The organism is Pseudomonas sp. P2S-1 (genome assembly GCF_057197725.1).
This window is the reverse complement of the sequence record NZ_CM170068.1, coordinates 57,672-111,612: the sequence shown is the minus strand read 5'-3', so window position 1 is coordinate 111,612 and position 53,941 is coordinate 57,672. Positions and strand designations below refer to the sequence as shown.

General features: G+C 61.4%; 64 protein-coding genes, 1 tRNA gene and 1 pseudogene (2 of these 66 only partly in view). 50 read left to right on the top strand and 16 right to left on the bottom strand.

The features are described 5' to 3' along the window. The 7 genes from AC2CQI_RS00555 to fabI form a co-directional block, all read left to right on the top strand. On the top strand, positions 1 to 348 hold the 3' end of the coding sequence (locus AC2CQI_RS00555; protein ID WP_075802436.1) for a lytic transglycosylase domain-containing protein. It extends 1,098 nt beyond the left edge of the window; the window shows 348 of its 1,446 coding nt (coding positions 1,099–1,446); the start codon falls outside the window, past its left edge; its stop codon occupies positions 346 to 348. Positions 349 to 468: 120 nt separating this feature from the next. After that, complete coding sequence (locus tag AC2CQI_RS00550) at positions 469 to 2,298, top strand: extracellular solute-binding protein (protein WP_484578777.1); 1,830 nt, start codon at positions 469 to 471, stop codon at positions 2,296 to 2,298. Further along, positions 2,295 to 4,142 carry an extracellular solute-binding protein gene (locus AC2CQI_RS00545; RefSeq protein ID WP_075802438.1) on the top strand — a complete coding sequence of 616 codons (1,848 nt, stop codon included), beginning with the start codon at positions 2,295 to 2,297 and terminating at the stop codon, positions 4,140 to 4,142. The genes AC2CQI_RS00550 and AC2CQI_RS00545 overlap by 4 nt, the downstream gene beginning before the upstream one ends. Position 4,143: 1 nt before the next feature. Then, positions 4,144 to 5,217: a microcin C ABC transporter permease YejB gene (locus AC2CQI_RS00540; RefSeq protein WP_075802439.1), complete on the top strand. Its 1,074-nt coding sequence runs from the start codon at positions 4,144 to 4,146 to the stop codon at positions 5,215 to 5,217. Between the two features lies 1 nt (position 5,218). Further along, on the top strand, positions 5,219 to 6,238 hold the full coding sequence (locus AC2CQI_RS00535) for an ABC transporter permease (protein WP_484578776.1): 1,020 nt from the start codon (positions 5,219 to 5,221) through the stop codon (positions 6,236 to 6,238). Position 6,239: 1 nt separating this feature from the next. Then, positions 6,240 to 7,856, top strand: coding sequence for an ABC transporter ATP-binding protein (locus AC2CQI_RS00530; RefSeq protein WP_075802441.1), 1,617 nt, complete (start codon positions 6,240 to 6,242; stop codon positions 7,854 to 7,856). 13 nt (positions 7,857 to 7,869) lie between these two features. Further along, positions 7,870 to 8,664, top strand: a complete 795-nt coding sequence (gene fabI, locus AC2CQI_RS00525) for an enoyl-ACP reductase FabI (RefSeq protein ID WP_075802442.1) — start codon at positions 7,870 to 7,872, stop codon at positions 8,662 to 8,664. A 135-nt stretch (positions 8,665 to 8,799) separates the two neighbouring features. On the opposite strand, the gene AC2CQI_RS00520 is transcribed toward fabI, so the two are convergent. From AC2CQI_RS00520 to AC2CQI_RS00485, 8 genes are all read right to left on the bottom strand, one after another. Further along, a protein-coding gene (locus AC2CQI_RS00520) for an IS3 family transposase (protein WP_484577124.1) occupies positions 8,800 to 10,151 on the bottom strand; the annotation gives its coding sequence in 2 pieces (ribosomal slippage) (positions 8,800 to 9,671 and positions 9,671 to 10,151; 1,353 coding nt in all). A 163-nt stretch (positions 10,152 to 10,314) separates the two neighbouring features. Further along, positions 10,315 to 12,186 (bottom strand): SurA N-terminal domain-containing protein, encoded by a 1,872-nt coding sequence (locus AC2CQI_RS00515; protein WP_075802443.1) that lies wholly within the window; start codon positions 12,184 to 12,186, stop codon positions 10,315 to 10,317. A 191-nt stretch (positions 12,187 to 12,377) separates the two neighbouring features. Continuing rightward, positions 12,378 to 12,650, bottom strand: coding sequence for an HU family DNA-binding protein (locus tag AC2CQI_RS00510; RefSeq protein WP_075802444.1), 273 nt, complete (start codon positions 12,648 to 12,650; stop codon positions 12,378 to 12,380). A 139-nt stretch (positions 12,651 to 12,789) separates the two neighbouring features. Beyond that, entirely contained in the window at positions 12,790 to 15,186 is a 2,397-nt protein-coding gene (gene lon / locus AC2CQI_RS00505) for an endopeptidase La (RefSeq protein ID WP_484578775.1), read from the bottom strand. 151 nt (positions 15,187 to 15,337) lie between these two features. Further along, positions 15,338 to 16,621: an ATP-dependent Clp protease ATP-binding subunit ClpX gene (clpX, locus tag AC2CQI_RS00500; RefSeq protein WP_075802446.1), complete on the bottom strand. Its 1,284-nt coding sequence runs from the start codon at positions 16,619 to 16,621 to the stop codon at positions 15,338 to 15,340. 108 nt (positions 16,622 to 16,729) lie between these two features. Next, a complete protein-coding gene (gene clpP / locus AC2CQI_RS00495; RefSeq protein WP_075802447.1) occupies positions 16,730 to 17,371 on the bottom strand; it encodes an ATP-dependent Clp endopeptidase proteolytic subunit ClpP in 642 nt (213 codons plus the stop codon). 90 nt (positions 17,372 to 17,461) lie between these two features. Further along, positions 17,462 to 18,775 (bottom strand): trigger factor, encoded by a 1,314-nt coding sequence (gene tig, locus AC2CQI_RS00490; RefSeq protein WP_484578774.1) that lies wholly within the window; start codon positions 18,773 to 18,775, stop codon positions 17,462 to 17,464. Positions 18,776 to 19,001: 226 nt separating this feature from the next. After that, entirely contained in the window at positions 19,002 to 19,307 is a 306-nt protein-coding gene (locus AC2CQI_RS00485) for a DUF6388 family protein (protein ID WP_484578773.1), read from the bottom strand. Positions 19,308 to 19,586: 279 nt separating this feature from the next. On the opposite strand from AC2CQI_RS00485, the gene AC2CQI_RS00480 reads away from it, so the two are divergent. Next, positions 19,587 to 19,973 (top strand): hypothetical protein, encoded by a 387-nt coding sequence (locus tag AC2CQI_RS00480; protein ID WP_484578772.1) that lies wholly within the window; start codon positions 19,587 to 19,589, stop codon positions 19,971 to 19,973. Between the two features lie 100 nt (positions 19,974 to 20,073). Here AC2CQI_RS00480 and AC2CQI_RS00475 read toward each other — a convergent pair. Continuing rightward, positions 20,074 to 20,149: transfer RNA gene (locus tag AC2CQI_RS00475), tRNA-His, on the bottom strand. A 592-nt stretch (positions 20,150 to 20,741) separates the two neighbouring features. Here AC2CQI_RS00475 and AC2CQI_RS00470 point away from each other — a divergent pair. Further along, the gene (locus AC2CQI_RS00470; protein WP_484578771.1) at positions 20,742 to 20,960 is read left to right on the top strand and encodes a hypothetical protein; all 219 of its coding nucleotides are present in this window, start codon (positions 20,742 to 20,744) and stop codon (positions 20,958 to 20,960) included. Positions 20,961 to 21,175: 215 nt separating this feature from the next. Then, complete coding sequence (locus AC2CQI_RS00465) at positions 21,176 to 21,517, top strand: hypothetical protein (protein WP_484578770.1); 342 nt, start codon at positions 21,176 to 21,178, stop codon at positions 21,515 to 21,517. A 150-nt stretch (positions 21,518 to 21,667) separates the two neighbouring features. Here the strand turns inward: AC2CQI_RS00465 and AC2CQI_RS00460 are convergent, their stop codons facing one another. The 3 genes from AC2CQI_RS00460 to AC2CQI_RS00450 all read right to left on the bottom strand — a co-directional run bounded on the left by AC2CQI_RS00460 (position 21,668) and on the right by AC2CQI_RS00450 (position 25,285). Then, a complete protein-coding gene (locus tag AC2CQI_RS00460; protein WP_484578769.1) occupies positions 21,668 to 22,429 on the bottom strand; it encodes a DNA adenine methylase in 762 nt (253 codons plus the stop codon). Between the two features lie 64 nt (positions 22,430 to 22,493). After that, positions 22,494 to 23,531, bottom strand: coding sequence for a phage portal protein (locus AC2CQI_RS00455; RefSeq protein ID WP_484578768.1), 1,038 nt, complete (start codon positions 23,529 to 23,531; stop codon positions 22,494 to 22,496). Then, positions 23,531 to 25,285, bottom strand: a complete 1,755-nt coding sequence (locus AC2CQI_RS00450) for a terminase ATPase subunit family protein (protein WP_484578767.1) — start codon at positions 25,283 to 25,285, stop codon at positions 23,531 to 23,533. The genes AC2CQI_RS00455 and AC2CQI_RS00450 overlap by 1 nt, the downstream gene beginning before the upstream one ends. A 158-nt stretch (positions 25,286 to 25,443) precedes the next feature. On the opposite strand from AC2CQI_RS00450, the gene AC2CQI_RS00445 reads away from it, so the two are divergent. The 26 genes and pseudogenes from AC2CQI_RS00445 to AC2CQI_RS00320 all read left to right on the top strand — a co-directional run bounded on the left by AC2CQI_RS00445 (position 25,444) and on the right by AC2CQI_RS00320 (position 43,379). Next, on the top strand, positions 25,444 to 26,298 hold the full coding sequence (locus AC2CQI_RS00445) for a GPO family capsid scaffolding protein (protein ID WP_484578766.1): 855 nt from the start codon (positions 25,444 to 25,446) through the stop codon (positions 26,296 to 26,298). 28 nt (positions 26,299 to 26,326) lie between these two features. Then, a complete protein-coding gene (locus tag AC2CQI_RS00440) occupies positions 26,327 to 27,337 on the top strand; it encodes a phage major capsid protein, P2 family (protein WP_484578765.1) in 1,011 nt (336 codons plus the stop codon). Positions 27,338 to 27,340: 3 nt separating this feature from the next. Next, complete coding sequence (locus AC2CQI_RS00435; protein ID WP_484578764.1) at positions 27,341 to 28,042, top strand: phage terminase small subunit; 702 nt, start codon at positions 27,341 to 27,343, stop codon at positions 28,040 to 28,042. Positions 28,043 to 28,141: 99 nt separating this feature from the next. Then, positions 28,142 to 28,618 carry a head completion/stabilization protein gene (locus AC2CQI_RS00430; protein ID WP_484578763.1) on the top strand — a complete coding sequence of 159 codons (477 nt, stop codon included), beginning with the start codon at positions 28,142 to 28,144 and terminating at the stop codon, positions 28,616 to 28,618. Further along, positions 28,618 to 28,827: a DUF7415 domain-containing protein gene (locus tag AC2CQI_RS00425; protein ID WP_484578762.1), complete on the top strand. Its 210-nt coding sequence runs from the start codon at positions 28,618 to 28,620 to the stop codon at positions 28,825 to 28,827. The genes AC2CQI_RS00430 and AC2CQI_RS00425 overlap by 1 nt, the downstream gene beginning before the upstream one ends. Continuing rightward, entirely contained in the window at positions 28,827 to 29,039 is a 213-nt protein-coding gene (locus AC2CQI_RS00420) for a tail protein X (RefSeq protein ID WP_484578761.1), read from the top strand. The genes AC2CQI_RS00425 and AC2CQI_RS00420 overlap by 1 nt, the downstream gene beginning before the upstream one ends. A gap of 6 nt (positions 29,040 to 29,045) precedes the next feature. Next, positions 29,046 to 29,360 (top strand): phage holin, lambda family, encoded by a 315-nt coding sequence (locus AC2CQI_RS00415; protein ID WP_484578760.1) that lies wholly within the window; start codon positions 29,046 to 29,048, stop codon positions 29,358 to 29,360. Beyond that, entirely contained in the window at positions 29,357 to 30,190 is an 834-nt protein-coding gene (locus AC2CQI_RS00410) for an N-acetylmuramidase domain-containing protein (protein ID WP_484578759.1), read from the top strand. Before AC2CQI_RS00415 ends, AC2CQI_RS00410 begins: the two co-directional genes overlap by 4 nt. Then, complete coding sequence (locus AC2CQI_RS00405; protein ID WP_484578758.1) at positions 30,187 to 30,429, top strand: hypothetical protein; 243 nt, start codon at positions 30,187 to 30,189, stop codon at positions 30,427 to 30,429. Before AC2CQI_RS00410 ends, AC2CQI_RS00405 begins: the two co-directional genes overlap by 4 nt. Then, positions 30,426 to 30,797 (top strand): annotated as a pseudogene (locus AC2CQI_RS00400) (Rz-like lysis system protein LysB); the annotation flags it as partial. The gene AC2CQI_RS00405 and the pseudogene AC2CQI_RS00400, both read left to right, overlap by 4 nt. After that, on the top strand, positions 30,718 to 30,987 hold the full coding sequence (gene lysC, locus AC2CQI_RS00395) for an Rz1-like lysis system protein LysC (protein WP_484578757.1): 270 nt from the start codon (positions 30,718 to 30,720) through the stop codon (positions 30,985 to 30,987). The pseudogene AC2CQI_RS00400 and the gene lysC, both read left to right, overlap by 80 nt. Next, positions 30,971 to 31,504: a phage tail protein gene (locus AC2CQI_RS00390; protein WP_484578756.1), complete on the top strand. Its 534-nt coding sequence runs from the start codon at positions 30,971 to 30,973 to the stop codon at positions 31,502 to 31,504. Before lysC ends, AC2CQI_RS00390 begins: the two co-directional genes overlap by 17 nt. Continuing rightward, complete coding sequence (locus AC2CQI_RS00385; protein WP_484578755.1) at positions 31,497 to 31,952, top strand: phage virion morphogenesis protein; 456 nt, start codon at positions 31,497 to 31,499, stop codon at positions 31,950 to 31,952. The genes AC2CQI_RS00390 and AC2CQI_RS00385 overlap by 8 nt, the downstream gene beginning before the upstream one ends. Before the next feature lie 61 nt (positions 31,953 to 32,013). Then, a complete protein-coding gene (locus AC2CQI_RS00380; RefSeq protein ID WP_484580564.1) occupies positions 32,014 to 32,589 on the top strand; it encodes a phage baseplate assembly protein V in 576 nt (191 codons plus the stop codon). After that, a complete protein-coding gene (locus AC2CQI_RS00375; RefSeq protein ID WP_484578754.1) occupies positions 32,586 to 32,930 on the top strand; it encodes a GPW/gp25 family protein in 345 nt (114 codons plus the stop codon). Before AC2CQI_RS00380 ends, AC2CQI_RS00375 begins: the two co-directional genes overlap by 4 nt. Further along, positions 32,927 to 33,841, top strand: coding sequence for a baseplate J/gp47 family protein (locus AC2CQI_RS00370; protein WP_484578753.1), 915 nt, complete (start codon positions 32,927 to 32,929; stop codon positions 33,839 to 33,841). The genes AC2CQI_RS00375 and AC2CQI_RS00370 overlap by 4 nt, the downstream gene beginning before the upstream one ends. Beyond that, positions 33,838 to 34,449, top strand: coding sequence for a phage tail protein I (locus AC2CQI_RS00365; protein WP_484578752.1), 612 nt, complete (start codon positions 33,838 to 33,840; stop codon positions 34,447 to 34,449). The genes AC2CQI_RS00370 and AC2CQI_RS00365 overlap by 4 nt, the downstream gene beginning before the upstream one ends. Beyond that, on the top strand, positions 34,446 to 36,290 hold the full coding sequence (locus tag AC2CQI_RS00360) for a phage tail protein (RefSeq protein WP_484578751.1): 1,845 nt from the start codon (positions 34,446 to 34,448) through the stop codon (positions 36,288 to 36,290). Before AC2CQI_RS00365 ends, AC2CQI_RS00360 begins: the two co-directional genes overlap by 4 nt. 11 nt (positions 36,291 to 36,301) lie before the next feature. Next, a complete protein-coding gene (locus tag AC2CQI_RS00355) occupies positions 36,302 to 36,706 on the top strand; it encodes a phage tail assembly chaperone (protein ID WP_484578750.1) in 405 nt (134 codons plus the stop codon). A gap of 89 nt (positions 36,707 to 36,795) precedes the next feature. Continuing rightward, complete coding sequence (locus AC2CQI_RS00350) at positions 36,796 to 37,968, top strand: phage tail sheath protein (protein ID WP_484578749.1); 1,173 nt, start codon at positions 36,796 to 36,798, stop codon at positions 37,966 to 37,968. Between the two features lie 15 nt (positions 37,969 to 37,983). Next, positions 37,984 to 38,499: a phage major tail tube protein gene (locus tag AC2CQI_RS00345; RefSeq protein WP_484578748.1), complete on the top strand. Its 516-nt coding sequence runs from the start codon at positions 37,984 to 37,986 to the stop codon at positions 38,497 to 38,499. 15 nt (positions 38,500 to 38,514) lie between these two features. Then, on the top strand, positions 38,515 to 38,835 hold the full coding sequence (locus AC2CQI_RS00340) for a phage tail assembly protein (RefSeq protein ID WP_484578747.1): 321 nt from the start codon (positions 38,515 to 38,517) through the stop codon (positions 38,833 to 38,835). 8 nt (positions 38,836 to 38,843) lie between these two features. Then, positions 38,844 to 38,963: a GpE family phage tail protein gene (locus tag AC2CQI_RS00335; protein ID WP_484578746.1), complete on the top strand. Its 120-nt coding sequence runs from the start codon at positions 38,844 to 38,846 to the stop codon at positions 38,961 to 38,963. Beyond that, positions 38,953 to 41,640: a phage tail tape measure protein gene (locus AC2CQI_RS00330; protein WP_484578745.1), complete on the top strand. Its 2,688-nt coding sequence runs from the start codon at positions 38,953 to 38,955 to the stop codon at positions 41,638 to 41,640. Before AC2CQI_RS00335 ends, AC2CQI_RS00330 begins: the two co-directional genes overlap by 11 nt. A gap of 6 nt (positions 41,641 to 41,646) precedes the next feature. After that, on the top strand, positions 41,647 to 42,090 hold the full coding sequence (locus AC2CQI_RS00325; protein WP_484578744.1) for a phage tail protein: 444 nt from the start codon (positions 41,647 to 41,649) through the stop codon (positions 42,088 to 42,090). After that, positions 42,087 to 43,379 carry a phage late control D family protein gene (locus tag AC2CQI_RS00320; RefSeq protein ID WP_484578743.1) on the top strand — a complete coding sequence of 431 codons (1,293 nt, stop codon included), beginning with the start codon at positions 42,087 to 42,089 and terminating at the stop codon, positions 43,377 to 43,379. Before AC2CQI_RS00325 ends, AC2CQI_RS00320 begins: the two co-directional genes overlap by 4 nt. Here the strand turns inward: AC2CQI_RS00320 and AC2CQI_RS00315 are convergent. The 3 genes from AC2CQI_RS00315 to AC2CQI_RS00305 all read right to left on the bottom strand — a co-directional run bounded on the left by AC2CQI_RS00315 (position 43,355) and on the right by AC2CQI_RS00305 (position 45,348). After that, on the bottom strand, positions 43,355 to 44,206 hold the full coding sequence (locus AC2CQI_RS00315) for a hypothetical protein (protein ID WP_484578742.1): 852 nt from the start codon (positions 44,204 to 44,206) through the stop codon (positions 43,355 to 43,357). The genes AC2CQI_RS00320 and AC2CQI_RS00315 overlap by 25 nt on opposite strands. 314 nt (positions 44,207 to 44,520) lie before the next feature. Further along, positions 44,521 to 44,988, bottom strand: a complete 468-nt coding sequence (locus tag AC2CQI_RS00310; protein ID WP_484578741.1) for a hypothetical protein — start codon at positions 44,986 to 44,988, stop codon at positions 44,521 to 44,523. Between the two features lie 36 nt (positions 44,989 to 45,024). Further along, a complete protein-coding gene (locus AC2CQI_RS00305; RefSeq protein ID WP_484578740.1) occupies positions 45,025 to 45,348 on the bottom strand; it encodes a helix-turn-helix domain-containing protein in 324 nt (107 codons plus the stop codon). 84 nt (positions 45,349 to 45,432) lie between these two features. Between AC2CQI_RS00305 and AC2CQI_RS00300 the strand changes: the two genes are divergently transcribed. Together AC2CQI_RS00300 and AC2CQI_RS00295 are read left to right on the top strand one after the other, a co-directional pair. After that, positions 45,433 to 45,645: a DNA-binding protein gene (locus AC2CQI_RS00300; RefSeq protein WP_484578739.1), complete on the top strand. Its 213-nt coding sequence runs from the start codon at positions 45,433 to 45,435 to the stop codon at positions 45,643 to 45,645. A 29-nt stretch (positions 45,646 to 45,674) separates the two neighbouring features. Beyond that, positions 45,675 to 46,148, top strand: coding sequence for a YmfL family putative regulatory protein (locus tag AC2CQI_RS00295; protein ID WP_484578738.1), 474 nt, complete (start codon positions 45,675 to 45,677; stop codon positions 46,146 to 46,148). A gap of 16 nt (positions 46,149 to 46,164) precedes the next feature. On the opposite strand, the gene AC2CQI_RS00290 is transcribed toward AC2CQI_RS00295, so the two are convergent. Further along, a complete protein-coding gene (locus AC2CQI_RS00290; protein ID WP_484578737.1) occupies positions 46,165 to 46,386 on the bottom strand; it encodes a hypothetical protein in 222 nt (73 codons plus the stop codon). Between AC2CQI_RS00290 and AC2CQI_RS00285 the strand changes: the two genes are divergently transcribed. From AC2CQI_RS00285 to AC2CQI_RS00230, 12 genes are all read left to right on the top strand, one after another. Beyond that, on the top strand, positions 46,385 to 46,576 hold the full coding sequence (locus AC2CQI_RS00285; RefSeq protein WP_484578736.1) for a hypothetical protein: 192 nt from the start codon (positions 46,385 to 46,387) through the stop codon (positions 46,574 to 46,576). The genes AC2CQI_RS00290 and AC2CQI_RS00285 overlap by 2 nt on opposite strands. 2 nt (positions 46,577 to 46,578) lie before the next feature. Beyond that, the gene (locus tag AC2CQI_RS00280) at positions 46,579 to 46,872 is read left to right on the top strand and encodes an Ogr/Delta-like zinc finger protein (RefSeq protein WP_484578735.1); all 294 of its coding nucleotides are present in this window, start codon (positions 46,579 to 46,581) and stop codon (positions 46,870 to 46,872) included. Then, positions 46,869 to 47,240, top strand: a complete 372-nt coding sequence (locus AC2CQI_RS00275) for a hypothetical protein (protein ID WP_484578734.1) — start codon at positions 46,869 to 46,871, stop codon at positions 47,238 to 47,240. Before AC2CQI_RS00280 ends, AC2CQI_RS00275 begins: the two co-directional genes overlap by 4 nt. A gap of 70 nt (positions 47,241 to 47,310) precedes the next feature. Continuing rightward, positions 47,311 to 47,544: a hypothetical protein gene (locus tag AC2CQI_RS00270; RefSeq protein ID WP_484578733.1), complete on the top strand. Its 234-nt coding sequence runs from the start codon at positions 47,311 to 47,313 to the stop codon at positions 47,542 to 47,544. Between the two features lie 11 nt (positions 47,545 to 47,555). Next, positions 47,556 to 50,276 carry a toprim domain-containing protein gene (locus AC2CQI_RS00265; protein WP_484580563.1) on the top strand — a complete coding sequence of 907 codons (2,721 nt, stop codon included), beginning with the start codon at positions 47,556 to 47,558 and terminating at the stop codon, positions 50,274 to 50,276. Between the two features lie 46 nt (positions 50,277 to 50,322). Next, positions 50,323 to 50,595, top strand: a complete 273-nt coding sequence (locus tag AC2CQI_RS00260) for a hypothetical protein (protein WP_484578732.1) — start codon at positions 50,323 to 50,325, stop codon at positions 50,593 to 50,595. A 10-nt stretch (positions 50,596 to 50,605) separates the two neighbouring features. Then, positions 50,606 to 50,950 (top strand): DUF7673 family protein, encoded by a 345-nt coding sequence (locus AC2CQI_RS00255; RefSeq protein WP_484578731.1) that lies wholly within the window; start codon positions 50,606 to 50,608, stop codon positions 50,948 to 50,950. A gap of 63 nt (positions 50,951 to 51,013) precedes the next feature. Continuing rightward, complete coding sequence (locus tag AC2CQI_RS00250) at positions 51,014 to 51,976, top strand: hypothetical protein (RefSeq protein WP_484578730.1); 963 nt, start codon at positions 51,014 to 51,016, stop codon at positions 51,974 to 51,976. 58 nt (positions 51,977 to 52,034) lie between these two features. Further along, positions 52,035 to 52,568 carry a hypothetical protein gene (locus AC2CQI_RS00245; protein ID WP_484578729.1) on the top strand — a complete coding sequence of 178 codons (534 nt, stop codon included), beginning with the start codon at positions 52,035 to 52,037 and terminating at the stop codon, positions 52,566 to 52,568. Next, positions 52,561 to 52,764, top strand: coding sequence for a hypothetical protein (locus AC2CQI_RS00240; protein ID WP_484578728.1), 204 nt, complete (start codon positions 52,561 to 52,563; stop codon positions 52,762 to 52,764). Before AC2CQI_RS00245 ends, AC2CQI_RS00240 begins: the two co-directional genes overlap by 8 nt. After that, positions 52,733 to 52,990 (top strand): hypothetical protein, encoded by a 258-nt coding sequence (locus AC2CQI_RS00235; RefSeq protein ID WP_484578727.1) that lies wholly within the window; start codon positions 52,733 to 52,735, stop codon positions 52,988 to 52,990. Before AC2CQI_RS00240 ends, AC2CQI_RS00235 begins: the two co-directional genes overlap by 32 nt. A 221-nt stretch (positions 52,991 to 53,211) precedes the next feature. Further along, positions 53,212 to 53,941, top strand: partial view of an Arm DNA-binding domain-containing protein gene (locus tag AC2CQI_RS00230; RefSeq protein ID WP_484578726.1) — the 5' portion only. It continues 437 nt past the right edge of the window; 730 of the gene's 1,167 nt are visible here — the first part of the coding sequence; its start codon is at positions 53,212 to 53,214; its stop codon lies off the right edge, out of view.

Genomic DNA, 53,941 nt, shown 5'->3' with positions numbered 1-53,941 from the left:
TACCGGGTCAAGCGCGGCGACAGCCTGGGCAGCATCGCCCAGGCCAACCGGGTCAGCGTCAAGGACCTGCAGCGCTGGAACAAGCTCAAGGGCAATCGCCTGACCGCCGGCCAGACCCTGGTCATGCAAAGCAGCCAGCCAGCGATCAAGCTGGCCTCCGCATCGAAGCCTGCTCCTGCCTCCAGCAACAAGCAGCGCGCGACCCAATACAAGGTGCGCAAGGGCGATTCGCTGTATCTGGTCGCCAAACGCTTCAACGTCGAAATGCAGCACCTCAAGCGCTGGAATCCGCGTAGCGGCCAGGCGCTGAAGCCCGGTCAGACCCTGACGGTCTACCTGCCTCACTGATATAAGGAAGGCACCGCCAGAAGGCGGTGCCAGACGCCACGGATGCGCTCTTTTTCCTGTCGATACAAGCTGTTACTGTAGGACGCATAAAGCCCAAGCCGCCTGGACCGGATCGCCGACTTGATACGTCCCCTCCTGCTGTCACTCAGCCTGGTCTTGAGCTTTCCCGCAGGCGCGACCATCACCGAGAGTCACGGTTACGCCCAGTTCGGCACGCTCAAGTACCCAGCCAAATTCACCCACTTCGACTGGGTCAATCCGCAAGCGCCCAAGGGCGGTACCTTGCGCGCGATGGCATTCGGCACCTTCGACACCCTCAACCCCTACACCTTCAAGGGCAGCAGTCCGGTGACCACGCCGAACTTCCTTCAGTACGGGGTCAACGAGCTCAACGAAACCCTGATGGTCGGCACCGGCCAATATGACCCGTCCGGGGACGAGGCCACCTCCAGCTACGGCCTGATCGCCCGTTCGGTGGAGTACGCCGAGGACCGCAGTTGGGTGGTGTTCAACCTGCGCCCGGAAGCGCGTTTCCACGACGGCAAGCCGATTACCTCGGCGGACGTGGCGTTCTCCTACCGCACCCTGCTCAAGGAAGGCCACCCGATCTACCGCACCAACCTCCAGGAAGTGGCACGGGTCGATGTGCTCAATCCGCTGCGAATCCGCTTCGTCTTCAAGCGTGCCGGCAACCCCCTGCTGATCCTGCGCCTTGGCGAAATGCCGGTACTACCACAGCACTATTGGAAAGATCGCGACTTCAAGGCCACCACCTTCGAGCCGCCGCTGGGCAGCGGCCCTTATCGCATCACCGAGGTCCAGCCGGGCCGGCGCCTGGTGTTCGAGCGGGTCAAGGACTGGTGGGGCAAGGACCTTGCGGTCAATCGCGGTAAGTACAATTTCAACCGCGTCGAGTACGAGTTCTACCGCGACAGCGACGTGGCCTTCGAAGCCTTCAAGGCCGGCGAGTTCGACATCTATATCGAGCACCAGGCGAAGAACTGGGCCAACGGCTACAACTTCCCGGCGGTTCGCCGCGGCCAGGTGATCCAGGCGCAGATCAAGCACCAGATCCCGACCCAGACCCAGGGCCTGTTCATGAACAGCCGGCGCGCCGCCTTCGCCGATCGCCACGCGCGCGAGGCACTGGGCCTGATGTTCGACTTCGAATGGACCAACCGCGCCCTTTTCAGCAGCGCCTATCGGCGCGCCACCAGCTTCTACCCCAACAGCGAGTTCAGCGCCGAGGGTTTGCCGGTGGGCAAGGAATGGCTGTTGCTGGCGCCCTATCGTGATCAACTGCCCGCTGCCCTGTTCACCAAGCCCTTCGCCGTCAGCCAGACCGATGGCCGCGGTATCGGCCGCGACAACCTGCGCCGGGCCCTGGAGCTGCTGGGCAAGGCCGGCTGGAAACTCAACGGCCAGCGCCTGCTCAACAGCAACGGCCAGCCGCTGAAGCTGGAGATTCTCCTGGTCAATCCCAACCTGGAACGCATTCTCCAGCCTTATGTGGAGAACCTTGCCAGCATCGGCGTCGACGCGCGCCTGCGCACCGTCGACCGCGCCCAGTACAAGCAGCGTCTGGATCAGTTCGACTTCGACATGATCCTGATGACCATGACCCAGACCCTCAGCCCCGGACTGGAGCAATGGCAATACTTCCACTCCAGCCAGGCCAGCACCAAGGGCAGCAAGAACTATGCTGGCGTCGACGACCCGGTGGTCGACCACCTGCTCGACGCCCTGCTCGCCGCCCAGACCCGCGATGACCAGGTGGCGGCCACCCGCGCCCTGGATCGGGTCCTGCTGTGGCAGCACTACATGATTCCCAACTGGTATCTCGACTATCACCGCCTGGCCTACCGCAACCGGTTCGCCTTCGTCACCACGCCGCCCTACACCCTGGGGCTGAACAGCTGGTGGCTCAAGCCTTCGGAGAACGCCCAATGATGCCGATGCCCCGTTTGCGCCTGATGCTCGGCGGCCTGCTGCTGGCCGGCCTGAGCCTGCCGGCCCTGGCCGCGCCGCAGCATGCCGTGACCCTGTACAACGAAGCACCGAAGTACCCGGCGGACTTCAAGCACTTCGACTATGTGAACCCGGATGCGCCCAAGGGCGGCATCTTCCGCGAAAACGGATTCGGCAGCTTCGACAGCCTCAACCCGTTCATCAGCAAGGGCGTGCCGGCGGACAATATCGACCTGGTCTACGACACTCTGGCCCGGGCGAGCCTGGACGAGCCGTTCACCGAATACGGCCTGCTCGCCAGGCAGATCGAGAAAGCCCCGGACAACAGTTGGGTGCGCTTCTACCTGCGCCCGGAAGCACGCTTCCAGGACGGCACGCCGGTCCGCGCCGAGGACGTGGTGTTTACCTTCAACACCCTGATGAAAAGCGGCGCCCCGCTGTTCCGCGGTTATTACGCCGACGTCGCCGAAGTGGTCGCCGAAGACCCGCTCAAGGTGCTGTTCAAGTTCAAGCACAGCAACAACCGTGAACTGCCGTTGATCCTCGGCCAGATCGCGGTACTGCCCAAGCACTTCTGGGAAGGCAAGGACTTCACCAAGGGCGGCCTGGAGATCCCGGTGGGCAGCGGGCCGTACAAGGTCGGCGAGGTCAAGCCGGGGCGTTCCATCCGCCTGGTGCGGGACAAGAACTATTGGGGCAAGGACCTGCCAATCAACCGCGGCTTCTACAACTTCGACACCATCAGCGTCGACTACTACCGCGACAACACCGTGGCGCTCGAGGCCCTCAAGGCCGGGCAGTTCGATTACTGGTTCGAGACCAGCGCGAAGAACTGGGCAACGGCCTACAACATCCCTGCAGTAAGGGAAAAACGCCTGATTCGCGAAGAAATCCTCAACGGCACCCCGACCGGCATGCAGGGCTTCGTGTTCAACCTGCGCCGCCCGGTGTTCCAGGACGTGCGGGTGCGCCAGGCGCTGAGCCTGCTGCTGGACTTCGAATGGACCAACAAGCAACTGTTCAACGGCGCCTACACCCGCACTGGCAGCTACTTCGAGAACTCGGAAATGGCCGCCCAGGGCCTACCGGGGCCGGATGAGCTGAAACTGCTGGAGCCACTGCGCGGCCAGATCCCCGAGCAGGTGTTCACCGAGGCATTCAAGAACCCGGTCACCGATGCCAGCGGCATGATCCGCGACCAGCAACGCCAGGCCTACAAGCTGCTGCAGGAAGCCGGCTGGCGCATCGAGAACGACAAGATGGTGGATGCCCAGGGCAAGCCGCTGACCATCGAGTTCCTCCTCGCCCAGACCGAGTTCGAACGCATCCTCCTGCCCTACAAGCGCAACCTCGCCGACCTCGGCATCACCCTCACTATCCGCCGCGTCGACGTCGCCGAGTACATCAACCGCCTGCGTTCGCGGGACTTCGACATGATCGTCGGCGGCTTCCCCCAGTCCAACTCCCCGGGCAACGAGCAGCGGGAGTTCTGGCAGACCGGCAGCGCCGACAATCCCGGCAGCCGCAACTACATGGGCCTGAAGGACCCGGCGGTGGACAGCCTGGTGGAATCGCTGATCAATGCCGACTCGCGGCAGAGCCTGGTCGCCCATACCCGCGCCCTCGATCGCGTGCTGCTGTGGGGCTACTACGTGGTGCCGAACTGGCATATCAAGACCTGGCGCGTGGCCTACTGGAACCATATCGGCCACCCGGCAACACCGCCCAAGTACGACATCGGCATCAATACCTGGTGGGTCAAGCCCGAGGTGAAACCCGCTACCCCGGAGGCGCCTGAAGACGCCACCGCGAACGGGGACCACTGAGATGCTGGCCTATATCCTGCGACGCCTGCTGCTGATCATTCCGACCCTGTTCGGCATCCTGATCATCAACTTCATCATCATCCAGGCCGCGCCCGGCGGCCCGGTGGAACAGATGATCGCCAAGCTCGAAGGCTTCGAAGGCGCCACCAGCCGGATCGCCGGCGGCGGCGCCGAAGTCTCGGTGGCCGGCTCCAACTACCGCGGCGCGCAAGGCCTGGACCCGGCGCTGGTGAAGGAGATCGAGCGCATGTACGGCTTCGACAAGTCGGCGCCGGAACGCCTGTGGATCATGGTCAAGAACTACGCCCAGCTGGACTTTGGCGACAGCTTCTTCCGCGATGCCAAGGTGGTCGACCTGATCGCCGAGAAGCTGCCGGTGTCCATTTCCCTCGGGCTATGGAGCACCCTGATCATGTACCTGGTGTCGATCCCCCTGGGGATCGCCAAGGCCACCCGGCACGGCAGCCATTTCGATGTGTGGACCAGCTCGGCGATCATCATCGGCTACGCCATTCCCGCCTTCCTCTTCGCCATCCTGCTGATCGTGGTGTTCGCCGGCGGCAGTTACCTGGACTGGTTCCCGTTGCGCGGATTGACCTCGAGCAACTTCGACGAGCTGAGCACCTGGGGCAAGATCGGTGACTACTTCTGGCACCTGGCGCTGCCGATCACCGCCCTGGTCATCGGCAACTTCGCCACCATGACCCTGCTGACCAAGAACAGCTTCCTCGACGAGATCAACAAGCAGTACGTGGTCACCGCCAAGGCCAAGGGCCTGACGCCGAATCGCGTGCTTTACGGCCATGTGTTCCGCAACGCCATGCTGCTGGTGATCGCCGGCTTCCCGTCGGCCTTCATCGGCATCTTCTTCACCGGCTCGCTGCTGGTGGAGGTGATCTTCTCCCTCGACGGCCTCGGCCTGATGAGCTTCGAGGCGGCGATCAACCGCGATTACCCGGTGGTCTTCGGCACCCTGTTCATCTTCACCCTGCTCGGGCTGGTGGTGAAACTGATCGGCGACCTGACCTACACCCTGGTCGATCCACGCATCGACTTCGAAAGCCGGGAGCACTGAGATGAAACTGTCCCCTCTCAATCGCCGCCGCTTCGAGCGCTTCAAGGCCAACCGCCGCGGCTGGTGGTCGCTGTGGCTGTTCCTGATCCTGTTCGGCCTGAGCCTGGGCGCCGAGCTGATCGCCAACGACAAACCGCTGGTGGTGCGCTACGACGGCGAGTTCTACTTCCCGGCGTTCAAGCGCTACCCGGAAACCACCTTCGGCGGCGAGTTCCCCCTCGAAGCCAACTACAAGAGCCCATATATCCGCGACCTGCTGAAGAAAAAGCAGAGCTGGGTGATCTGGGCACCGATCCCGTTCAGCTACCAGAGCATCAACTACGACCTCAAGGTGCCCGCCCCTGCCCCGCCCTCGGCGCAGAACTGGCTGGGCACCGATGACCAGGGCCGCGACGTGCTCGCGCGGGTGATCTACGGCTTCCGCATCTCGGTGCTGTTCGCCCTGACCCTGACCGTGCTCAGTTCCATCATCGGCGTGATCGCCGGCGCCCTGCAGGGTTTCTATGGCGGCTGGGTCGATCTTGCGGGGCAGCGCTTCCTGGAGATCTGGTCGGGCCTGCCGGTGCTCTACCTGCTGATCATCCTCGCCAGCTTCGTACAGCCCAACTTCTGGTGGCTGCTGGGCATCATGCTGCTGTTCTCCTGGATGAGCCTGGTGGACGTGGTACGTGCCGAGTTTCTCCGTGGGCGCAACCTGGAGTACGTGCGTGCAGCGCGGGCGCTGGGCATGCAGAACGCGGCGATCATGTACCGGCATATCCTGCCCAACGCCATGGTCTCGACCATGACCTTCCTGCCGTTCATCCTCACCGGCGCCATCGGCACCCTGACGGCCCTCGACTTCCTCGGCTTCGGCCTGCCGCCGGGCGCGCCGTCGCTGGGCGAGCTGGTCGCCCAGGGCAAGTCCAATCTGCAGGCGCCGTGGCTGGGCATCAGCGCCTTTGCCGTACTGGCGCTGATGCTGAGCCTGCTGGTATTTATCGGCGAATCCGCTCGCGACGCCTTCGACCCGAGGAAATAAGATGAACACGGACACCTTGATCGAAGTGCGCGACCTCGCCGTCGAGTTCGTCAGCGGCACGCAACAGCAACGCGTGGTGGAGAGCGTGAACTTCGATATCCGCCGCGGCGAGACCCTGGCCCTGGTCGGCGAAAGCGGCTCGGGCAAATCGGTCACCGCCCACTCGATCCTGCGCCTGCTGCCCTACCCGCTGGCCCGCCATCCGGCCGGGACCATCCGCTACGACAACCAGGACCTGCTGCACCTGGACGAGAAGAAGATGCGCCATATCCGTGGCAACCGCATCGCCATGATCTTCCAGGAACCGATGACCTCGCTGAACCCGCTGCACAACATCGAGAAGCAGATCAACGAAGTGCTGATGCTGCACAAGGGCCTGCGCGGCAAGGAAGCCACCGCGCGGACCCTGGAGCTGCTGGAACTGGTCGGCATCCCCGACCCGGTCAAGCGCCTCAAGGCCCTGCCCCACGAACTGTCTGGCGGCCAACGGCAACGGGTGATGATCGCCATGGCCCTGGCCAACGAGCCGGAGCTGCTGATCGCCGACGAGCCAACCACGGCCCTGGACGTCACCGTCCAGTTGAAGATCCTGGAATTGCTCAAGCATTTGCAGGCCAAACTGGGCATGGCGCTGTTACTGATCAGTCACGATCTGAACCTGGTGAAAAGAATTGCGCACCGCGTATGTGTCATGCAGCGCGGTTGCATCGTCGAACAGGCGTCGTGTGAAGAACTGTTCCGCGCTCCGCAGCATCCGTACACGAAAATGCTGCTCGGCGCCGAGCCCAGTGGCGGGCCGGCCGGCAACCCGGAAGGCGCGCCATTGCTGGAAGTCGAGGACCTGCGCGTCTGGTTCCCGATCAAGAAAGGCCTGCTGCGCCGCACCGTGGACCATGTAAAGGCGGTGGACGGCATCAACTTCAGCCTGCCCCAGGGCCAGACCCTCGGGATCGTTGGCGAAAGTGGCTCGGGCAAGTCTACGCTGGGTCTGGCGATCCTGCGGCTGATCGCCAGCCAGGGCGCCATCCGCTTCGAGAACCAGCGGCTGGATGGCATGAGCCAGCAGCAGGTACGCCCGCTGCGGCGGGAGATGCAGGTGGTGTTCCAGGACCCCTTCGGCAGCCTCAGCCCGCGCATGTGCGTGAGCGATATCGTCGGGGAAGGCCTGCGCATTCATCGGATAGGCACTGAGGCGGAACAGGAACAGGCCATCATGGAGGCACTCAGGGAAGTAGGTCTGGACCCGGAAACCCGGCACCGCTACCCTCACGAGTTTTCCGGAGGCCAACGACAACGGATTGCCATTGCCCGGGCACTGGTATTGAAACCGGCGCTGATCCTGCTGGACGAGCCCACTTCGGCGCTCGACCGCACCGTTCAGCGCCAGGTAGTGGAACTGCTGCGCGCGCTGCAGACCAAGTACAACCTGACCTACCTGTTCATCAGCCACGACCTGGCGGTGGTCAAGGCGCTCAGCCACCAGTTGATGGTGGTCAAGCAGGGTCAGGTGGTGGAACAAGGTCCGGCCGCACAGATTTTTGCTGCACCACAACATTCCTATACACAGCAGCTGCTGGAAGCCGCCTTTTTGGCTCCCACGGCTGTCGATATAACCTGAAGAGGAACAACACATGGGTTTTCTCGCCGGTAAGCGCGTACTGATCGTCGGTGTCGCCAGCAAACTGTCCATCGCATCCGGCATCGCTGCCGCCATGCATCGCGAGGGTGCAGAACTTGCCTTCACCTACCAGAACGAAAAGCTCAAGGGCCGCGTCGAAGAGTTCGCCGCTGGCTGGGGCTCCAACCCTGAGCTGTGCTTCCCTTGCGACGTTGCCAACGATGACGACATCGCCAAGGTCTTCGAGGAACTGAGCAAGAAGTGGGACGGCCTGGACTGCATCGTCCACTCCGTAGGCTTCGCTCCGGGCGACCAGCTCGACGGCGACTTCACCGAAGTCACCACTCGCGAAGGCTTCCGCATTGCCCACGACATCAGCGCCTACAGCTTCGTGGCCCTGGCCAAGGCCGGTCGCGACATGATGAAAGGCCGCAATGGCAGCCTGCTGACCCTGTCGTACCTGGGCGCCGAGCGCACCATGCCGAACTACAACGTCATGGGCATGGCCAAGGCCAGCCTGGAAGCCGGCGTTCGCTACCTGGCCGGCAGCCTCGGCCCGGAAGGCACTCGCGTCAACGCCATCTCCGCGGGCCCGATCCGCACCCTGGCCGCTTCCGGCATCAAGAGCTTCCGCAAGATGCTCGCGGCCAACGAAGCCCAGACTCCGCTGCGTCGCAACGTCACCATCGACGAAGTCGGCAACGCCGGCGCCTTCCTCTGCTCCGACCTGGCGTCGGGTGTCAGCGGTGAAATCATGTACGTGGACGGTGGCTTCAACACTACCGCCATGGGCGATATCTCGGAGTAAGACTTCGGGAAACGAGAAAAGGCCGCTGATGCGGCCTTTTCTTTTGCCTGGTGTTTTGTTGTCGCTCTTTCGGGCCTCATCGCCGACAACGCCGGCTCCCACAGGTATGGACTGCCCCCGAAAAGTTGGACAGCTTTAGCCAGCGGCCTGAGCCCTGTAATCGACGGGGCTTAGGCCATTTAGCCTCAGCTTGATGCGGTCATGGTTGTAGTAGCGGATGTACTCATCTAGGCCGGTGATCAGCTCTTCGACGCTCTCAAACCGTTTCAAGTAGAAAAACTCCGACTTGAGCGTGCCGAAGAAGCTTTCCATAGCGGCGTTATCCAGGCAATTCCCTTTGCGCGACATGCTCTGCTTTACGCCGCGCTGCTCAAGCTTTTCTCGGTATTGGCGCTGCTGATAATGCCACCCCTGATCAGAGTGAATGACCAGCTTCGGCTCCTTTCCCAAGCTACTCAGGGCTTTTTCCAGCATGTTCCCCACCAGCTCATAGCTGGGCCGGCGAGCGATCTCGTAGGCCACGATCTCACTGTTGTACAGGTCCATCACTGGTGAGAGGTAGAGCTTTTGCTGAGCCACTTTAAACTCGGTTACGTCAGTTACCCACTTCTGATTGGGCCGCTGGGCGATGAAGTTCCGCTCCAGCAGATTCTCGGCAATCCTGCCTACCTCTCCTCGATAGGACCGATATTTTTTAGGCCGCACTACCGCCTGCAAACCTTGGTCTGCCATCAGTCGCTCCACAACCTTCTTGTTCACCAGGACGCCTTGATTCTTGATCGCCAGCGTCACGCGCCGATACCCATAGAGCCCTTTTTCCTTGTGATAGACCTGACTCACTAGTTCTTTCAGATGGGCGTGTTTATCCGGCCTTTGAAGGCTTTTGAGCTGGTAATAGAAGGTGCTGTTCGACAACTCAACCAAGTCCAGCAACGCTGACAGCGGGAACCGGGTTCGGAGTCTGGAAACGATCAGCGTTTTTTCTCTTGCCTTCGCTCCTTCTCCTCTCTCAAAGCCTTCAGCTCCTTTAGGACAGCGTTCTCCATGCGCAGATACTCGAGTTCCGCCATGAGCTGATCTCGTGGCTTCAGCGCGTCGTCGGTATCAGTGGGTTTGAGTGGCTTAATCTTCTTGGACACGTCGGTAGGCTTTTTTCGTTGAGAGGCAGAGGAGGCAAGGTTGCCACTGTAGTACTGGTCCTCCCAAATGCCTATCCGAGAGGACTGGCCCAAGCCAAAATGCGCTGCCGTTTGACGCAGGGAAAGCCGGTGCTCGCGCATGTGCTGCACAACTCTGCGCTTGAAGTCGATGTGGTAGCGCTGACTATGAGGTATGGAACTGATAGTGGAGCGAGCTTTGTAGCTGGCCACCCAGCGCCTCAGCAGGCTGAAATCGATGTTGAAATGCTGGGCTACCTTTCGAAAACCATCACTGCCCTCTAGATAGGCAGTGATGGCTGCCAGCTTGAACTGTTCGGTGTACTTCATAACTCCCCCAAGGGTTGGATTAGTCTCCAATTTCTTGGGGGCAGTCCAGGTATTGTGTGCACCACCGAACCTTGTGGGAGCCGGCGTTGCCGGCGATGAGGCCATTGAATCCAGCACATGAAAAAGGCCGCTTGCGCGGCCTTTTTCATTGCGGTGGGAACACTCAGTAACGAGTGATCTCCGCCTTGGCTTCCAGCTGCTTGCGATAAGCCGCAAAGTCCTGCTGGCCGGCACGCGAAGCCAGGTAGCGGCGGTACTCGCCCTTCTCCTGCTCGCTCGCCGCGCTGCCTTCGTTGACGCCATTCAGGCGCAGGACGACGACGCTGCCATCCGCCAGGGTGACGGTGGAATACACCGCCTTGTCCTTGGCCTCAGGCTTGCCCATGCGGAACAGCGCCTGCAGTGCAACCGGGTCGACACCCTCCTGCATGCGGGTAGCCGCTTCCTGAACCTTCCAGGCCTGGCCTTCCTGCGTTGCCGTATAAGGGATGCTGCCATCGCGCAGACCCGCCACCAGGGCATCGGTCTTGCTCTTCACGGCAGCGGTCGCCTGCTCCTGGGCCAGATGGTCGCGGATCGGGCCGGAAACGGCTTCCAGCGGCAGTTGCGCGGGCTTGCGGTGTTCCTTCGCACGGACCACCACGACGGTCTCGGGATCCAGCTCGATCGCCGAGCTGTTGGAGCCTTCGTCCAGCACTTCAGGGCTGAACGCCGCCTGGATCACCTGACGGTTGGCAGTGATGCCATCGCCACCTTCACGACCGAACGGCGCGGAAGTCTGCACCTTCAGGCCCAGGTCCTGGGCCGGCTGGGCCAGGTCCGAGGCTTCGAACGCCGAGTCTTCCAATTGCTTGGTCGCTTCGACGAAGCGCTGCTCGACCTGCTGGGTCTTCAGTTCACGGGTCAGCTTGTCCTTCAGGCTGGCGAAGGTAGGCACCTCCGGCGCCTGCACACCCAGCAGCTTGATCAAGTGGAAACCGAACTCGGTACGCACCGGAGCGGAAACCTGGTCCTTGTTCAGCGCATACAGCGCGTCTTCGAAGGCCTGGTCATAGACGCCCTTGCCAGCGAAACCAAGGTCACCGCCATTGTTGGCCGAACCCGGGTCCTGGGAGAACTCCTTGGCCAGCGTGGCGAAGTCTTCACCCTTGGCCAGGCGCTGCTGGATCTCGTCGAGGCGGGCCTTGGCCTTGGCTTCATCCTGCTGGTCATTGACCTCGACCAGGATATGCGCGGCATGGCGTTGCTCGGCGAGGTTGGCGATTTCCTTCTGGTACAGCGCCTGGAGCTCGTCGTCGTTGACCTTGACCGCGTCGAAGAACGCCGCCTTCTTGAGCTCGATGTAGTCGATCACGACCTGGTCGGGGCTCATGAACTCCTTGGCATGCTGGTCGTAGTGGGCCTTGATCTGCTCGTCGGTTACGTTGACGGCGGCAGGGTCGGCCTTGAAGGTCAGCGAGGCGAAGTCACGAGTCTGCTTTTCCAGACGGGCGAAAGCGTCGACCTGGGCGTCAGTGACGAAACCGCTGCCGGCCAGACCGGCACGCAGCTGACCGATCAGCATTTCCTGGGCGAGCATGTCGCGGAATTGCATGCGGCCGTAACCCAGTTGGCGAATGACCTGGTCGAAACGCTCGGCGCTGAACTTGCCATCCACCTGGAATTCAGGGGTCTGCAGGATCACCTGGTCGAGTGCAGCTTCGGAGAAGGCGAACTTGGCATCACTCGCGCCCTGCAGCAGCAGTTGGCGCTCGATCAGGCCTTTGAGTGCCGCTTCGCGCAGCATCTTGTCGTCCAGCAAGGAAGGATCGAAATCCTTGCCCAGCCGTTGCATCAGTTGACGACGCTGGGTATCGACGGCCTGGCTCAGCTCGTTCTGGCTGATGGTGTCGCCGTTGACCTTGGCAGCATCCTTGTCGTGGCTGACGGCCTGGAAGATGGCATCGAAGCCGGTCAGCGCCATCAGTACCACGATGACACCGATGATGGTCTTGGCAATCCAACCTTGTGAATTGTCCCTGATATTTTGCAGCATGCGTCCCCCAGAAACGGCTGTGGCGGCTGCACAACCGCGGAGCGTGGGTAGAGTCCTGATAGAAGAAAGGCGCATCCGGGGATGCGCCTTCTCGTAACAGACGGAGCAGAGGAACTCTTTTTCCTCTCCACTCCGCCTACGGGCCAGTCGCGGGAACCGGCCCGACCAGGCTGAAGCCTGAAAAAAGCGTCTTAGTTGACCGCGTCTTTCAGTGCCTTGCCAGCCTTGAAGCCAGGCTTCTTGGCAGCTGGGATTTCCAGAGTCTTGCCGGTCTGCGGGTTGCGACCGGTACGAGCAGGACGGTCGGTGACCGAGAAGGTACCGAAGCCAACCAGAACCACGGAATCACCGGCCTTCAGGGCACCGGTGACGGACTCGATGACTGCGTCCAGCGCACGGCCGGCGGCAGCTTTTGGAATATCAGCAGATGCAGCGATAGCGTCAATCAGTTCCGACTTGTTCACTCTAAGTCCCCTTATCTCTATTTTGAGTTTGTTTCTAACTATGTAAATTCAATCAACGCTGAATGGCCCGTGACACTTGAGTGCCTTTTAATGGCAAGGACCTGGAAAACAGTCAGGCGGGCCACCCAGCTAAATACTTTCAATGCGTACTGATTCGTTCCTTTGAATCACCGTCGCGTTTTTCATCCTTGGCAACGATCTCGGGAGCCACATCCGGCAAGGGCTCCGGGGCGTATTGCAGCGCAATTTGGAGGACTTCGTCAATCCATTTAACCGGCTTAATCTGAAGATCCTGCTTTATATTGTCAGGAATCTCTTTCAGATCACGCACGTTTTCTTCCGGAATGATCACGGTCTTGATTCCGCCACGGTGTGCGGCCAGCAATTTTTCCTTCAGGCCACCGATCGCCAGGACCTGGCCACGCAGGGTGATTTCACCGGTCATCGCCACATCGGCACGCACCGGGATTTGCGTCAGCGCGGAAACCAGGGCGGTGCACATGCCGATACCGGCACTTGGACCATCCTTTGGCGTCGCACCTTCCGGCATGTGGATGTGGGTGTCGCGCTTCTCGTGGAAATCAGCCGGGATACCCAGGCTTTGCGCACGGCTGCGCACCACGGTCTGCGCGGCCGTGATCGATTCGACCATGACGTCGCCAAGGGAACCGGTCTTGATCAACTGACCCTTGCCCGGAATCACCGCCGCCTCGATGGTCAGCAACTCGCCGCCCACCTGGGTCCAGGCCAGGCCGGTGACCTGGCCGACCTGGTCCTGCTGCTCGGCCAGGCCGTAGCGGAACTTGCGTACGCCGAGGAAGTGCTCGAGCTGGTCGCCGCCGACCTTGACCTGGGCCTGCTTCTGCCCGGTGTATTCCTTGACCACCTTGCGGCAGACCTTGGCGATCTGCCGCTCCAGGCCACGCACACCGGCTTCGCGGGTATAGTAGCGGATGATGTCGCGGATCGCCGCGACCTCCACGTCCAGCTCGCCTTTCTTCAGGCCATTGGCCTTGATCTGCTTCGGCACCAGGTACTTCACCGCGATGTTGATCTTCTCATCCTCGGTGTAGCCCGGGAGACGGATCACTTCCATCCGGTCCAGCAGCGCCGGCGGGATGTTCATCGAGTTGGAGGTACAGAGGAACATCACGTCCGACAGGTCGTAATCGACCTCCAGGTAGTGATCGTTGAAATTGTGGTTCTGCTCGGGATCGAGCACTTCCAGCAGCGCCGAGGCCGGATCGCCGCGCATGTCGCTGCCCATCTTGTCGATTTCATCGAGCAGGAACAGCGGGTTGCGCACACCGACCTTGGTCATTTTCTGGATCAGGCGACCCGGCATCGAACCAATGTAGGTGCGGCGGTGGCCGCGGATCTCGGCTTCGTCACGCACACCACCGAGGGCCATGCGCACGAACTTGCGGTTGGTGGCACTGGCGATGGACTCGGCCAGGGAGGTCTTGCCCACCCCAGGCGGGCCAACCAGGCAGAGTACCGGTCCACGGATCTTCTTCACCCGCTTCTGCACCGCGAGGTACTCGAGGATGCGCTCCTTGACCTCTTCCAGCCCATAGTGGTCGGCATCGAGGATTTCCTCGGCCTTGGCCAGGTCCAGGCGTACTTTGCTCTGGGCCTTCCACGGCACCTGCACCAGCCAGTCGAGATACGAACGCACCACGGTGGCCTCGGCCGACATCGGCGACATCTGCTTGAGCTTGTTCAGCTCGGCCTGGGCCTTGGCATAGGCATCCTTGGGCAGGCCGGCGGCGTCGAGGCGCTTCTTCAGCTCTTCGACTTCGTTATGACCTTCATCACCATCGCCGAGCTCTTTCTGAATGGCCTTCATCTGCTCATTCAGGTAGTACTCGCGCTGGCTGCGCTCCATCTGCTTCTTGACCCGCCCGCGAATGCGCTTCTCGACCTGCAGCAGGTCGATCTCCGCATCCAGCAGTGCCAGCACGTGCTCGACACGGGCGGCCAGGTCGATGATCTCGAGGATTTCCTGCTTCTGCTCGATCTTCAGCGCCATGTGCGCCGCCATGGTGTCCACCAGGCGACCAGGCTCATCGATGCTGTTGAGGGAAGACAGGACTTCGGCAGGGACCTTCTTGCCGAGCTGGACATATTGCTCGAACTGGGAGAGCAGGCTGCGCACGAACACTTCGGATTCGCGGTCAGGGGCTTCGGTTTCATCGATCAGGGCGACCTCGGCACGGATGTGCCCTTCGACCTCGACAAAACGCTCGACAGCACCGCGCTGCTCGCCCTCGACCAGCACCTTGACGGTGCCATCGGGCAATTTCAGCAACTGCAGGACGGTAGCGATGGTGCCGACCCGATACAGGGCGTCTTCGCCTGGATCATCGTCAGCGGGATTCTTCTGAGCCAGCAAAAGGATTTGCTTCTCACCGGTCATCGCGGCCTCGAGGGCCTCGATGGACTTTTCACGCCCCACGAACAGCGGGATAACCATGTGCGGGTAAACAACGACATCGCGCAATGGCAAAAGAGGCAAGTCGAGGGTTGTCTTCATGATTTCGCCTCTACAGCGGCCTTGTGGCCGTAATCCGATGGAAATTTGAGCTTGGACTTAATGTGGGGGCAGCCCCGGAAAAAAACAAGCTCTGCGACAGGAAAAGCAAAGGGGCCCGTAGGCCCCTTGCTGGTTTCGCTGTCTTTCAGACTCAGGCGTCTGGTGCGACCTTGGCTGGCGGCTCGCTGTTCTCGTAGATCAGCAGCGGCTGCGAAGTGCCATCGATGACGCTCTCGTCGATCACCACCTTGCTGACATCCTTCTGCGAAGGAATCTCATACATGGTGTCGAGCAGGATGCCTTCGAGGATCGAACGCAGGCCACGGGCGCCAGTCTTGCGCTCCAGCGCCTTGCGGGCCACGGACTTCAGCGCATCGCTGCGGAACTCCAGGTCCACGCCTTCCATCTCGAACAACTTGCCATATTGCTTGGTCAAGGCGTTCTTCGGCTCGGTAAGGATCTGCATCAGCGCAGCCTCGTCCAGTTCGTCGAGGGTTGCCAGAACCGGCAGACGCCCTACGAACTCGGGGATCAGGCCGAACTTGACCAGATCGTCCGGCTCGACTTCACGCAGCGACTCGCCCACCTTCTTGCCCTCCTCCTTGCTGCGCACTTCGGCACCAAAGCCGATGCCGCCGCGGGTGGAGCGCTGCTGGATGACCTTCTCCAGACCGGAGAACGCACCGCCGCAGATGAACAGGATGTTGCGCGTATCGACCTGCAGGAACTCCTGCTGAGGATGCTTGCGACCACCTTGCGGTGGCACCGAGGCGACAGTGCCCTCGATCAGCTTCAGCAACGCCTGCTGCACGCCTTCGCCCGAGACATCGCGGGTGATCGACGGGTTGTCGGACTTGCGCGAGATCTTGTCGATCTCGTCGATGTAGACAATGCCCATCTGGGCCTTTTCCACATCGTAGTCACACTTCTGCAGCAACTTCTGAATGATGTTCTCGACATCTTCGCCCACATAACCGGCTTCGGTCAGGGTGGTGGCGTCAGCGATGGTGAACGGAACATTCAGCAGTCGGGCGAGGGTTTCCGCGAGCAGGGTCTTGCCCGAGCCGGTCGGGCCGATGAGCAGGATGTTGCTCTTGCCCAGTTCGACGTCGTCGGCTTTCTTGTCGCGTTGGTTCAGGCGCTTGTAGTGGTTGTACACCGCTACGGCCAGAACCTTTTTCGCGCGCTCCTGACCAATGACGTACTGGTCCAGGATGGCGCTGATTTCTTTCGGCGAAGGCAATTTATGCGCGCTGCTCTCGGCCTGGGCTTCCTGCACCTCCTCACGGATGATGTCGTTGCACAGGTCGACGCACTCGTCGCAGATAAATACCGAGGGGCCGGCAATCAACTTGCGCACTTCATGCTGGCTTTTGCCGCAGAAGGAGCAATAGAGCAATTTGCCGTTGTCCTCGCCGTTACGGGTGTCAGTCATTCGATCGATCCAATCCGGTAGGCTTGCAACACAAGATGAAGGCAATTGCGGGCTTTTTCAAGTCCGCGGGTAGGCACTTTCCGCGCCTACCCGCTCTGGCACCCAGGATCAGGAGACCAGTTGCCGCTTGTCGTAGACCGAGTCGATCAGGCCGTACTCGGCCGCGCGCTGGGCGCTCATGAAGTTGTCGCGTTCGGTATCGCGCTTGATAGTTTCGAGATCCTGGCCAGTATGGTGTGCTAGCAGTTCGTTCAGGCGCGACTTGATGTTGAGGATTTCCTGGGCGTGGATCTCGATATCGGTCGCCTGACCCTGGAAACCACCCAGTGGCTGGTGAATCATCACCCGCGAGTTGGGCAGGCAGTGACGCTTGCCTGCAGCACCGGCAGCAAGCAGGAACGCACCCATGCTGCAGGCCTGGCCGATGCAGATGGTGGACACGTCCGGCTTGATGAACTGCATGGTGTCGTAGATCGACATGCCTGCAGTGACCGAACCGCCTGGGGAGTTGATGTACAGATGGATATCCTTGTCCGGGTTTTCCGCTTCAAGGAACAGCAGTTGCGCCACTACCAGGTTGGCCATGTAGTCTTCTACCGGACCCACCAGGAAGATCACGCGCTCCTTCAAGAGGCGCGAGTAGATGTCATAGGCGCGTTCGCCACGGGCGGACTGCTCGATAACCATCGGGACCAGGCCACCGGCGGCCTGGATGTCAGAGCTCTGCTGAATATAAGAATTGCGGGACATGTCCTGCACTCACTCCCAAATAGTCATGGCTTGAATACGCACAAGCCAGCGCGAAGGCTGGCTTGTGGGGTTTTCCTACGAAGGAGGAAATCACTCAGCGGCGGCAGGTGCCTGTGCTGGCTTGACAGCTTCTTCGTACGAGACCGACTTGTCGGTCACAGTCGCTTTCTGCAGGACAGTATCTACAACTTGTTCTTCCAGCACAACCGAACGGACTTCGTTCAGTTGCTGGTCGTTCTTGTAGTACCAGGCCACGACTTGTTCTGGTTCCTGGTAGGCCGAAGCCATTTCCTGGATCAGTTCGCGAACGCGGGCTTCGTCCGGCTTCAGCTCGTTCTGCTTGACCACTTCGGCGACGATCAGGCCCAGCACGACGCGGCGCTTGGCTTGCTCTTCGAACAGTTCGGCCGGCAGTTGCTCAGGCTTGATGTTGCCACCGAATTGCTGGACGGCTTGAACGCGCAGGCGGTTCACTTCGTTTTCCAGCAGGGCTTTCGGGACTTCGATCGGGTTGGCAGCCAGCAGGCCGTCCATTACCTGGTTCTTGACCTTGGTCTTGATCGCCTGGCGCAGCTCACGCTCCATGTTCTTGCGAACTTCGGTGCGGAAGCCGTCGATGCCGGTTTCCTTGATACCGAACTGGGCGAAGAACTCTTCGTTCAGCTCAGGCAGTTTCGGCTCGGAAACGCTGTTGACGGTAACGGTGAACTCGGCGGCTTTGCCAGCCAGGTCCAGGTTCTGGTAGTCCTCGGGGAAGGTCAGGGTCAGAACGCGCTCTTCACCCGCCTTGGCGCCAACCAGGCCTTCTTCGAAGCCCGGGATCATGCGGCCGGAACCCAGGACCAGCTGGGTGCCCTTGGCGGAACCGCCAGCGAAGGCTTCGCCGTCGATCTTGCCGACGAAATCGATATTCAGCTGGTCTTCGTTCTGGGCAGCGCGGTCAGCGGCTTCGAAACGGGTGTTCTGCTTGCGCAGGACTTCCAGCATGTTGTCCAGGTCGGCGTCGGCAACGTCAGCGCTCAGGCGCTCGACGGCGATCGATTCGAAGCCGGCAACAGCGAACTCAGGGAACACTTCGAAGATGGCGACGAACTCGAGGTCCTTGCCTTTTTCGAAGGATTTTGGCTCGACGGCAGGCGCACCGGCCGGGTTCAGCTTCTGCTCGACAACGGCTTCGTAGAAGGAAGCCTGGACCAGGTCGCCGAACGCTTCCTGACGGGCAGCGTCTTCGTAACGCTGACGGATCACGCTCATAGGTACTTTGCCAGGGCGGAAGCCTGGAACCTTGGCGCGACGGGCAGTCTGTTGCAGACGCTTGTTGACTTCAGTCTCGACGCGCTCTGCCGGTACGGCGATGGTCATACGACGCTCGAGAGCGGAAGTATTTTCAACAGAAACTTGCATGAATATTCCTCGTTGCACAGACGTTAGCCGGCGATACCCGACTCCAGAATCAAGGGCAAGCATTCTAGTAGTTCAGACACCAGAAGTCACCCTGTTCGACCCGGAGACGAACAGCACCGGCCCTCAATAATTTTCAGAAAAGCCCGGACCGCGCCAGAGCAACACTGCAACCTGCAAAACAGAGCCTGTGCGCAACCCGGAAAAGCAATCGACAAGCCATCCGGAATCAGGAGGAAAGACCGTCGACCTCGTTGAAGTCGCAATACTCTTCCCAACTCATGCCCAGTGCCTCGGCCACTTCGCGATGGACCTCCATGCGCATGACCTGCAGCTCCTCGGCAGACTCTGCGACCAGGCGCAATGTCAGCTCCCAGGGCTCGATACCCTGCTCCTGCGCCTCATCCTCGAACGCCCACTGGATCTGCTGGCGCTGTTCAACCTCGTCCAGCGCAGCAATTTCCGCCAGCAAATGCGGATTCGCCTGGGTGAAACGCTCCAGCGCAACCGCCTGGCGGGATTCTTTAGCAATCATTTTTCACTACCTGCTCGCCAGGGCCCTGGCATCGGATCAAACCACTGAAACTTATCAGCTTTCAGTGGAACGTTGCCAGCCATCCGGCGTCTGATATTGACTGAGTCGCGGCGAATAATTCCGTCAGCAAAAGAGGAATTATCCTACGAACGGCATGGAACTTCGTTTGCAAAGCCAGGTCCGGCCCCGCTACCCTAGCGCCCCGCGCCTAGCCAACGCGTTTCATTTACATTAACGCCATTCAGGCATGAAGAGCGAAACCGCAAGGACGTACCTGTGTTGAAAAAACTCCTGATCGTCAGCGCCTGGCCCTTTCACTGCTCACTCGCACTCGCCACCCCTCTTCACGCCTCGTTCGACCCAGGCGCGCAGTATGCCATCGTCGAAATCAGCGGCGCACCGGAAAGGCTCTCGGTGATCACCCAGCGCACAGGCATCAGCGGAACCAGTTACTCCGCGCGCCAATTCAACTGCCTCACGCACACCGTTCGCTTCATGGGCTCCGCAACATCTCTCAAGGACCTGGCCAGCGCCCGGCCCGATGATGAGGCAACACCGATCTTCAAAGGCTCGCTTTCACGCGATATCAGCGATGTCGCTTGCGACAGCACCTCACCGACCGACCCCGTCCAGCAACGCGCAGAACTGAGCGCGAACACCCGCTGAACACCACCTTAACAACGGAACATGTCGCATCAAGGGCGGGCAAGCCGCCCGTTAAAAACGAAAAAGGCGCCTGGTTTTCACCAGGCGCCTTTTCACAATATGGGGTGGACGAAGGGAATCGAACCCTCGACCACAGGAATCACAATCCTGCGCTCTACCAACTGAGCTACGTCCACCATAACGCTGACTTGCTGCTTTCCCACACTTCAGTGCAAGGCGGTGAAAGCTTGAATGGTGCGGACGAAGAGACTCGAACTCATCAACCGGGGACCACCCTGCTTGAGGGCCGCGATTCTAGGGGCTTGCAGGGGAGGCATGCAAGCTTTTTTGTTCCCAGGTTGTTCCCAGTTTGCGCGTGGACGTCATCAGCCAGACGCTCCGCCAGAGGGTAAACGCCGTTTCATGTTGACCCCTCAAAAAAAGGTAATTTTGGTAATTGGATTTTTGAAATGCGCTGGAGGCCACGTAAATCAAGGGCTCCAGCCTTTTTGAAAAAGGTAATTTTTTGGTAATTGAAAGGTAATTGGATTACCTCAACTGGTGGTTGGCTACCCGAAATTCCATCTCCTTTAAAATCAGGCACTTACGAAAAAATTACCTTTCCCCTTACCTCAGATTACCTTTTGAGGTAATCGCTGAAGGCCTTGTGGGTAAAGGGCTTGAGCACTGGTCTGCCCTCCTCCTAACCGAAATTACCTTTTTTTGAGGGTCAACCTGAAAACCGCCCAGACAGATCACTACACTGGGTAGGCGACCAGGAGAGGCACCATGCGAGAGAGCGATGAGAAACGCCTTGAAGATCTACTGGGCGCAGGTGAGCCACTGACTGCGCAAGCGATCGAGGCTCTGCGGAAGTATCACGCCGCTCGCGGTGTCCTACCCGATGACCAGGTGGAGGGACTACGCAAGAAGGCAGAGTTTTTGTTCGAAGCTCTCAGCGAATATCAACAGAAAGCACTGGGCGGAAAAGCCCCACCCCTGCAATAGGCACCACCTGCAGGGATTTGCAGGGATCCTCACACCCGTATTCATCAAGGCCGCCCGCAGCCGGCATGGCTCGCATAGGGCCGCAGGGGTGCCGAAAAATCACGACATTTAGACCGCCGGCGCGGCGTGGGGGAAGTGGCGCGCGCCGGGTGCGGGTCGCGAATCGAGCAAATCGCTGATACTGTTCATTCATACAGTATTGAATGGGGTCGGCCATGCTGATCGATGACACAGGGTTCGAGCTGGGCATGCCCACGCGCGAGGAGATGATCAAGCACCAGGTGGCGCTGCTGAAGCATGAGCGCGAGGACGCATGGCTCCGTCTGGCCAAGGCGAACGAAGACATCCAGCGGCTGATTGAAATCAACGAGGGACTGAACCGTCAGATCAACGACCTGCGGCGTCAATTGAATGGGGGAAACGTGGACCAAGAAAGGGAGCATATTCATGGGTTGCACTCAGGTCAGTTCCCGACCTGGGGCATTAAGGGGCCAAGCACCGAGGAGATCCTGGCGGAGATCGCTGAACGTGAAGCGGGGCCGCCGAAACCCCCGTAAACATTGGGCAAAACCTTTTAAACCTGTGGCTTGAACACCCCCAAAGTGCTAGGATTAGCTGGGGTTTTCCATACTCCAATTCGGCTTTTTTTAGGCCCGCCGAGACGCAAAAAAGCCGTCACAAGGACGGCTTCCTGTTGCAATGAGCGGTCACCAGTTGAAGTAGATCAGCTCGTTGGCCACCTTCCCGCCTTTGCCACTCACCATGTGCCGGAATGGCACCACCTTCAGGCGCAGGTCAGCGAATACCTCGCGGATCTGCGGATGGTCGTTGATCGAGATGACCATCTTTCCCTTGCACGACTTGGCCAGGTCAGCCATGGCCTGGTACTGCTCGAAGCCGAACTGACCTGGGCAGTAGCCCGACGTCTCCCAATACGGTGGATCCAGGTAAAAGAGCGTGTGCTCCCGATCATATCGGCGAACACATTCCTGCCAATCCAAGTGCTCCACCGTGGTTCTGGCCAGCCGTAGGTGTGCCTCGCTGAGCTTCTCCTCGATCCGCAGGAGATTCAACCGCGGGGCTGAGGTGGTGGCCGTTCCGAATGTTCTGCTTGTCGGCTTCGCCCCGAAGCACAACTGCTGCAGGTAGAAGAACCGGGCGGCTCGCTGGATATCCGTCAGGGACTCTACGGCCTGCATGTTGGCCCATTCGAACATCTTCCGGCTCACCAGTGACCACTTGAACTGGCGGATCAGCTCCTCCAGGTGGTGGGCGACCACGCGGTACAGGTTCACCACCTCGCCGTCGAAGTCGTTGATCACCTCCACGCGGCTGGGCTCTTTCATAAAGAACAGAGCTGCACCACCGCAGAAGGGCTCTACATAGCAGTCGTGGTCGGGAAACTCGGGCAGGATGTGTTTCGCCATGCGGCGCTTGCCGCCCATCCAGGGAAAAATCGGTTGCGACATCAATAGTCCTTTCAGTAGTCCACAGGCGACCGTCCGATCGCCCTTCACGCATCACCCAGGGCGCTTACGCCTTGGGCGGTAACTCAAACGGCTGGAAGCTCACCACCTCCTCTCCCAACCAGTCATTCACCTGGGCCAGGCGCGCCTGCACCGGCTCCAGCTCGTTGACGGCCCAGACCTCTGTCGCCTCCCGGATCGAGCCGAAGCCGCCGGCGTTCTGCGGCACCACCCCCATCAACTGCGGCGGGATCCGCAGCGCGGCCAACAGGTCGTCGCGGCTGATGTTCTTGATTGCCGCGAAATCGTCCTTGGCCGCTACCTCGCTGATCGGCAGCAATTGAATGCCATCCTTCTTGCCACCAGGTGCGTACATGAACAGGTTGCGGAAGTTGCCCGGCCCCTTGCTGTTCTTCATGGCGTCGCGCAGGTCGTCGACGAACTTCTCGTTCTGCACCGCGTCGGTCATGTAGAGCACGAACCCGGCGTGGCTGCCGTTCTGGTAGTACTTGCGCCGGAACAGCGTCGCGCTCTCGTTGAGCAGCGCGCTCTGCAGCGCCGGCATCCACTCCGGAAGCCCGTAGACCTCTTGGTTGATATCAGCCTCGCGCAGGTGGCAGATGCTCCCGGTCTTGAACTGGTGCTCGTCCTTCCAGCCGCGCACCTGGTAGTAGGTGTCCAGGTCGGTACCGCGGCGCATGTACTTTGCCAGGCAAGGCAGTAAGCCCAGGGCCCGACCTAGCATGTTGTCGCGCTTCTCCAGGTAGAGGTTGCCGCACCACCCCCAGTCCATGACGATCTGTTCGAAGGCCTGGCGGCTGAGCAATCGATGGGGCTTGAACGTCCGGACCAGCATGTTGCGCTTGAAGGTGAGCCCGGACTGCAGATACACGCTCGCCCGGGTTGACCGGGCCAGGCCATCGAGGGAGACCGGCGGCTCATACCATCGCCCATTGGACCAGCACTCCAGGTAGTCCAGGATCTCGCGCCCATCGAGCACTGGTACCGGATCCCCGAACGTGAACGCCATGCCCTGAGCACCTTGACCTTTCGCCAGCAGCTCGCCCTCGACGGCCACCGGCTGCCCGCCATTGTCTTCGCTCATCAATAAATCTCCATGATCACGGAATTCGTTGCCGTCTGGCCTTCCAGCGGCTCGTTGTGGATTGCGTGGAACAGCGCCCAGGCCAGGTCGGCGTGGCCGGTGGCCTCGTTGCGGCCGGCAACGAACGTGAATTGCCGCCCGCCCGGCGTGATCGTCTTGCGCACCGCCATCAGCGCTTGGGCGAGATCCGTCCAGCCGGCGTCGAACTCGAGGCGCCCCTTGCTGATCACGTCCCACGCCTTCATCACCAAGCGCCCCTTCAGCTCCACGTTGTAGGAGAACGCCCGGACGGCCGGGAAGAACTGCTTGACCAGCTGCGCAACCGCGCCACCGATGCCAGTTGTGTCGATACCGATGTACGTGACCCAGTAGCGCTCCGTCACCTTGCGGATCGTCTCGGCCTGGGCGTTGAAGTCCATCCCCCGGAACTGGTGGCGCTCCAGCACCCGGAACTTGCCTCCAGGTACCAACGGTGGCGCCACGACGATCAGGCCCGCCGAATCGCCCGTTTCAGCCGGGTCGTATCCCACCCAGACCTGCCGATCGGCAAACGGCCTGGCCGCGAACGGCTTGTAGTCCTCCCAGGTCGACCAACTGTCCACCATGCACGGCTGAAGCATGGTCAGCGGGAAGATGCTCGCGCCGTCGTCGACGAACTGGCACATCAGCAGGTTCTGGTAGGCCGCGGCGTCGTATTCCAGGCGCAGCTCGTCGATGTCGAACAGGTCGCAGCCACGTTCCTCCGCGTCCAGAATCGTGACGATCTGCCGCCAGACCCGGTCGTCGCAGAGCCGGCCCTGCTGCAGCGCGCTGTGGCTGACGTCCAGTTTCAAGTGCTGGGCTGTCGGCTTGCCCTTGTTGAAGCGCTCACCGGTCCAGAAGGTGTAGGCCTCGTGCGCCATTGAGCTGGGCGTCGAGAAGTAGGTCCGGCGGTAGCGCTTCTGCATCGCCATGCCGGAGGCGACCTTGTTCAGCTCGTTGAACTTGAAGGTCCAGAAGAATTCGTCGAAGTAGAAGTTGCCGTGGTAGCCCTGGGCAGTCCGGGCGTTGGTACCCAAGAAGTGCAGCTCGGCACCGTTGGACAGGATGATCGGGTCGCCTGACAGCTCGACGCCGATCGTGTCGCGGGCGAACGCCTGGATGTAGGCCTTGAAAATGTGGGCCTGCGCCTTGCTGGCCGACAGGAAAATCTGGTTACGGCCGGTGGTCAGCGCATCGATCAGCGCCTCCCTGGCAAAGTAATACGTTGCACCGATCTGCCGGCTCTTGAGGATTGCCCTGGTCCGCTGGTTGCCCGCGCGGTACCAGTCGAGTTGGTAGTCGAAGCATCCCTCGACGAAGGCCTCGACCAGTTTCTCGACCGCCTCCTCGGGGATGCCGTTGCGCTTGGGCTTGCGCTTCTCGCCAGAGTTACGCTTGGCCAGTTCGGGGTTGAGGTCGGTCTCGGTGCCGCCGTTCTGGAACCGCTCGATTCGCGCCTGCCGCTCCAACTGGCGGTGCAGCAGGTCGATTTCCTTGAAGTCGGTCCCGGACTTCGGATCCTTGAGCAGCAGTTGCACCAGGCGCGCTTCCGTCGCGGCCTGGATCCGCTGCAGCGGCGTAGCCCGGTCCCACTCGTCCCGGTTTTTCCAGCTGTGAAGGGTCTTCTCTTTCTCGCCGATCAGCTCGGCGATCTCGCACACGCGATACCCCTGCCAATACAGGTGCTTGGCATGGCGGCGGTGGTCAGTGGGCAGGTCGACGATGGCATTCATGGCGCCGATGCTGCCGTTCGCGCGCGCGTTCCCCTATCGCCGGCCCCTGTAGCGTGCGGCCCTACAACTGCGCCGCGTTGCCCCGGGCGCGCGGTGTGTCGACCATGCCCTCACCGCCAGGCACAACGCCACCGCCACATCATCGAGGGAATCGCAGCATGGCCGGCAAAACCGACACCCCACCCAAGAAGTACCGCTCGAAGTGGACCCGCATTGCTGTTGAGGGGGCCACCACCGACGGCCGGACCATCGAACGATCCTGGATCGAGGACATGGCCAGCACCTACAGCCCGAACACCTACGGCGCCCGGATCAACTGCGAGCACATCAAGGGCTACCTGCCCAGGAGCGACTTCGGGTCCTACGGCGACGTCCTGGCACTGAAATCGGAAGAAGTCGAGATCGCCGGCGTGAAGAAGCTGGCCTTGTTCGCCCAGCTCCAGCCGAACGACATGCTGCTTGAGCTGAACAAGGCCGGGCAGAAGATCTACACCTCGATCGAGGTTCAGCCCAAGTTCGCCGACTCCGGCAAGGCCTACCTGATTGGCCTGGCGGTGACCGACACCCCGGCCAGCCTGGGTACCGAGGCGCTCAGCTTCAGCGCCCAGCACGGGACCATGAACAACCGGAAACAGCACAAGGACAACCTGTTCACCGCGGCCGAGGAGACCGCACTGGAATTCGAGGAAGTCACCGACAGCGAGAGCAAGGTCCTGGGCCTGTTCAACCGCGTCATGGACGTCCTCGGCAAGAGCAAGGACAAGGAAGGCAAGGACGCCGCTCAATTCTCCGAACTGGCCACCGCCATCGAGGCGCTGGCCACCCATGCCAAGGAGCAAGGCGAGGCGTTCACCGAAGAGGTGGCGGCCCGGACGGACCTGGTCGAGAAGCTGATGAAGCTCACCACCGACTTCAACGGACTGGTCAAGCGCCTGGACGAAACCCAAGACCACAGCCAGAAGCAACGGCCTGCCGCTACCGGCGGTGAAGGCAAGTCCTTGGCCACCTTCTGACACAACACCTGTCCATTCGGAGCACAGCATGCGTAATGAAACCCGTGTCGCCTTCAACGGCTACCTCGGCCACGTAGCAAAACTCAACGGCGTAGAGAGCGCCGCCGTGAAATTCAACGTCGAGCCGAGCATCCAGCAAAAGCTGGAGACTGCGATCCAGGAGGGCATCGCGTTCCTGGGTCGCATCAACGTCATCGGCGTGATCGAGCAGTCTGGCGAAGCGCTGCTGCTGGGCGTCAACGGTCCAATCGCCAGCCGGACCAACACCGCGGCCGGCAACCGTCGCAATCCTGGTGAGCGCCAGTCGCTGACCAAGGACAGCTACACCTGCAAGCAGACCAACTTCGACAGTGCCTTCCCGTATCCGCTGCTGGATGCCTGGGCGAAATTCCCGGACTTCCAGGTTCGGCTGACCAACGCCATCGCGCAGCGCCAGGGTCTGGACCGGATCATGATCGGTTGGCACGGGGTATCGGTGGCTCCCGCAAGTAATCCGGCCACCTATCCAATGCGTCAGGACGTCAACATTGGCTGGCTGAAAAAGATCCGGGACGGCGCTCCCGATCGAGTGATCGATCACGGCACGAAAGTGGACGGCAAAGTCATCATCGGTCCGGACGGCGACTACAAGACGCTCGACGGCTTGGTCTTCGATGCCGTCCAACTGCTTGACCCGTGGCACCGCCAACACCCGGAACTGGTCGTGATCGTGTCGCGTAATCTGCTCCACGAGAAGCTGCTCACCGCCGTGGAGAAAGGCGCCGCCTCCAACCAGGAGGAGAACGCCGCTCAGGAAATCGTCAGCCGAGCTCGCCTGGGCGGCTTACCGATCGTCGACGTGCCTTACTTCCCGGACAACACCGTCCTGGTCACTACCCTGTCGAACTTGTCCATCTACTGGCAGGAGGCCGCGCGCCGCCGTCACCTGAAGGACGAGCCGGAATACGACCGAATCGCCGACTATCAGTCCTCCAACGACGCCTACGTCGTCGAAGACTTCGGCCTGGTCGCTCTGGTCGAAAACATCGAGAAGGCTTAATCCATGGCCCTGACCCTCGCTCAACAGACCCAGCTACGTAAGCGTGCAGCGATCGAGGCGGCAGCTGTCGCCCCGGCCGCGATGATGGACGGCGCGACCGGCTACGAAATGATGCTGGCCAAGCTCCAGCAGGATCAGTTCCGCCTCAAGCAGATCCAGTCCGGCGAGGCCAAGGGCAAATTCAAGGCCGAGCTGCTGCCTGAGTACGTGCCGTACATCGAGGGCGTACTGCAGGCCGGCCAAGGCGCCCAGGACGACGTCGTGGTCACCGTTATGGTCTGGCGCTTCGACGCCGGCGACTTCGAAGGCGGTCTCGATGTCGCGGGATATGTCCTGCAGCACGACCTCAAGATGCCCGACCGCTTCAACCGGACCACTGGCTGCGTTGTGGCCGAAGAGGTAGCGACCGCTGCACTCAAGGCACAGAAGGCCGGCGAAAGCTTCTCCCGTGACACGCTGACCCGTACCGCAGAGCTGACCGCCGACTCCGACATGCCGGACGAAGCCCGGGCCAAGCTGATGCTCGCCCTGGGCAGGGCCACGCTGGAAGGCCTGGACGACGAAAATCCTGGCCAGCCCGGGCAGATCGCCGCCGGCATCGAGCTGCTGAAGCGCGCAATCGAGCTGCACAGCAGCTGCGGTGGCAAGAAAGACCTGGAGCGCGCCGAGCGCCTCCTCAAGAAACACGCCGGCCCCACCGGCTAACCGAGCGTCCCCGCGCACCCCGGCGGCTCGGGGCGATCAGCGGCCCATGGCCGACCTGTGAAACCCCGACCACCGCCGACTTATTCAGAGCACGCGACCATGAGCGGATTCATTGCCGGCAGCCAGCCGGCCAGCGCCCCTGCGCCTGGTGCGCACATCAATACCGACAACTTCTGGCCGTCGATCGATCTCGACAAGCTGCGTGCGTCGTTGCGGATCGACGCCAGCGTCACGCCGGCACGGCTTGAAACCGCCGTCATTGCTGCGGCGATCAGCGTCAACGACGAACTGGACGAGTGGCGCCTTGCAAGGCTCGCCGAGGGGATTACTGCCCTGGCGGACTTCCCAAGCATGCCCGTCGCCGGCACCACAAAGCACCTCTATCTATATGGCCGCGCGGTCGAGGCCGCCACTGGCGCCGAGGTCTGCGAGCGCTACCGCGGCTACGACACCACCGCCAGCGGAAGCAAGAAAGCCGACGACACCGCCCCAACGATCGAGGACTACCGCCGGGACCAGAGATGGGCGATCCGCGATTTCCTGGGCAAGTCCCGCACCACCGTGGAGCTGCTGTGATGGAAAAGTTCGAAACCATCGACTGGAACGAGATCTCCCACCGAGGACTCCTGGTGCGCATCAATCGGGAGATCATGCATCCCCTCGGCCTGGCGGTCTGCCGGGATCCCGCTACGGGTCAGTCGGCAGGAGCGATCGTCTCTACCGATGGTCCGTTCGTTTTCGCAGAAGATGTCGGCCCAGTTCCATCACCTGCAGGCGCTGAGTGATGCCAGCCCAACTGCGGACAATCCAGAACGACACGGTCGACGCCCTGTGTTGGCGGCACTACGGCCGCACCATCGGCGTCGTCGAAGCCGTGCTCCAGGCAAACCCACGACTCGCAGACTACGGCCCGGTGCTGCCGGCCGGCGTCCTGGTCTCCCTCCCCGACCTCCAAACCCCAGCGCCGGAGCGCGCGATGGTGAACCTATGGGAATGAATCCTCATGCCTGATCGTCCAGAAACCTGGGCCTGGCTCGCGGCTTGGCTTGAACACAACTGGCCTGGTTTGTACGCCGGCTTCCTCGCTCTTGTAATTGCAGCGTTGCGCGTCATCTACGGCGGCGGATCCTTGCGGCGGGTTGCGGTCGAGGCTCCGCTCTGTGGTGCGCTTGCTCTATCGGTCAGCCACGGCCTGTCGCTGATCGGCATCCCACTGAGCGCCGCCCCGTTCTTCGGCGGAGTAATCGGCCTACTCGGCGTCGAGGTCACCCGGGCGGCCGCGAAGAAGTTCTTTGTTCGTAAAGGAGAGGCAGCATGACCACGTTGCGACATGGCGACCGCTCGCAGGCGGTCCGCGACCTGCAGCGCAAACTCAACGCCCAGGGCGCCAAACTGGTGGACGACGGCCACTTCGGCGACGAGACCGAAAAGGCCGTGGCCGCTTACCAGCGCCGGGTCGGCCTGGTTGACGACGGGGTCGCTGGCCCGAAGACCTTGGCCAGCCTGAACGGTGCGAGTTGCCAGGTGCTGCTGAAGGGTGCGGACCTGGCCAACGCCGCCCTGCGCCTCGGCGTACCGGTCGCTGCCGTCTATGCGTTGAACGAGGTCGAGTCCAAGGGCCGCGGCTTCCTGGACAACGGCAAGCCCGTCATCCTCTTCGAGCGGCACATCATGTACCGTCAGCTGCAAGCGGCCCGGGGCACCGACGCCGACCAGGCCGAGCTGCAGAAGCGAGCCGACAGCCTGGCTGGTCAGTTTCCCGCACTGGTCAACCCCAAACCCGGCGGCTACTCCGGCGGTACCGCCGAGCACCAGCGCCTGGCCAGCGCACGCCAGCTCGACGACAGCGCCGCCCTGGAGTCGGCGTCCTGGGGCGCGTTTCAAGTGATGGGCTACTGGTGGGAGCGCCTTGGCTACGCGAGCGTGCAAGACTTTGTCGCTGCGATGTCCCGCAGCGAAGCCGACCACCTGGACGCGTTCGTCCGCTTCATCGAAACCGATCCGGCTCTGCACAAGGCGCTCAAGGCCCTGAAGTGGGCGACCGTGGCGAGCCTATACAACGGCCCGGACTACAAGCGAAACCTGTACGACGTGAAGCTGCAGCGGGCTTTCGAGCGTTACCAGGACAGCGCGGGGGTGGCTGCATGAGCAACGCACAGCAGGAAACTGAACGTTTCCCATACGGCGAGCTGATTCGGCGCATGTCCAGTCTTTCCCCCGCAGGATGCCTTGCCGTGCTCCTGCCGGCAGGCACTCCATTCGATCAGTGCCGGAAAATGGCAGATGCCCTGCAACAAGTGATGGCAGTGCCACCATTGGTGATCTGCGGTGATCTGGAGGTGCTGGACGAAGCGGAAATGAACGCCGCCGGCTGGTATCGCAAATGATCGACATCCGCACCGGCGCCCTGGCCGGCGCGCTGATCATCGCCGCCGGCGCCGGACTCTGGTCGCTCGCGCAGCACCAGCTCCTCAACGCCGCAGATGAAACCAAGCTGCTCCTCAAGGACCAGGTCGAAACCGCCCAGGGCGAAGCCCGAAAGAACCTGGCCACCGCCACCGAACTGAAACAAACCCTGAACCGCGAGCGCGAAACCCAAGCCCAGCAGCTCCAGCTCCTCGGCGAGCTGCGCCTGGGCCTGGCCGATCGCCGCCGCCAGATCGAGGACCTCAAGCGTGAGAACGACGAACTTCGTCAATGGGCTGACCAGCCTCTGCCTGCTGCTGCTCGCCGGCTGCGTGAGCGCCCCGCCGTCGCAGGCGCCGACGCTTATCGTGACTGGCTGTCCCGCGGTGGTGCCGTGCACCCTGCCGGCGACGGCACCAGCGAACAACGGAACCCTGCTCAGTGACCAGGACCTGATCGAGCAAGCCTGGGCCGAATGCGCTGCCCAGGTCGACCGCGTCTACAAGCACCAGGTGAACACCGATGAACAAACCCGATAGCCTGCGGAACCACCTGCTAGCGGAGGTGCCCGGTCTGGCCCACAACCCCGACCGCCTGCTGACCTTCATCGACAAGGGCAAAGTCCGCTGCACGGCCGCACCGACGCTGTCCTTCGAGTACGAGTACACGCTGCAGATGATCCTCACAGACTTCCCCGGTCATCCGGACAGCGTGATGATCCCGATCCTCGGCTGGGTTCGCGTGAATCAGCCGGAACTGCTGGCCAACCTGGACAAGTCGAAAGAAGGGCTCAAGTTCGAAGCCGATATCCTGGATAAGAGCAAGGTCGATCTGAGCATCTCCCTGCCCCTGACCGAGCGTGTCCTGGTCAAGCTGAACGACCAAGGCAGGTACGACGTGAGCCATCCAGCCGACCAGGGCTATCAGCCGTACGTGCCGCAAGGCCCGATTGAGATCTACGCCAACGGCGAACACCTAGTGACCTACCAGCCACCGGCCCCACCGGACGGTATGGCCCTGGCCACCCCGCACCCACGGCGCCCAAGCAATGGCTGACCTTGAAGCACTCGACGGCTGGATGAGCCCGCTGCTGCAGCGGATCGCCCCTGCAGAACGCGCAAAACTCAGCCGCTCGATAGCCACACAGCTGCGCCGCTCCCAGCAGAAGCGCGTCGACGCCCAGCGCAACCCGGACGGGTCGGCCTACGCCCCGCGCAAGCCCGGCAAGCTCCGAGACAAGCAGGGCCGGATCAAGCGCAAGGCGAAGATGTTCAAGAAGCTGCGCTCGGCCACATGGATGAAAGCCCGGGGCGACAAGAGCCTGGCAACGGTGGGCTTCACCGGACGCATCGCACGGATCGCTCGCGTGCACCAGGAGGGCCTCCGCGACCGCGTCGAACCCCGTGGCCCGTCTGCCCTATACGAAAAGCGCGAGATCCTCGGCATGACCGACGCCGACCACGACCTGATCCGCACCGCACTGCTCGAGCACCTATCCCTGTAACGCCCGCTCCTACAACCGCGCCGTGCTGCGCGCGCACGAGCGCGGCGCCACCATCGGCGCCATGAACGATCTCCCAACGCTCTCCCGACTGCTGGAAAACATGGTCCGCTTCGGCACTATCGCCGCGGTGCAGCATGTGCCGCCCCGCGTGACCGTTAGTACCGGCGACCTGGTGACCACCTGGTTGCCGTGGGTTGCCGGGCGTGCCGGCGAGGATGTCGAATGGGATCCGCCAACACCTGGTGAACAGGTACTCCTCATTTCGCCGAGCGGCCAGTTGGCGAACGGCGTTGTGTTCACCGGTCTATTCAGCGACTCGATACCGGCCAATGGCGACCGCGCCGGCCTGCACCGCCGGACCTACCGCGACGGCGCCGTGATCGAGTACGACAGCGTCGCCCACCACCTCAACGTCACGCTGCCGGCCGGGGGCACCACCAACCTGGTCAGCACTGGCGGCATCACAATCGAGGGACCAATCACACACAAGGGCGACTACATCCAGACCGGTAACCAGACGGTGACCGGAAAGGTCACCGTGAGCCAGGACGTGATCGCCGGCGGCATCAGCGTCGTGCACCACAAGCACAGCGGCGTGACGCGCGGCGGTGGTACTACAGATGGGCCGCAGCCATGAACCGCAAAAACGGCAGCACGCTGACGGAGCTTGAGCACATCACCCAGTCCGTCGAAGACATCCTCACCACCCGCCTCGGTACCAGAATCGCCCGCCGCGAGTACGGCAGCCTGCTGCCGGAGCTGATCGACCAACCGCAGAACACCACGACCAGGATCCGCCTGATCGCCGCCACCGCAATGGCCCTGGTGAACTGGGAGCCACGGATCAGCCTGTCGCGTGTGCAGTTCAACATTTCCGACCTGTCGGGCCGCGCCGAGCTGGAGATCGACGGCGTCCTGGTCGACCGCAACGAGCCATTCAACATCAGCAGTACCTTGCAACTGGGGGCCAGCACATGAACACATTCACCCCGATCGACTTCAGCCTTCTGCCGGCGCCGGCTGTCGTCGAGCAGATCGACTTCGAAGCGATCCTGCTTGAGCGCAAGGCCTACATGATCAGCTTGTGGCCTGCGGAGGAGCAGGCCGAGATCGCCGGACGCCTGGAGTTGGAGTCAGAGCCATTGACCAAGCTCCTGCAGGAGAACGCCTACCGCGAAACAGTCTGGCGGCAGCGCTGCAACGAGGCAGCCCTAGCAACGATGCTGAGCACCGCTAGGGGATCGGACCTCGACCAACTCGCCGCCAACGTCAACGTGCGGCGTCTGGTGATTCGAGCCGCGGCGCCCAGGGCGATCCCGCCGATCGCGCAGGAGCTGGAAAGCGACGACAGCCTGCGTGAGCGAGCGCAGATGGCTTTCGAGGGCCTCAGCACCGCCGGCCCACGGAACGCCTATATCTTTCACTCCAGAGCAGCTGATGGCCAGGTCGCTGACGCCTCGGCCGAAAGCCCATCTCCAGCCGTAGCGGTGGTCACTATCCAGTCCACCGCCGGGGACGGCTCCGCGCCTCAAGCACTGCTCAACACGGTCCGCGCATATCTGAACGACGAAGACCGCCGCCCGATCGGTGACCGGCTAACCGTCCAGGGCGCGGAGATCCTGCCCTACCAGATCGTGGCGAGGCTTTTCCTCAGCACGCCAGGACCTGAAGCCGAGCCGATCCTGGCGGCCGCGCGCCAGAAGCTGGAGGCCTACGTCCACCAGCGGCGCCGGCTGGGCTTGCAAGTGTCGCAGTCTGCTATCCACGCAGCGCTTCATGTGGAGGGCGTGCGCAAGGTCGAGCTCGAAGGATGGCAGGACATCAATGCCAGCCCGGCGCAAGCCCCTCATTGCATCGATATCGACCTCGTAGCGGTCGTGGACGCATGACTACCTTGCTGCCTGGCAACGCGACGGTCCTGGAACGCCAGGCCGCAGAGGCGCTGGCTCAGATCCAGCGGGTACCGATCCCGATCAGGGATCTTGTCAGCCCTGACCGGTGCCCATTGCCACTCTTGCCATATCTGGCCTGGGCCTTTTCGGTCGACCGTTGGGATTCCCGGTGGCCGGAAGCGGCAAAGCGCGCCGCGATCAGGGCATCCCATTTCATCCATTCCCGCAAGGGCACCATCGGCGCACTCCGGCGTGTCGTCGAGCCGCTGGGCTACCTGATCGAGGTTGTCGAGTGGTTCAACACGGTGCCGGCAGGGATACCGGGCACCTTCGCTCTGAAGATCGGCGTGCTCGACACCGGCATCACCGACGAGATGTACCAGGAGCTGACCTGGCTGGTGGACGACGCCAAGCCACTGACCCGCCATATGACGGGTCTGGCCATCGTCCTGGCCAGCAGCGGCTACTTGCAGCTCGCCGCAGGCCTCTACGAGGGCGACGAGATCGACATCTATCCGCCCACTTTCCGCGACATCGAAGTCACCGGAACCTTCGGCCACGCTGGCCGGGGCCACACCATCGAAACCCTGGACGTTTACCCATGACCGACCAAAACAGCCAGTTCTTCGCGATCCTGACCGCGATCGGCGAAGCCAAGCAGGCAAATGCCGATGCCCTGGGCATTCCCTGGAAAATCACCCAGATGGGCGTTGGTGATGCAAACGGCGCTGACCCCATCCCGTCTCGCGCACAGACCACCCTCGTTCACGAGACCCGCCGCGCACCGCTGAATGGACTCAAGATCGATCCGGCCAACCCAAGCATCATCATCGCAGAACAGATCATCCCGCCGGACGTCGGCGGCTGGTGGATTCGGGAGATCGGCCTTTACGACGCGGACGGAGACCTGGTCGCTGTCGCCAACTGTGCGCCGAGCTACAAGCCCTTGCTTAGCCAGGGCACGGGCAAAACCCAGGTTGTGCGCCTGAACCTGATCGTGACCAGCAGTGCGAATGTGCAGTTGAAGATCGATCCAGCGGTGGTACTGGCGACCCGTGAGTATGTTGATATCTCCATAGTCAACTCGCTCCCTCGCAACAAGATCCCCGGTGTGTATACCCAGGTACAGACCGATGAGCGTGGCGTTGTTCAGAAGGGCCTCAACCCGACGACATTGGCGGGATATGGCATTACTGATGCCTACTCGAAAAGCGGTGGAGAAATTGATGGGCACGTCACCCTTCTCCAGGCGCGAAGCTTGTACCTACGCGCAGGGCAAACAGAATCCTTCGCTTCCGGCCTCGTCGGAACCTCAGACGCTAACCAAGCCCAGGGCGGCATCGGTTTCTGGGGTAGTCAGGCGCGAGGGTATTCCCGCGCTTACCTCGCACTCGGCGAGACGCCTTGGGCAAACGGCTGGGGAGTCAGGGTCGATCGGGACACTGGCGTGGAAGTGTCCGGTCCGGTCAAGTTCACCGGCGTCATCGAGGGCAACGGCGCGAAGATCAGCAACATCCCGTGGGCAGGTATCGCCAACCCTCCAAATACGCTCCAGGGCTACGGCATCCTCGACGCAGTACCGAAGTCTGGCGGTGAGATCAACGGTCATCTGCTGATGAACAGCGCCCATAGCATCATGCTACGGGCTTCGCTGACCGAGTCTTTTGCCTCCGGCTTGGTCGCGCTGACTGATACCGATCAGACGCAGGGCGGTATCGGTTTTTGGGGTGGTTTGGCCAGCGGCTACACCCGTGCCTACCTCGCGCTCGGGGAGACACCTTGGGCGAACGGCAACGGTATTCGGGTAACTGCAGCAGGGGTGGAACTGAGCGGCGCGGTTACGTTGATGAACAAAATCAGCGGGGATGGCTCGGGATTGCACTCTCTAAGCCTTCCATTCTCCCGCGTCACCAGTACACCAACGACGCTGGCAGGATACGGCGTGCCTCTAGCGAGTCAGTCAGAGGCGGAGTCTGGCGCTGACACAAACAAGCCTATGAGTGCCTTGCGGGTGTTTCAGGCGATCGCTGCGAAAGTTGTCCAAGCCTCCGAGAGCACTCTCGGCATTGCCCGGATTGCCTCACAGGTCGCGGTCAACGCCGGCACTGATGCGCTCGCGTTCGTCACTCCGAAAACGCTGATCAATGGTCTGTCGATGGTGGCTGGCCCGCAAGGTTGCATCCGGCTGCCGAGCTGGCTCGGCGGCGTGATGGTTCAGTGGGGAACCGGGCCTGCTATTGCGGCGAGCCAGACGATTTCGATCACATACCCGTTGGCGTACCCGAATGGGCACTACATGACGTGCGTCTGCAACAACTACGGCTCCGGTGACTCGACGGTTCGGTCGTCGCTCGGCGTCAGCTACCAGGGAACGGAGACCTTCAGCGTGAGCGCTGCCGGCTCAGTGGGTCAACCAAGCGTTCCTTGGTTTTCAATCGGTCATTGAGGGCCTGAATCATGCGTTACTACTACTCGCCAAATACTCAGGGCTTCTACGCCGACGGCGTGCACAAGGGGGCTATCCCCGGGGATGCGATTGAAATCAGTCGTCAGCAGCACCTGGACTTCCTGAACGGACTCGCTTCGGGTCAGCACATACAACTCACCGACGGGGCCCTTGAACTGGTGGATGTTGAGCCCGATCTGGAAACCCCGGAGCGGGCTTGGCGCGACGGAGAACTGGCGGCGGTTACATGGTTTCGGGACCGTCACCGTGATGAGCTCGATATCGGCATGCCCACCACACTGACCGTCGAGCAGTTCACCGAGCTGCTGACGTACATGCAGGCATTGCGCGACTGGCCCGCTTCTGAGCATTTCCCCGACGCAAACATGCGTCCAGCCCCACCAGCGTTCCTGTAACGGACCGCTATACAGGCCGCGTTGCTCGCCGCAGCATCGCACGCGCGGCAGCCTGTGCAGTGTCATCCCCACTGCACAGGCACTCAACCATGGCCGGCGAATATCACCACGGCGTGCGCGTCCTCGAAATCAACGAGGGCACCCGCCCGATCCCCACCGTTTCTACTGCCGTCGTCGGCCTGGTCTGCACGGCAGACGATGCTGACGCCACGGCTTTTCCCCTCGACACCCCTGTTCTGCTGACTAACGTCCAGGCCGCGATCGGCAAGGCCGGCACCACCGGCACCCTGGCCGCAAGCCTTCAGGCGATCGCTGACCAGACTAAGCCCGTGACCGTGGTCGTGCGCGTGGCCACCGGCGCCGACGCGGCCGAGACCACGAGCAACCTCATCGGCACAACTACAGCAGAAGGCAAGTACACCGGCATGAAGGCCCTGCTTGCGGCCAAGACCCGGCTCAAGGTCACGCCTCGGATCCTGGGCGTGCCCGGCCTGGACAGCCTGCCGGTGGCCACCGCTCTGGTAGCGATCGCCCAGCAGTTGCGCGCATTCGCGTATGTCCGCGCTGATCAGTGCAAGACCAAGGAAGAGGCCGTGGCCTACCGCGAGAACTTCGGCGCCCGTGAGGTGATGGTCATCTGGCCCGACTTCGAAGCCTGGAGCACCACCACCGACAGCACCGTCACCGCCCCGGCCGTCGCCGTCGCCTTGGGCCTGCGCGCCAAGCTCGACCAGGAGGTGGGCTGGCACAAGACCCTGTCGAACATCCCGGTCAACGGCGCCACCGGGATCAGCGCGGACGTGTTCTGGGATCTGCAGAACCCGGCGACCGACGCCGGCTACCTCAACGAGAACGAGGTCACCACGCTGATCAATGAAGGGGGCTATCGCTTCTGGGGCAGCCGGACTTGCTCCGCCGACCCGATGTTCGCTTTCGAGAACTACACCCGAACCGCCCATGTTCTGGCCGACACCATGGCCGAGGCCCACATGTGGGCGAACGACAAGCCGATGCACGCCTCACTGATCCGCGACATCCTCGAAGGCATCAACGCCAAGTTCCGCGAGCTGATCTCCGCCGGCTATCTGATCGGGGGCAGCGCCTGGTACGACGAGACCGCCAACGACAAGGACACGCTCAAGGCCGGCAAGCTGTACATCGATTACGACTACACCCCCGTGCCGCCGCTCGAGGACCTCACGCTGCGCCAGCGCATCACCGACCGCTACCTGGTGGACTTCGCCAGCCGCATCAACGCATAAACGGAGGTCACGCACATGGCCATGCCCCGCAAACTCAAGAACATGAACCTGTTCAACGACGCCAACAGCTACCTGGGCGTCTGCAAGTCGGTCACCCCTCCGGTACTCGCCCGCAAGATGGAGGCGTATCGCGGGGGCGGTATGAATGGGCCGGTAAAAGCCGACCTGGGCTTCTCGGACGACGGCCTGCAGGTGGAGTTCACCCTGGGTGGCCTCGACCTGATCACCCTCCGCCAGTTCGGAGCAATCAGCGCATCCGGCGTGATGCTGCGCTGGGCCGGCAGCTACCAGCAGGACGATACCGGCGAATACACCAGCGTTGAGATCGTTGTGCGTGGCCGGCACGAGACCCTGGACGGCGGCGAAGCCACCCCGGGCGAGGACACCGAGCACAAGGTCACCACCACCTGCAGCTACTACAAGCTGATCGTGAACGGCGAAACCATCGTCGAGATCGATCTCCTCAACTTCATCGAAATCATCGACGGCGTCGACATGCTCGCCGAGCAGCGCCGTGCACTCGGCATTTAACCTCTGGAGCCTCACATGAAAGAAACCACCGAAGTCCAGCCTCTCGCCATTCCCGACAACGTCGCAGTGCTGGACACACCAGTGAAACGCGGCAACACCGAAATCGCACAGGTCACTGTGCGCAAGCCGTCGTCGGGTGAACTGCGTGGCCTGCACCTCTCCGAACTGCTGCAGCTGGACGTCGCCAGCCTCATCAAGCTGATTCCACGGATCACCGAGCTGAACGAGCAGGAAGTCGCGAAGCTGGAACCGGCCGACCTGGTCGAGATCGGGACGAAGGTCATCGATTTTTTGGTGCAGAAGCGGACGAAGAAGGACGCATCGCTCGTTGCGTAGAAGACTGCATGGCCGATGTGGCTGTGATTTTCCACTGGGCGCCGGCCGATATGGACCGGTTCTCGCTGAAGGAACTGATGGACTGGCGCGAGCGGGCTCGCGTCCGGAGTAGCAGCAATGGCAAATGACCTGCGCTTGAGGGTCGTGCTCGATGCGATCAACCGTGCCACCGGCCCTCTGCGGCAGATCAACCAGGGCAGTACGGAAACTGCCCAGGGCCTCAAGGCCGCTCGCGAGCGGCTGAAGGAGCTGAACGGCCAGCAGCGCGACGTCACCGGATGGCGGCAGCAGCACGCCCAGGCACGCGAAACTGCCAAGGCCTTGGATGAAGCCCGCGCCAAGGTCCGGCAGATGGGCCAACAGATGTCGGCCACGTCGAACCCCACCAAGCAGATGAACACCGAGTTCCAGGCGGCGATCCGCGCAGCCAACGATCTCAAGCGCAAGCACCAGGAGGAGCAGGACGCTCTCCGGGGCTTGCAGCGCCGGCTCAGCGACGCCGGCATCAACACCCGCCAGCTCAACCAGCACGCCGGCAACCTTCGGCAAGAGCTGGCACGAACCAACCAGACAATCGCCCAGCAGGAAGAACGGCTCAAGCGCCTGGCGGCCACTCAGCGCAGAGCTGCGGAGGCCAAGGCAAAGCTGGAGAAAGCCCAGGCCCGATCCAGCAACATGGCGACCACCGGCGCCGCCGGCGTGGCGACCGCTGCCGGAATGGCCGTGACCGGGGCCAGCCTGGTCGCGCCACAGCTGGAAGTGCAACAGCAAGGCTCGATGATCGCTGCGCAGAACGGAGAGTCCGCAGACCGTGCCGGCCAGTATGAAACCCTGATTCGCAATATCCGAACCGACGGAGTGGCAACCGAGATCGGGGAGATCAGCACTGCTGTCAGCGCTGCGAAGAGCACTCTGGGCGCCCTGGGTCCAGTGGCGGATAAAGAGCTGGACAGTGCTGCACGCAAGGCGCTCAACCTGGCCAAGACCATGGGTATCGACGTAGTCGAAGCCATGCAGATGGTTGGCATCATGATGCAGAACAAGCTCGCGAAGGACAGCAACCAGGCGTTCGACATGGTCACTGCCGGTTTGCAGAAGGTGCCCATGGCCATGCGCGGTGAGATCCCGGAAATTCTGCATGAGTACTCGACGCACTTCCGGAACATGGGTTTCTCCGGCAGCGAGGCGATAGCGTTGCTCGTTGACATGTCGAAACAGGGCAAGTTCGCACTGGACAAGACGGGCGACGCGATCAAAGAGTTTTCGATCCGTGGCTCGGACATGTCGAAGTCGAGTGTCGAGGCCTACAAGTCGATCGGACTCAACGCGGAGAAGATGTCTTCAGCAATCGCAAAGGGTGGCCCGGACGCAAAACAGGCGATGGAAAAAACTGCAACGGCACTGCTCCGTATCAAGGATCCAGCCGAACGAGCCAACGCGGCCATCGCCCTATTCGGTACGCCGATCGAAGATCTGTCGATCGACCAAATACCGGAGTTCCTGAAGAAGCTGACCGGCGCCACTCAAGGTCTGGGCGACTTCACTGGGGCGTCCGACAAGTTGGGCGACTCCCTTCGAAACAACCTTGGCGGCGATATCGACAAACTGACCGGGGCATGGGGAGCCTTGCTTGGGGCACTCATGGAGGGCGAGAACGGCGTGTTGCGCGACCTGGTACAGAGCGTCACCGAGGTACTGGGAAGCCTGCGCACCTGGATCCAGGCGAATCCAGAACTTGCCGGCGCCATCGCAAAGGGCGCCGCGGCCATCGCGGTGCTGATCGGCGGCATGGGCGCGCTGACAGTTGCGCTGGCCAGCATGCTCGGCCCGTTTGCAATGGTCCGCTATGGCATGGCCATGTTCGGGGTACAGAGCGCCGGCATGGCGCCCGGCCTCGGCAAACTGGCCGGCGTAATGAAAGGCGGGCTGTTGACCGCGATTCGGGTTGTCAGCACGGCCCTGTGGGGGCTAGCGATGAACCCGGTCGCCCTGGCGATCGCCGCTGTTGTCGTGGCGCTGGCCGGCGCCGCGTACCTGATCTATCAGAACTGGGACGCCGTGAAGGCCTACTTCGTCAACGCCTGGGCCGAGATCAAGGCGGGCTTCAGCGGCGGCATCACGGGCATCCTTGGCGTGCTGATCAACTTCAACCCGATGGGGCTGATGTATCAAGCGTTCGCCGGTGTGCTCAATTACCTAGGGCTTGACCTGCCGATGCGGTTCACCGAGTTCGGCGGCATGATCGTGGAAGGCCTAGTCAATGGGCTGACGGCTGGGCTGCGCAGAGTGAAGGACGCTGTCGCCGGCCTGGGCGACGGCACAATCGGATGGTTCAAAGAAAAGCTGGGCATCCACAGCCCGTCGCGCGTCTTTGCTGAACTGGGCGGCTTCACAACTGAGGGCCTCGCCCAAGGCCTCGATGCCGGCGCCAAGTTGCCGCTCGATGCAATGAACAGGATCAGCACGCAGCTGACGGCCACAGGAATCGATATCAAACCGCCGGTACCGGGCCTCGGCCAAGACTCACCAGTCCGTGCTGCTGCTGACCTGGTCGGAGCCCAGCGCCAGGGAAATCGGCCCGGAATGGCACTGACTGCCGCGTCGGGCGTAGCGATCGACGACCGCCCGCCGATCGCTTCGGCGCCGGCAGCGAGCTACGACAGCCACGACGTGATCAACATCAACATCCAGCCGACGCCAGGCATGGACCCACAAGCAATCGCCCGCGCAGTCAGCGCCGAGCTGGACCGCCGCGACCGCGAGAAGTCCGCACGCCAGCGCAGCCGCCTTTCCGATTCGGAGTAACCCGCCATGATGCTCGCCCTGGGCATGTTCGTTTTCAGCCTCAGTACCCTCGCGTACCAGGAGCTGCAGCGCCAGACCAACTGGCGCCACGCCTCGAGCAACCGGATCAACGCACAGCCGGCGCTGCAGTACACCGGCCGCGGCGACGAGAGCATCACGCTGCCGGGCATCCTGCTGCCCGAGCTGGCCGGCGACGTGATCAGCCTCGATGAGCTACGCGCCATGGGCAACACCGGCAAGTCATGGCCACTGGTCGAGGGCACAGGGAGGGTCTACGGGCTGTACGTGATCGAGAGCCTCAGCGAGACCCAGTCTGTGTTCTTTCAAGACGGCACGCCGCGCCGAATCGAATTCAACCTGTCGCTCAAGCGCGTCGACGACGGCCGATCTGACCTTGTCGGGGCCCGGGACCGGAGCAACTCCAACATTCTCAGGACGCTGATTCGATGACCACGGAACAAGATCAGTACGCCGCATACCTCCGGGACGTAAGCGAGAGCCTGCGCCGTGATGGCAGCTACTCGGTACCGGGCTTTCGCCTGACGGTGGACGGTAAGGACATCGCACGCATGATCGCGCCGCGGCTGATCAGCTTGCAGCTCACCGACAACCGCGGGATCGAGGCCGACCAGCTCAGCATTTCCCTCAGCGACCACGACGGCCTGCTGGCCATCCCGCCCAAGGGCGCCACGATCCGGCTCTGGCTGGGCTGGAGCGACACCGGCCTGGTCGACAAAGGCACCTACACCGTGGACGAGACGGAGCACAGCGGGGCGCCGGACGTGCTCAGCATCCGCGCCCGGTCGGCGGATCTGCGCGGCGGGCTCAAGACCAAGCGCGAACGCAGCTGGAGCGGCACCACCCTTGGCCAGGTCCTTGGCGATATCGCCGCCGGCAACGGTCTGAAGACCAGCATCGCGCCGGCAATGATGGAGCAGGCGATCAAGCACCTGGATCAAGCGAACGAGTCCGACGCCAACCTGCTGACCCGCCTGGGTCAGACCTACGACGCTGTCACGAGCGTCAAGGCCGGGTGCCTGGTCTGCCTGCCGGCCGGCGGGGGCAAGACCGCCAGCGGCGCCGCGCTGCCGCACATCACGCTCACCCGCCAGGACGGCGATGGCCACCGCTTCCTACAGGCAGATCGGGACAGCTTCACCGGGGCCAAGGCCTACTACTACGACGTGGGCAGTACAAAGAAACAGGAAGCGATAGCCGGCACCGGTGACAAGCTGAAGGACTTGCGACACACGTACAGCGACCGGGAATCAGCGCTGCGGGCGGCTCGATCGGAACTGAACCGCCTGGAGCGCGGGAGTGCGACGCTCAGCTACAACCTGGCCAAGGGCCGGCCGGAGTTGATTCCAGAGCTGACATACACATTGCGGGGCATCAAGGCGGAGATCGAAGCCATTACGTGGTACGGAGGAAATGTGCAACACAGCCTCACGGCCGATGCCGGCTACACCATGAGCCTGGAGTTGGAAAGCAAGCTGCCGGACGACAGTGTCCAAGGGCTCTACGACGAGCCAAAAGACGGGAAGTACACGGGCGTTGTAGCGTTCTATAACGACAAGGCCACAGGAAAGGAAGTCGCATTGGTAGTAGGGGATGCGACCAAGCCGAAACGGATCAGTCGCGTTTTTGATTCTGAGAGGTCTGCAAGAATCACTGCAGAAAAAGCGTGGAGCAGAGTCAAAGAGCAAGATAGCAATTATTCGACTTTATCCGCCTCATAGGCATCAGCGTTTTTCTCTAGAAGGGAGCGAATATTATTGACATGCCTTCCAGCCTTGAACTTACCAGAGTCATGGATGCCCAAGAAACCACGAACTGCGATAAACACAGAAAAAGAATCGAAGACCCCGTAAGCAATAGAGTCCGAACTCTTCGGGTATCCCGGCACAAGATAGCGAATTTCCAACTTCTCATGACCAGGATTTACCAAAACAGTCCAAAAAGGGTCAAAATTCAATTTCATACCCTTAATGAAAATACCCGCTGACATGAGGTACCGATTAACATCAAATGTTTTTTCATCCTTCCCCATTTCTTCAATCAGGATATTTGCACATTTTTCCATTCGAGAAAGCCATTCATCGCAGTGCTGCCCATGCCAATCTTCGTTTACCGCTCCGCTCTTTGGAAACACTATGCTGTAAAGCTCAGCCACGACCACGGATGTCACAGAAACGGCTTTTCCGGTTATTTCCTGGCAAGCGTTTGTAACAATCTTTTCAAAGCTTTCTCGGTGCTTAAGGTAGTTACCGAAGCGATTATTTTTTATTGCCTCGGCATATTGTTTATTCATAATTCCAATTTGCAACGACGCTTCCATTGACCTCTGTATTGCCGCGACCATGGCAATCAGGGGTAGAGAGAGACCGGCAACAGCAATGGGAAGCTTGTATGTTTTAAGAAAAGTTTCCACGCAATCCGAAGTCATACAGAACGTTAAACTGCTCTCAGCGCGATAGATTAGAACCATGAGGCAAGCGCCCAACAGCAACGGCACATACAATGCCACCTTGAAGATTACAGTTTGAGCCAGGTGCTGATGATTCATAATTAAATCCATTTTTGAGATTACAAAAAATCCCCAGCAACGCTGGGGATCTCATTTTTTAGCGCGAGTTTTTTCGCTCAAACGCCATTAGAATCATAATTACTGACTGCTGCTGATTTTGATCACAACTCAAAAACAGACGGATTAATTTAACCAGATCCTTGATTTTGGTCAGCTTGACTCTAAGCATCGAACAACTCCTTAACCGAGCGCTCGGCACCTTCATGGCGCCGTACTAAACGCTCGGGGAGTGACCTATTCTCTGCATGATGTCGCGTGCCACCAGCCCAAAATCGCGAGCTGGAGCTTTTTTATTATTTGCTCACAAAGCGTTTAACAAAGTCCGCCCTGGACTGCTTGGTGTCATACCGCTGGATGAATTCATCACGCCATGCGCTTGGATTCCCGTTCATCGCAGAGAGGTCAATACCGTAGTAGTTCTCAATGTCTGACCGAGAGACGGTCATGGTCTGCACCGCACCTCCATTAGGTACTTTCAACGTCAAGCGCTCCAATCCAGGCGCGTCACGGAATAGGCGGACAGACTCGATCGCGAAGACCTTGTTGGCCTTGTCGCCCGACTCAAAGTAATCGGGCATCCGCTCTGGCACTTGGAATGCCAACTCCCCACTCTCACCGGACTCAGTCACTGACTGAAGAACGGACGGAGAAAAGATCCGCTCCGCCTTATCGCGGAGCTCGGTCGCCCAGGTGCCACTCGATGCCATTACCAGAGCGGCGATGGCGAAGACCTTTCCTACAAACCTTCCGATGGCTTTCAAGCGTTTACTCCCTGTAATCGCAGCAACAGCTGCTGCTCATGCTTTAAAGGTGGCAAGTGCTTCGCTGACGCTATCCAGCGTGGCTTTACCTTCCGCAGCCATTTGCCGGTAACGGTTTACCAACTCCACCTCTTGCGCTGTGAAGCCTTCGCCAGCTGATGGGGCTCGATGACCGGTCACAACGTAAAGGACGTCGACACCCTTCTCAGCCATCGCTGCGAGGTAAAGCGCGTCAGGGCAGCGATCACCCTTCTCGTAATTAAACTGCGAGGTTTTGGCTACGCCAGCTATCGCAGCAAAGTCCGCCTGGTTGTAGCCAAGGCGGACACGTTCTTCTCTCAGCCTTTCGCCGATATTCAACAAAACGGAACTCCAGTCCTTGACGATTCAACGAACGTTGAATAATCTGCATCAGCAATCACACGAAACCACACGAACGAAACTATGCCGAACACCTACCCCACTGAGCAAGCCTGCCAGGAAGCCCGCGCCCGCTTGGCGCAACAAGGAATCTCGGCAAAGGACTGGGCGGTCCAGCACGACCTGACCCCCTCCACCGTCTATGCCGTTCTCAACGGGCAGAAGAAATGCCTCCGTGGGGAATCCCACCGAGCAGCCGTGCTGCTCGGGATCAAGCAAACCGAAGCGGCAAACTAGACCACAGGGTTCATGGAGGAAACGAGAACATGAAACGTCCCGTTCTAGAGACCCTGCGCCAGGTCGTCAGCGCCGTTGTATGCGCCTACCCCGGCGGTCGTGAGTGCGCAGCACCGCGGCTGGGCTACGAGCTAAAGCAGTTCGACAACCGTGTGTACGAGAACGCCGGCAGCCGGCCTTTGACCTACGACCAGATCCACCTGCTGGAAAGCGATGCAGGCACAACCCATCTGCCGGAGTTCATCGCCAAGATGTACGGAGGTATGTTCGTGCCGCTGGTGAAGCCCGAGGACCTGGACAATGTCGAGCTGTACCGCCGTTCGGTAAAGACCGACGCCAAGCGCGGAATGGTCGACCAGATCATCGCCAAATCGCTGGAGGACGGGGTGATCGAGGAAGCGGAGGCCCAGATCATTATGGAAGCGCACACCCGTTACATGGCTGCACGCTCTGCGGAAGTAATAGCGACGATTCAGCTCCACAGCAGAGCTGAAAGGGGATGAACGGGGTTAGCAGGGCTCAGCCCTTGCCCAGCCGGGATTTGATCTCCCTGAGTCCCGTCGCTACGTCGTCGACTGCGTATCTGATGTCCTCAGAACGCACAACGACTCCAGGAACAGTTCCGGTGGCAGTTGTGTGCGTTGTTTCACGGACACCCTCCATGACCTTTATCAGGGTCTCGTACCGCTCAGCCAAGCGTCGAGCCATCCTTTCAACTTCAGCTTTTGAGTGAATAGCCATGAATGATCTCCTTGAAAACAAACGTGAGGTTTTGCTCGAAATGCTGGCGAAAGCCCAGCAGCGCCTGGACACCCTAAAGGAAACAGTCACCACGGCCAACGACAGCATGGCCGGGTCGGATATCCGCATGGGAATCGACGATGTCATCACGCCATTGAACATCGCTTTCGAAGTGGCCGAGCTGATCTGAGCATGAGCACCTACAAACTCGTCTGCCCCCACTGCAGGGCCAAGATGCGTATCCGTACAAGCGATGGCAGCCACATCTTCCTGCGCGTTGCGTATCTGCAGTGTGTGAACGAAGCCTGCGGCTGGGCCGTGCGCGCCTCGTTCGAAATGACCCACGAAATGAGCCCCAGCGGTATGCCGAACCCCACGGTCAAGCTGCCGGTGGCGCCCATTGCTATGAGGCGTCAGGCGATGAAACGCGCCGACGATCACCCGGATCTGCTTGATCAATTGGATATGGAGGTCGTACCCGCATGAACGCAGCACTCACCAACAACCCCGCTACCGACTACCGCGCCGCAATGCAGGAGGCCGCTGTCGCGTTCCTGCTCCGCCACCGGGGCGAACACCTGACCGGTGACCACCAGGTACTGGAGAACTGCAAGCGCTACCTGACCCAGTCGCTGGAAGTGCAGCCACACCTGGTGCAACGCATCGCCGAGCTGGCGGTTAACGAGTTCGAGGGTATGACCACCAAGCGCCTCGCGCTGCTTGGCGTGCACCCGGCCAGCGGCGCGTACCGACCGACGCTGTGGTTCCTGGACACACAAACCCAGCAGCGGCACCCAGTGCCCGCCCGCTTCCTGCCGGTGCGACTGCTGACCCCACGCAACACCTCGAAGTAACCCGAACTCCCCCTGAGCCATGCCCGCAGCCGCGTGGGTAAGGGGAAACTGCACTCAATTGGTGGCCGACATGACCAACATCAACATTCAGCTGGAGCTGAGCCAGGAGCAGGCAAAGCACTACCTGCAATGGCTCAACAGCCAGTACAGCACCACCATGGCCGACGTCTGGTACTCCGACCGGTACCGCAATGTGCCGTGTGGCGAGCGTGCCCCGCACGTGATGCGGGACGTGCCGCACCTGGCCGGAATCTCCCGGACGCGGCGCGAGCTGGAGAAGTGCCTGGCGGAGCGCAGCAAGTGAAACGCCAGCTGATGGAACACAGCTTGCGCGCAGAGGTTCTGCGCCGCCTGCAGGATGACTATGGCCTCAAGCCGATCACCAAGACCGACTACCTGCGCAAGGGCAAGTGCCCGAGCTGCGGGAAGCTGGAACTCTACTCACGGCAGGACGAGCCCTGGTTCATCAAGTGTGGCCGTGGGAAGTGCGGCGATCAGTGGCACGTCAAAGAGCTGTACGAGGACCTGTTCGACGACTACAGCAAGCGCTACCCGAAGACCCAGGACGCCCCGCGTGCATCGGCTGACGCCTACATGCAGTTCGCTCGCGGCTTCGACCTGGGCATCGTCAAAGGCTGGTACAGCCAGGACAGCTACTGGGACCGGAACCTCGAAATCGGCAGTGCTACGGTCCGCTTCAAGCTTGAACACGGCGAATACTGGGAGCGGCTGATCGATCAGCCGCACCGCTTCGGCAAGAAGAAGGCCCGCTTCGCGCCGGGTCAATCGCCGCGTGGGTACTGGTGGTGCCCGCCTTGCGTCGATCTGACCAAGGTGGAGGAGCTGTGGATCGTCGAGGGCATCTTCGACGCCACGGCTCTGGTGCACAACGCCATCGATGCCGTTTCCGCCATGAGTTCGGGCGCGTTTCCATTCGAGTCGCTCAAGGTGCTGGCCCAGCAGCGCACCGAGGCCGGCCAGAAACTGCCACGCCTGATTTGGGCGCTGGATAATGAGCCACACGCCCATCGCTACACCCGCAAGCATGCCGCTATGGCTCGCGAGCTGGGCTACGTCTGCGAGGCGGCACAGATCCCGCAGCAGGGGCGCAAGGTCGATTGGAACGACCTGCACCAGCGCTGGCACTTCCTCGAGGCCGAGAAACGCCAAGAGCAGATCGACAAAGACCTCCGCAGCGCCCGTTATCACGGCAGCCTGCTGCTGGCCGACAGTGCCGCGGAGAAAGGCGTGCTGATGTACGAATGGCGCGAGCGCTATGAGTTTCACTTCTCGTTCGAAAACCGCCTCTACTGGTTCAAGATGGATGTCGAGAAGCTGACAAAGGCCATCCAGCAACTGAAGGAGTCGGAGAGCCACGAGAACCAGCTGCTTAACGACCGCCAACTCCGCGACAAGGCCATGCGCCAGTGCGGCATGGTGGTCGAGATCGCCAACTGCTACCCGGAGGCCCTGTACTTCCAGCGCAACGAAGTAACGGACGAGTCCTGGTACTACTTCCGCGTCGACTTCCCGCACGACGAACCGAGCGTGCTGAACACCTTCACCGGTGGCCAGGTCGCGGCTGCCAGTGAATTCAAGAAGCGGCTTCTGGGCATGGCTGCCGGCGCGGTCTTCACCGGCAGCGGCTCCCAGCTCGATCGGATCATGCAGCAGCAGCTCTTCGGGCTGAAAACCGTCAAGACCATCGACTACATCGGCTACAGCAAGGAACACGGCTGCTACGTGTTCGGTGATCTGGCCGTTCGCGGCGGTTTGCTGGAGAAGGCCAACGCCGAGGACTACTTCGAGTTCAAGGGTCTGCGCCTCAAGTCACTGCAGAAGTCGATCCGGATGGAGATCAACCAGGACGCATCGGCGTACAAGCCAGACTGGTTCAAATGGCTGTGGACCTGTTTCCACACCCAGGGCGTGATCGCCCTCGCGTACTGGTTCGGCTCGCTGTTCGCGGAGCAGATCCGTGCGGAGTTCCAGTCCTTCCCGTTCCTGGAGGTGACCGGCGAGGCCGGCGCCGGCAAGTCCACCTTGCTGATGTTCCTGTGGAAACTGCTCGGCCGGCAGGACGAGGAAGGCGACGACCCGATCAAGATGACCAAGGCAGGCCTGCGCCGCTGGCTGAGCCAGACCTCCGGGATGCCCGTGGTCATGCTGGAGGCGGACCGCAGCGATGCGGAGACCGGCCACGCCAAGTCGTTCGACTTCGACCAGTTCAAGCCACTGTACAACGGCCGCGGCCTGGGCCTGACCGGCGTGAAGAACGGCGGCAACGACACAAACGCCCCGCCCTTCCGCTCCGCCCTGGTGTTCAGCCAGAACGCCTCTGTCGTGGCCTCGGAAGCGATCCTCACCAGGATCGTGAAGCTGCACTTCGTGAGGCCGGAGGTCACCGACGATAGCCGAGCAGCGGCCGACAACCTCAACCACCTGCAGGCCAGCGAAGTGAGCCACTTCCTGCTGATGGCTGCCAAGGCCGAGCAGAAGGTCATGGAGACATTCCGTGCCCAAGTGAAGGTGCACGAGAAGGCGCTGCGCGAGCTGCGGGAGATCCGCATCGAACGGATCATCAAGAACCACGCGCAGATGATGGCCCTGGTCGACGCGCTGCGCCTGGTCGTGCCGATGACCGATCGCCAGCACGAAGGCACCTTGCGCGAACTGCGCTGCATGGCCGTTGCCCGCCAGCACGCGGTGAACTCCGATCCGAAGGAAGTCGCCGAGTTCTGGGAAGTGTTCGACTACCTGCAGTCGCTCAGCGATGAGCCTGTGGTGAACCACAGCAAGAACCCCGAGCTGATCGCCGTCCACCTCAACGAACTCTGTGAACGCGCGGCCGAGCACAAGCAAAAGCTGGCCGACGTATCGACCCTGCGCACGCTGCTGCGCAACAGCAAATCGCGCCCGTTCATCGACGCCAACCGTGCCGTCGACAGCGCCGTGCGCGCTGTATTCAACACCCGTACAACGGCCGCGAACCTGCGGCCGACCACCGTCAAGTGCTGGACCTTCAAGGCCGGCTGAACCAGGCCGGCGCGGCAACGCCGGCATCAACCCAAGGAGAAGCACCATGCAACTGAAAGTAGAACGCGGCGCACCCGCCACCGGCAAAACCATCCGACTGCGCAAGCTCGCCAAGGCCGACGGACAAAGTGAGCGCCAGATTCTAGTAGGCCGCCAGTGCACTACGGTCGCCCTGGAGCGCGCGGTACGTCGGCTGGCTGATCGGGGCGCCAATGTCATCTGCGTAGACGAATGCAGCGAAGAACAAATCGCACGCTTGCAGGCCTTGCAGAACCGTATGCCGGGCCACCTGACCATCCACGCCGTCGTGGCGAACTAAGGGGACAACCATGAGCACCGCACAAGACCGTATCCGGGATGACCTGAACCGCTCAGCGGTTGAGGAGGCAGAGCGCCCATACGTCCGAGCCGCCGGCGTTGAAGCCCTCCAGCGACTGCTACCCGTAGCCCAACGCTGCACCGGGCAGAGCCGCATCGTCGGGCGCTTCTTGCTGGGCCTCTACAACGGTAGCGCATTTCCCTTTTCGCTTACCGACCTGCGTGGGCTCGACAGCGTACTCTGGGACGACTGCCTCGCCGTACTACGCCTGGACCGACGGCCAGAGCAGGAAGTGCATGAGTACATCGAGAACGGCGACGAAATCTGGTCGCACCTGAAACGCGCCTGGGGCTAAGCCTCGAAAAAGAAGGCCCCGCCGAGCGGCAACTCGGCAGGGCCTGCCCCAAGGAGAAGCACCATGCACAACTTACAACACCACCACCGCTGGTCCTTACTGGCCATGGTCGCCGCACTGGCGGGCGTGACCGCCACGTCGGTGGCTCTGGCCATCGCCGCGCTGATCGACAATACCCTGCTCGCCGTGCTGTTCGCCTCGGCTGCGGTGGTCTTGGACCTGTTCAAGTACATCGCCTGGCCGCTGGCCCTCGGCCTGCTGGTCGTGCGCCGAACCATCTGCGCGCTGCTGATGATGGCCTGCGCAATTGCCCTGGGCGCCGTCTCCGGCTGGGCCACCTACGACCGACTCATGTCCTCGATCATCAACAGCCGCACCGAGTACCAGGCCCGTCAAGAACAACGCCAGATCGACCTGGTGGAGCAGCGCGACGCAGACGCCGCACGCATCGAGCAGCTCGACAGCGATGCGGCCGCCGTCCACCAACAGGCCAACTCGTTGCGCGAGCGGGGCATGGTTTCCCGTGCCCTTGAACTGGAGACAGCCGCCTTGGCACGCCTCGACGCAGAACGGGAGAGCGCCCAGGTACGCCGGGACCAGGCGTCACAGGAACTCACTGCCCTGCTGGCCTTGCCATCCAAGGCCGTGGGCCTACCGCTCGAACTGGCCACCATGCTCTGCCTGGGCTTCGCCGCTGCGCTGGAAATCGTGCCGGCCCTGATCCTTTCCGCACTGCGTCCAGCACCCGCGCAGGAACGCGCCTCGGTAGCAGTAGCAGCGGAACAGGAACAGGCCGAGGAACAGCAACAGGAACATCGAGAAACGGAGCAGGCACGAGCAGTAAGCGACGGGCTTCCGTCCGATTTGCTGAACCTGATAGCCAGCACGGAAAGAGGAACGAAGGTGGCAGTGCGTCAGGTCGCGAAGGTTCTGCGGATAGGCAGCGACAGAGCCACCAGGCTGATGCAGAAGGCAGCCGAAGCCGGCCTGCTGAGCAAGACCGCCGCCGGTTACGTGGCGGCATAGAAGATGGTCCCGGAGGGCGGCAACCCTCCAAGACCGACCAACCCCAAGGAGAAGCACCATGCAAGTACAAACCCCCGAAGTCAGCGCCGAGAAGGCTACCACGCCATCACGGGCAGAGCAGGCTTTCGATAACTCACTCAGAACCCTTCACGTTGTTGATATGGCGTCAGTACTCGGCACAGAGGAACTCGACAGCCAAGTCCTGGAAGACCCACTAGAGGACTTCCTTGACGCATTGAAGGGGCAACCTCTCCAGCACGCCTCACTCAAGCCGTTAGCGGAGATACTTGCTCAAGAGGGTTGGCCGGTCGAGGACGACGAGGATAAGCGGGAGCATGCGCGGGAAGTGCTGGTATCGAACGCCTATATCGCCGACCAAGCGGGCTATCACGGACTAGCGGTTCAGTTTGGTACTCCTCGTCGGGAGTACCGCAAGGCTTCCTTCAGCGAAAGTTGGGGGTTCATCGGGACTGTATGGGTGTATGCAAATAGCTTTGAGGAAGCATGGAGCCTGGGGGTCGAATGGGCCCAACTGAAGCATGACGAGCAGCGCCGGAAAGCTATGGTTGTCGAGGAGGATGAAAATGTCTGAACAAATCCGGCCACGTCTGGCCACTCACTCCCTGGACCTGCCGAACCACTGCGACATCTGCAACAGATCGCGCACCAAGGGCAACCACCAGAAATGCAGCAAGATCCGCCAAAAGACCCAGTCGGCCGCATGGACGGCTTACATGGCAAATGTCGACGCCAAGCGTGAGCAGCGAGGTCAATACCGTGGCCGTTGAGATCCGTTGCCGGTACACGACCGGTACCTACGTGGCCACCGTCAAAGGCCACCGCCTGACCGCCAGCAACACTGCCAGCGCCCTGCAGGCCGCGGAAGGGATGGCCAAAAAGCTGGGGCTAGACCCTGCTTTGCTCGTCGAGCGCAGCCGAGATCTGCTTGGCCCGCAAGGACCCGTGATCTATACCCACTCTGGAGAACAGCAGGTAGCCACCGATGAGCGCTAAGGCGATCGCCAAACTGGCCATCATGTGCGGCTTCAGCGCAGGGGCAGGTTTCCTCGCAGCCCAAGAACTGTGGTGGCTGATCACCGGTCTCGTCGGCTTGTGCCACGGCTAGACGGATCGCCCCACCGAGAACTACCGCTGCAATCTTCTAGGCCTGCAAACAGGCCGTCCAACACAACGGCCCATACACTGGGCCGTTTTCCTTCGTGAGTGAAAATCCAATGGCTGATGGAGTAGAAGTCCGCGGCAATCGTGTCCGCGTGTATTTCCGTTACCAGGGCGAACTGTGTCGGGAATCCATCCCCGGCGACGCCTCCCCCGCCAGCGTGGCCAACGCCGAACGCCTGGTCGGGATCATCAACTACGAGATCCAATCCGGGACATTCAGCTACGCCCGCCACTTCCCTGACTCGCCCCGGGTGCAGAGCAACACCTTCGGCCACTTCATCGACCTGTGGCTGGACATCAAACGCAACGAGATGGCCACATCGGGCTTCCTGGCCTACGCCAGCAAGGTGAAGAACCACATCCGGCCGATGTGGGGACACCGCCAGGCCGACCAGATCGACCACCTCGATCTGCAGACCTGGATCCAGAAGACGCTGATGCCTGTGCTTCACAACAAGACGGTCCGGGAGATCCTGAGCATCGTCCGGCAGATCTTCACGCTGTACCGCACCAGGAACAAATCTGCCCACGACCCCACCGAGGGAATCACCGTCCGTCTCCCCGACGCCGACGACCCCGATCCATTCGAACGGAGCGAGATCGATCTCATCCTGGGCGGCGATCCCGATCACCAACAGGAGATCAACCTGATCCAGTTCATGATCTGGACCGGTGCACGGGTATCGGAGGCGATCGCCCTGGCCTGGGAGGACGTCGACCTGGACACTGGCGCGGTGAAATTCCGTCGATCGCAGGTGCGCAGCAACTACCGGGTGACCAAGA

What these genes read in the sequence shown, in the direction of transcription:
- AC2CQI_RS00270 (WP_484578733.1), top strand. Translation starts at nt 47,311, where the DNA reads ATGACCAACATCAACATTCAGCTGGAGCTGAGCCAGGAGCAGGCAAAG.
- AC2CQI_RS00240 (WP_484578728.1), top strand. Translation starts at nt 52,561, where the DNA reads ATGTCTGAACAAATCCGGCCACGTCTGGCCACTCACTCCCTGGACCTG.
- AC2CQI_RS00390 (WP_484578756.1), top strand. Translation starts at nt 30,971, where the DNA reads ATGAACAAACCCGATAGCCTGCGGAACCACCTGCTAGCGGAGGTGCCC.
- AC2CQI_RS00365 (WP_484578752.1), top strand. Translation starts at nt 33,838, where the DNA reads ATGACTACCTTGCTGCCTGGCAACGCGACGGTCCTGGAACGCCAGGCC.
- AC2CQI_RS00345 (WP_484578748.1), top strand. Translation starts at nt 37,984, where the DNA reads ATGGCCATGCCCCGCAAACTCAAGAACATGAACCTGTTCAACGACGCC.
- AC2CQI_RS00385 (WP_484578755.1), top strand. Translation starts at nt 31,497, where the DNA reads ATGGCTGACCTTGAAGCACTCGACGGCTGGATGAGCCCGCTGCTGCAG.
- AC2CQI_RS00405 (WP_484578758.1), top strand. Translation starts at nt 30,187, where the DNA reads ATGAGCAACGCACAGCAGGAAACTGAACGTTTCCCATACGGCGAGCTG.
- AC2CQI_RS00430 (WP_484578763.1), top strand. Translation starts at nt 28,142, where the DNA reads ATGAGCGGATTCATTGCCGGCAGCCAGCCGGCCAGCGCCCCTGCGCCT.
- tig (WP_484578774.1), bottom strand. Translation starts at nt 18,775, where the DNA reads ATGCAAGTTTCTGTTGAAAATACTTCCGCTCTCGAGCGTCGTATGACC.
- AC2CQI_RS00355 (WP_484578750.1), top strand. Translation starts at nt 36,302, where the DNA reads ATGCGTTACTACTACTCGCCAAATACTCAGGGCTTCTACGCCGACGGC.
- AC2CQI_RS00410 (WP_484578759.1), top strand. Translation starts at nt 29,357, where the DNA reads ATGACCACGTTGCGACATGGCGACCGCTCGCAGGCGGTCCGCGACCTG.
- AC2CQI_RS00535 (WP_484578776.1), top strand. Translation starts at nt 5,219, where the DNA reads ATGAAACTGTCCCCTCTCAATCGCCGCCGCTTCGAGCGCTTCAAGGCC.
- AC2CQI_RS00315 (WP_484578742.1), bottom strand. Translation starts at nt 44,206, where the DNA reads ATGAATCATCAGCACCTGGCTCAAACTGTAATCTTCAAGGTGGCATTG.
- AC2CQI_RS00460 (WP_484578769.1), bottom strand. Translation starts at nt 22,429, where the DNA reads ATGTCGCAACCGATTTTTCCCTGGATGGGCGGCAAGCGCCGCATGGCG.
- AC2CQI_RS00360 (WP_484578751.1), top strand. Translation starts at nt 34,446, where the DNA reads ATGACCGACCAAAACAGCCAGTTCTTCGCGATCCTGACCGCGATCGGC.
- AC2CQI_RS00280 (WP_484578735.1), top strand. Translation starts at nt 46,579, where the DNA reads ATGAGCACCTACAAACTCGTCTGCCCCCACTGCAGGGCCAAGATGCGT.
- AC2CQI_RS00465 (WP_484578770.1), top strand. Translation starts at nt 21,176, where the DNA reads ATGCTGATCGATGACACAGGGTTCGAGCTGGGCATGCCCACGCGCGAG.
- AC2CQI_RS00300 (WP_484578739.1), top strand. Translation starts at nt 45,433, where the DNA reads ATGCCGAACACCTACCCCACTGAGCAAGCCTGCCAGGAAGCCCGCGCC.
- AC2CQI_RS00485 (WP_484578773.1), bottom strand. Translation starts at nt 19,307, where the DNA reads ATGATTGCTAAAGAATCCCGCCAGGCGGTTGCGCTGGAGCGTTTCACC.
- AC2CQI_RS00275 (WP_484578734.1), top strand. Translation starts at nt 46,869, where the DNA reads ATGAACGCAGCACTCACCAACAACCCCGCTACCGACTACCGCGCCGCA.
- AC2CQI_RS00325 (WP_484578744.1), top strand. Translation starts at nt 41,647, where the DNA reads ATGATGCTCGCCCTGGGCATGTTCGTTTTCAGCCTCAGTACCCTCGCG.
- AC2CQI_RS00425 (WP_484578762.1), top strand. Translation starts at nt 28,618, where the DNA reads ATGGAAAAGTTCGAAACCATCGACTGGAACGAGATCTCCCACCGAGGA.
- AC2CQI_RS00450 (WP_484578767.1), bottom strand. Translation starts at nt 25,285, where the DNA reads ATGAATGCCATCGTCGACCTGCCCACTGACCACCGCCGCCATGCCAAG.
- AC2CQI_RS00350 (WP_484578749.1), top strand. Translation starts at nt 36,796, where the DNA reads ATGGCCGGCGAATATCACCACGGCGTGCGCGTCCTCGAAATCAACGAG.
- AC2CQI_RS00545 (WP_075802438.1), top strand. Translation starts at nt 2,295, where the DNA reads ATGATGCCGATGCCCCGTTTGCGCCTGATGCTCGGCGGCCTGCTGCTG.
- AC2CQI_RS00265 (WP_484580563.1), top strand. Translation starts at nt 47,556, where the DNA reads ATGGAACACAGCTTGCGCGCAGAGGTTCTGCGCCGCCTGCAGGATGAC.
- AC2CQI_RS00540 (WP_075802439.1), top strand. Translation starts at nt 4,144, where the DNA reads ATGCTGGCCTATATCCTGCGACGCCTGCTGCTGATCATTCCGACCCTG.
- fabI (WP_075802442.1), top strand. Translation starts at nt 7,870, where the DNA reads ATGGGTTTTCTCGCCGGTAAGCGCGTACTGATCGTCGGTGTCGCCAGC.
- AC2CQI_RS00375 (WP_484578754.1), top strand. Translation starts at nt 32,586, where the DNA reads ATGAACCGCAAAAACGGCAGCACGCTGACGGAGCTTGAGCACATCACC.
- AC2CQI_RS00415 (WP_484578760.1), top strand. Translation starts at nt 29,046, where the DNA reads ATGCCTGATCGTCCAGAAACCTGGGCCTGGCTCGCGGCTTGGCTTGAA.
- clpX (WP_075802446.1), bottom strand. Translation starts at nt 16,621, where the DNA reads ATGACTGACACCCGTAACGGCGAGGACAACGGCAAATTGCTCTATTGC.
- AC2CQI_RS00380 (WP_484580564.1), top strand. Translation starts at nt 32,014, where the DNA reads ATGAACGATCTCCCAACGCTCTCCCGACTGCTGGAAAACATGGTCCGC.
- AC2CQI_RS00250 (WP_484578730.1), top strand. Translation starts at nt 51,014, where the DNA reads ATGCACAACTTACAACACCACCACCGCTGGTCCTTACTGGCCATGGTC.
- AC2CQI_RS00530 (WP_075802441.1), top strand. Translation starts at nt 6,240, where the DNA reads ATGAACACGGACACCTTGATCGAAGTGCGCGACCTCGCCGTCGAGTTC.
- AC2CQI_RS00245 (WP_484578729.1), top strand. Translation starts at nt 52,035, where the DNA reads ATGCAAGTACAAACCCCCGAAGTCAGCGCCGAGAAGGCTACCACGCCA.
- AC2CQI_RS00435 (WP_484578764.1), top strand. Translation starts at nt 27,341, where the DNA reads ATGGCCCTGACCCTCGCTCAACAGACCCAGCTACGTAAGCGTGCAGCG.
- AC2CQI_RS00330 (WP_484578745.1), top strand. Translation starts at nt 38,953, where the DNA reads ATGGCAAATGACCTGCGCTTGAGGGTCGTGCTCGATGCGATCAACCGT.
- AC2CQI_RS00295 (WP_484578738.1), top strand. Translation starts at nt 45,675, where the DNA reads ATGAAACGTCCCGTTCTAGAGACCCTGCGCCAGGTCGTCAGCGCCGTT.
- AC2CQI_RS00370 (WP_484578753.1), top strand. Translation starts at nt 32,927, where the DNA reads ATGAACACATTCACCCCGATCGACTTCAGCCTTCTGCCGGCGCCGGCT.
- AC2CQI_RS00335 (WP_484578746.1), top strand. Translation starts at nt 38,844, where the DNA reads ATGGCCGATGTGGCTGTGATTTTCCACTGGGCGCCGGCCGATATGGAC.
- AC2CQI_RS00440 (WP_484578765.1), top strand. Translation starts at nt 26,327, where the DNA reads ATGCGTAATGAAACCCGTGTCGCCTTCAACGGCTACCTCGGCCACGTA.
- AC2CQI_RS00515 (WP_075802443.1), bottom strand. Translation starts at nt 12,186, where the DNA reads ATGCTGCAAAATATCAGGGACAATTCACAAGGTTGGATTGCCAAGACC.
- AC2CQI_RS00320 (WP_484578743.1), top strand. Translation starts at nt 42,087, where the DNA reads ATGACCACGGAACAAGATCAGTACGCCGCATACCTCCGGGACGTAAGC.
- AC2CQI_RS00285 (WP_484578736.1), top strand. Translation starts at nt 46,385, where the DNA reads ATGAATGATCTCCTTGAAAACAAACGTGAGGTTTTGCTCGAAATGCTG.
- AC2CQI_RS00455 (WP_484578768.1), bottom strand. Translation starts at nt 23,531, where the DNA reads ATGAGCGAAGACAATGGCGGGCAGCCGGTGGCCGTCGAGGGCGAGCTG.
- AC2CQI_RS00420 (WP_484578761.1), top strand. Translation starts at nt 28,827, where the DNA reads ATGCCAGCCCAACTGCGGACAATCCAGAACGACACGGTCGACGCCCTG.
- AC2CQI_RS00445 (WP_484578766.1), top strand. Translation starts at nt 25,444, where the DNA reads ATGGCCGGCAAAACCGACACCCCACCCAAGAAGTACCGCTCGAAGTGG.
- lon (WP_484578775.1), bottom strand. Translation starts at nt 15,186, where the DNA reads ATGAAGACAACCCTCGACTTGCCTCTTTTGCCATTGCGCGATGTCGTT.
- AC2CQI_RS00470 (WP_484578771.1), top strand. Translation starts at nt 20,742, where the DNA reads ATGCGAGAGAGCGATGAGAAACGCCTTGAAGATCTACTGGGCGCAGGT.
- AC2CQI_RS00255 (WP_484578731.1), top strand. Translation starts at nt 50,606, where the DNA reads ATGAGCACCGCACAAGACCGTATCCGGGATGACCTGAACCGCTCAGCG.
- clpP (WP_075802447.1), bottom strand. Translation starts at nt 17,371, where the DNA reads ATGTCCCGCAATTCTTATATTCAGCAGAGCTCTGACATCCAGGCCGCC.
- AC2CQI_RS00340 (WP_484578747.1), top strand. Translation starts at nt 38,515, where the DNA reads ATGAAAGAAACCACCGAAGTCCAGCCTCTCGCCATTCCCGACAACGTC.
- AC2CQI_RS00260 (WP_484578732.1), top strand. Translation starts at nt 50,323, where the DNA reads ATGCAACTGAAAGTAGAACGCGGCGCACCCGCCACCGGCAAAACCATC.
- AC2CQI_RS00290 (WP_484578737.1), bottom strand. Translation starts at nt 46,386, where the DNA reads ATGGCTATTCACTCAAAAGCTGAAGTTGAAAGGATGGCTCGACGCTTG.